This window comes from Dyadobacter sp. SG02 (assembly GCF_900109045.1).
GTDB lineage: Bacteria > Bacteroidota > Bacteroidia > Cytophagales > Spirosomataceae > Dyadobacter.
The window spans coordinates 57,672-114,619 of sequence record NZ_FNYL01000018.1 but is presented as its reverse complement, the minus strand read 5'-3'; the positions used below and the strand labels follow the sequence as shown (position 1 = coordinate 114,619).

Annotated in this window: 63 protein-coding genes (2 of these 63 cut by a window edge); 26 read left to right on the top strand and 37 right to left on the bottom strand. The window is 44.5% G+C overall.

Annotation, left to right across the window (positions count from 1 at the left end; genetic code table 11):
• The 3 genes from BMW93_RS31520 to BMW93_RS31510 all read left to right on the top strand — a co-directional run.
• A protein-coding gene (locus BMW93_RS31520; RefSeq protein ID WP_143061757.1) for a TonB-dependent receptor domain-containing protein crosses the window boundary here: on the top strand, window positions 1-490 show its 3' end. The gene continues 1,877 nt to the left of window position 1, outside the view; the window shows 490 of its 2,367 coding nt (coding positions 1,878-2,367); its start codon lies beyond the left edge, outside the window; the stop codon is at window positions 488-490.
• Window positions 491-539: 49 nt separating this feature from the next.
• The gene (locus tag BMW93_RS31515) at window positions 540-1,025 is read left to right on the top strand and encodes a nucleoside deaminase (protein ID WP_090386134.1); all 486 of its coding nucleotides are present in this window, start codon (window positions 540-542) and stop codon (window positions 1,023-1,025) included.
• Window positions 1,026-1,286: 261 nt separating this feature from the next.
• Window positions 1,287-2,060, top strand: coding sequence for an SDR family NAD(P)-dependent oxidoreductase (locus BMW93_RS31510; RefSeq protein ID WP_090386131.1), 774 nt, complete (start codon window positions 1,287-1,289; stop codon window positions 2,058-2,060).
• Between the two features lie 44 nt (window positions 2,061-2,104).
• On the opposite strand, the gene BMW93_RS31505 is transcribed toward BMW93_RS31510, so the two are convergent.
• The 3 genes from BMW93_RS31505 to BMW93_RS31495 all read right to left on the bottom strand — a co-directional run bounded on the left by BMW93_RS31505 (window position 2,105) and on the right by BMW93_RS31495 (window position 4,658).
• The gene (locus BMW93_RS31505) at window positions 2,105-2,674 is read right to left on the bottom strand and encodes a hypothetical protein (RefSeq protein ID WP_143061756.1); all 570 of its coding nucleotides are present in this window, start codon (window positions 2,672-2,674) and stop codon (window positions 2,105-2,107) included.
• Window positions 2,675-2,902: 228 nt separating this feature from the next.
• Window positions 2,903-3,655 (bottom strand): SDR family NAD(P)-dependent oxidoreductase, encoded by a 753-nt coding sequence (locus tag BMW93_RS31500; RefSeq protein WP_090386125.1) that lies wholly within the window; start codon window positions 3,653-3,655, stop codon window positions 2,903-2,905.
• A gap of 103 nt (window positions 3,656-3,758) precedes the next feature.
• Window positions 3,759-4,658, bottom strand: a complete 900-nt coding sequence (locus BMW93_RS31495) for an AraC family transcriptional regulator (RefSeq protein WP_090386122.1) — start codon at window positions 4,656-4,658, stop codon at window positions 3,759-3,761.
• Between the two features lie 3,780 nt (window positions 4,659-8,438).
• Between BMW93_RS31495 and BMW93_RS31485 the strand changes: the two genes are divergently transcribed.
• Both BMW93_RS31485 and BMW93_RS31480 read left to right on the top strand, forming a co-directional pair.
• Window positions 8,439-9,935, top strand: coding sequence for a sensor histidine kinase (locus tag BMW93_RS31485; protein ID WP_090386116.1), 1,497 nt, complete (start codon window positions 8,439-8,441; stop codon window positions 9,933-9,935).
• 31 nt (window positions 9,936-9,966) lie between these two features.
• The gene (locus BMW93_RS31480) at window positions 9,967-10,608 is read left to right on the top strand and encodes a hypothetical protein (protein WP_143061755.1); all 642 of its coding nucleotides are present in this window, start codon (window positions 9,967-9,969) and stop codon (window positions 10,606-10,608) included.
• A gap of 316 nt (window positions 10,609-10,924) precedes the next feature.
• Here BMW93_RS31480 and BMW93_RS31475 read toward each other — a convergent pair whose 3' ends face one another.
• Window positions 10,925-11,581 (bottom strand): hypothetical protein, encoded by a 657-nt coding sequence (locus BMW93_RS31475; protein ID WP_090386108.1) that lies wholly within the window; start codon window positions 11,579-11,581, stop codon window positions 10,925-10,927.
• Between the two features lie 295 nt (window positions 11,582-11,876).
• On the opposite strand from BMW93_RS31475, the gene BMW93_RS31470 reads away from it, so the two are divergent.
• From BMW93_RS31470 to BMW93_RS31460, 3 genes are all read left to right on the top strand, one after another.
• A complete protein-coding gene (locus BMW93_RS31470; protein WP_218147757.1) occupies window positions 11,877-12,212 on the top strand; it encodes a hypothetical protein in 336 nt (111 codons plus the stop codon).
• Window positions 12,213-12,300: 88 nt separating this feature from the next.
• Complete coding sequence (locus tag BMW93_RS31465) at window positions 12,301-12,741, top strand: hypothetical protein (RefSeq protein WP_090386102.1); 441 nt, start codon at window positions 12,301-12,303, stop codon at window positions 12,739-12,741.
• 1 nt (window position 12,742) lies between these two features.
• Window positions 12,743-13,186 carry a hypothetical protein gene (locus BMW93_RS31460; protein WP_090386100.1) on the top strand — a complete coding sequence of 148 codons (444 nt, stop codon included), beginning with the start codon at window positions 12,743-12,745 and terminating at the stop codon, window positions 13,184-13,186.
• Window positions 13,187-13,197: 11 nt separating this feature from the next.
• On the opposite strand, the gene BMW93_RS31455 is transcribed toward BMW93_RS31460, so the two are convergent.
• Together BMW93_RS31455 and BMW93_RS31450 are read right to left on the bottom strand one after the other, a co-directional pair.
• Window positions 13,198-13,983: a DNA-formamidopyrimidine glycosylase family protein gene (locus tag BMW93_RS31455; RefSeq protein WP_090386098.1), complete on the bottom strand. Its 786-nt coding sequence runs from the start codon at window positions 13,981-13,983 to the stop codon at window positions 13,198-13,200.
• An 8-nt stretch (window positions 13,984-13,991) separates the two neighbouring features.
• Complete coding sequence (locus BMW93_RS31450) at window positions 13,992-14,771, bottom strand: DNA-formamidopyrimidine glycosylase family protein (protein ID WP_090386095.1); 780 nt, start codon at window positions 14,769-14,771, stop codon at window positions 13,992-13,994.
• A gap of 68 nt (window positions 14,772-14,839) precedes the next feature.
• Here BMW93_RS31450 and BMW93_RS31445 point away from each other — a divergent pair, with 68 nt between their 5' ends.
• Complete coding sequence (locus BMW93_RS31445) at window positions 14,840-15,178, top strand: hypothetical protein (protein ID WP_090386092.1); 339 nt, start codon at window positions 14,840-14,842, stop codon at window positions 15,176-15,178.
• Between the two features lie 3 nt (window positions 15,179-15,181).
• Here BMW93_RS31445 and BMW93_RS31440 read toward each other — a convergent pair whose 3' ends face one another.
• Together BMW93_RS31440 and BMW93_RS31435 are read right to left on the bottom strand one after the other, a co-directional pair.
• On the bottom strand, window positions 15,182-15,916 hold the full coding sequence (locus BMW93_RS31440; protein WP_090386241.1) for an SOS response-associated peptidase: 735 nt from the start codon (window positions 15,914-15,916) through the stop codon (window positions 15,182-15,184).
• A 75-nt stretch (window positions 15,917-15,991) separates the two neighbouring features.
• Window positions 15,992-16,456, bottom strand: coding sequence for a hypothetical protein (locus BMW93_RS31435; protein WP_143061754.1), 465 nt, complete (start codon window positions 16,454-16,456; stop codon window positions 15,992-15,994).
• A gap of 107 nt (window positions 16,457-16,563) precedes the next feature.
• On the opposite strand from BMW93_RS31435, the gene BMW93_RS36360 reads away from it, so the two are divergent.
• From BMW93_RS36360 to BMW93_RS31405, 6 genes are all read left to right on the top strand, one after another.
• Complete coding sequence (locus BMW93_RS36360) at window positions 16,564-16,854, top strand: helix-turn-helix transcriptional regulator (RefSeq protein WP_409013126.1); 291 nt, start codon at window positions 16,564-16,566, stop codon at window positions 16,852-16,854.
• Window positions 16,835-17,563 (top strand): hypothetical protein, encoded by a 729-nt coding sequence (locus BMW93_RS31425; protein ID WP_090386082.1) that lies wholly within the window; start codon window positions 16,835-16,837, stop codon window positions 17,561-17,563. Before BMW93_RS36360 ends, BMW93_RS31425 begins: the two co-directional genes overlap by 20 nt.
• 10 nt (window positions 17,564-17,573) lie before the next feature.
• Window positions 17,574-17,810 carry a hypothetical protein gene (locus BMW93_RS31420; RefSeq protein ID WP_090386079.1) on the top strand — a complete coding sequence of 79 codons (237 nt, stop codon included), beginning with the start codon at window positions 17,574-17,576 and terminating at the stop codon, window positions 17,808-17,810.
• A 166-nt stretch (window positions 17,811-17,976) separates the two neighbouring features.
• On the top strand, window positions 17,977-18,390 hold the full coding sequence (locus BMW93_RS31415) for a hypothetical protein (protein ID WP_090386077.1): 414 nt from the start codon (window positions 17,977-17,979) through the stop codon (window positions 18,388-18,390).
• A 52-nt stretch (window positions 18,391-18,442) separates the two neighbouring features.
• Window positions 18,443-20,008, top strand: coding sequence for a Fic family protein (locus BMW93_RS31410; protein ID WP_090386074.1), 1,566 nt, complete (start codon window positions 18,443-18,445; stop codon window positions 20,006-20,008).
• Between the two features lie 64 nt (window positions 20,009-20,072).
• The gene (locus BMW93_RS31405) at window positions 20,073-21,014 is read left to right on the top strand and encodes an Rpn family recombination-promoting nuclease/putative transposase (RefSeq protein ID WP_090386071.1); all 942 of its coding nucleotides are present in this window, start codon (window positions 20,073-20,075) and stop codon (window positions 21,012-21,014) included.
• Window positions 21,015-21,274: 260 nt separating this feature from the next.
• Here BMW93_RS31405 and BMW93_RS31400 read toward each other — a convergent pair whose 3' ends face one another.
• From BMW93_RS31400 to BMW93_RS31370, 7 genes are all read right to left on the bottom strand, one after another.
• Window positions 21,275-21,910, bottom strand: a complete 636-nt coding sequence (locus BMW93_RS31400) for a hypothetical protein (protein WP_090386068.1) — start codon at window positions 21,908-21,910, stop codon at window positions 21,275-21,277.
• A 371-nt stretch (window positions 21,911-22,281) separates the two neighbouring features.
• Entirely contained in the window at window positions 22,282-22,647 is a 366-nt protein-coding gene (locus BMW93_RS31395) for a DUF6876 family protein (protein ID WP_090386065.1), read from the bottom strand.
• Window positions 22,648-23,016: 369 nt separating this feature from the next.
• Window positions 23,017-23,712, bottom strand: coding sequence for a hypothetical protein (locus BMW93_RS31390; RefSeq protein ID WP_090386062.1), 696 nt, complete (start codon window positions 23,710-23,712; stop codon window positions 23,017-23,019).
• Between the two features lie 133 nt (window positions 23,713-23,845).
• Complete coding sequence (locus BMW93_RS31385; protein ID WP_090386060.1) at window positions 23,846-24,505, bottom strand: hypothetical protein; 660 nt, start codon at window positions 24,503-24,505, stop codon at window positions 23,846-23,848.
• A 159-nt stretch (window positions 24,506-24,664) separates the two neighbouring features.
• The gene (locus BMW93_RS31380; protein WP_090386057.1) at window positions 24,665-25,081 is read right to left on the bottom strand and encodes a hypothetical protein; all 417 of its coding nucleotides are present in this window, start codon (window positions 25,079-25,081) and stop codon (window positions 24,665-24,667) included.
• Window positions 25,082-25,093: 12 nt separating this feature from the next.
• Entirely contained in the window at window positions 25,094-26,554 is a 1,461-nt protein-coding gene (locus tag BMW93_RS31375) for a hypothetical protein (protein WP_090386054.1), read from the bottom strand.
• 237 nt (window positions 26,555-26,791) lie between these two features.
• The gene (locus tag BMW93_RS31370) at window positions 26,792-27,631 is read right to left on the bottom strand and encodes a helix-turn-helix domain-containing protein (protein ID WP_090386051.1); all 840 of its coding nucleotides are present in this window, start codon (window positions 27,629-27,631) and stop codon (window positions 26,792-26,794) included.
• A 69-nt stretch (window positions 27,632-27,700) separates the two neighbouring features.
• On the opposite strand from BMW93_RS31370, the gene BMW93_RS31365 reads away from it, so the two are divergent.
• The 5 genes from BMW93_RS31365 to BMW93_RS31345 are packed head-to-tail and all read left to right on the top strand — an operon-like array spanning window position 27,701 to window position 34,528.
• The gene (locus BMW93_RS31365) at window positions 27,701-28,438 is read left to right on the top strand and encodes an ImuA family protein (RefSeq protein WP_090386048.1); all 738 of its coding nucleotides are present in this window, start codon (window positions 27,701-27,703) and stop codon (window positions 28,436-28,438) included.
• Between the two features lie 15 nt (window positions 28,439-28,453).
• Window positions 28,454-29,953, top strand: a complete 1,500-nt coding sequence (locus BMW93_RS31360; protein WP_090386045.1) for a DNA polymerase Y family protein — start codon at window positions 28,454-28,456, stop codon at window positions 29,951-29,953.
• A gap of 15 nt (window positions 29,954-29,968) precedes the next feature.
• The gene (locus tag BMW93_RS31355) at window positions 29,969-33,199 is read left to right on the top strand and encodes an error-prone DNA polymerase (protein ID WP_090386039.1); all 3,231 of its coding nucleotides are present in this window, start codon (window positions 29,969-29,971) and stop codon (window positions 33,197-33,199) included.
• A 14-nt stretch (window positions 33,200-33,213) separates the two neighbouring features.
• The gene (locus tag BMW93_RS31350) at window positions 33,214-33,690 is read left to right on the top strand and encodes a hypothetical protein (RefSeq protein ID WP_090386036.1); all 477 of its coding nucleotides are present in this window, start codon (window positions 33,214-33,216) and stop codon (window positions 33,688-33,690) included.
• Between the two features lie 13 nt (window positions 33,691-33,703).
• Entirely contained in the window at window positions 33,704-34,528 is an 825-nt protein-coding gene (locus BMW93_RS31345; protein WP_090386032.1) for an SOS response-associated peptidase, read from the top strand.
• A 330-nt stretch (window positions 34,529-34,858) separates the two neighbouring features.
• On the opposite strand, the gene BMW93_RS31335 is transcribed toward BMW93_RS31345, so the two are convergent.
• From BMW93_RS31335 to BMW93_RS31315, 3 genes are all read right to left on the bottom strand, one after another.
• Window positions 34,859-35,161, bottom strand: a complete 303-nt coding sequence (locus BMW93_RS31335; RefSeq protein WP_090386027.1) for a hypothetical protein — start codon at window positions 35,159-35,161, stop codon at window positions 34,859-34,861.
• A 14-nt stretch (window positions 35,162-35,175) separates the two neighbouring features.
• Window positions 35,176-35,448: a hypothetical protein gene (locus tag BMW93_RS31330; protein WP_090386024.1), complete on the bottom strand. Its 273-nt coding sequence runs from the start codon at window positions 35,446-35,448 to the stop codon at window positions 35,176-35,178.
• A gap of 803 nt (window positions 35,449-36,251) precedes the next feature.
• On the bottom strand, window positions 36,252-36,641 hold the full coding sequence (locus BMW93_RS31315; RefSeq protein WP_090386016.1) for a hypothetical protein: 390 nt from the start codon (window positions 36,639-36,641) through the stop codon (window positions 36,252-36,254).
• Between the two features lie 190 nt (window positions 36,642-36,831).
• On the opposite strand from BMW93_RS31315, the gene BMW93_RS31310 reads away from it, so the two are divergent.
• From BMW93_RS31310 to BMW93_RS31295, 4 genes are all read left to right on the top strand, one after another.
• Window positions 36,832-37,800 carry a hypothetical protein gene (locus BMW93_RS31310; protein WP_090386013.1) on the top strand — a complete coding sequence of 323 codons (969 nt, stop codon included), beginning with the start codon at window positions 36,832-36,834 and terminating at the stop codon, window positions 37,798-37,800.
• A gap of 387 nt (window positions 37,801-38,187) precedes the next feature.
• Window positions 38,188-39,273, top strand: coding sequence for a DNA cytosine methyltransferase (locus tag BMW93_RS31305; protein WP_218147756.1), 1,086 nt, complete (start codon window positions 38,188-38,190; stop codon window positions 39,271-39,273).
• A complete protein-coding gene (locus BMW93_RS31300) occupies window positions 39,263-40,327 on the top strand; it encodes a DUF262 domain-containing protein (RefSeq protein ID WP_090386007.1) in 1,065 nt (354 codons plus the stop codon). Before BMW93_RS31305 ends, BMW93_RS31300 begins: the two co-directional genes overlap by 11 nt.
• A gap of 33 nt (window positions 40,328-40,360) precedes the next feature.
• Window positions 40,361-41,044, top strand: a complete 684-nt coding sequence (locus BMW93_RS31295; RefSeq protein WP_090386004.1) for an MAE_28990/MAE_18760 family HEPN-like nuclease — start codon at window positions 40,361-40,363, stop codon at window positions 41,042-41,044.
• Window positions 41,045-41,536: 492 nt separating this feature from the next.
• Here the strand turns inward: BMW93_RS31295 and BMW93_RS31285 are convergent, their stop codons facing one another.
• On the bottom strand, window positions 41,537-42,142 hold the full coding sequence (locus BMW93_RS31285; protein WP_090385999.1) for a recombinase family protein: 606 nt from the start codon (window positions 42,140-42,142) through the stop codon (window positions 41,537-41,539).
• 437 nt (window positions 42,143-42,579) lie between these two features.
• On the opposite strand from BMW93_RS31285, the gene BMW93_RS31280 reads away from it, so the two are divergent.
• Entirely contained in the window at window positions 42,580-43,812 is a 1,233-nt protein-coding gene (locus tag BMW93_RS31280) for an amidohydrolase family protein (RefSeq protein WP_090385997.1), read from the top strand.
• Between the two features lie 304 nt (window positions 43,813-44,116).
• On the opposite strand, the gene BMW93_RS31275 is transcribed toward BMW93_RS31280, so the two are convergent.
• The 12 genes from BMW93_RS31275 to BMW93_RS31220 form a co-directional block, all read right to left on the bottom strand.
• Window positions 44,117-44,584 carry a hypothetical protein gene (locus BMW93_RS31275; protein WP_090385993.1) on the bottom strand — a complete coding sequence of 156 codons (468 nt, stop codon included), beginning with the start codon at window positions 44,582-44,584 and terminating at the stop codon, window positions 44,117-44,119.
• Window positions 44,585-44,711: 127 nt separating this feature from the next.
• A complete protein-coding gene (locus BMW93_RS31270; RefSeq protein WP_090385991.1) occupies window positions 44,712-44,912 on the bottom strand; it encodes a hypothetical protein in 201 nt (66 codons plus the stop codon).
• 163 nt (window positions 44,913-45,075) lie between these two features.
• Entirely contained in the window at window positions 45,076-45,492 is a 417-nt protein-coding gene (locus tag BMW93_RS31265) for a hypothetical protein (protein WP_090385988.1), read from the bottom strand.
• 63 nt (window positions 45,493-45,555) lie between these two features.
• Window positions 45,556-46,080 carry a hypothetical protein gene (locus BMW93_RS31260; protein ID WP_090385985.1) on the bottom strand — a complete coding sequence of 175 codons (525 nt, stop codon included), beginning with the start codon at window positions 46,078-46,080 and terminating at the stop codon, window positions 45,556-45,558.
• Between the two features lie 139 nt (window positions 46,081-46,219).
• Window positions 46,220-46,498, bottom strand: a complete 279-nt coding sequence (locus BMW93_RS31255; protein WP_143061753.1) for a hypothetical protein — start codon at window positions 46,496-46,498, stop codon at window positions 46,220-46,222.
• Window positions 46,499-46,590: 92 nt separating this feature from the next.
• On the bottom strand, window positions 46,591-46,956 hold the full coding sequence (locus BMW93_RS35765; protein WP_090385979.1) for a hypothetical protein: 366 nt from the start codon (window positions 46,954-46,956) through the stop codon (window positions 46,591-46,593).
• Window positions 46,957-47,029: 73 nt separating this feature from the next.
• Window positions 47,030-47,338 carry a hypothetical protein gene (locus BMW93_RS31245; RefSeq protein WP_090385976.1) on the bottom strand — a complete coding sequence of 103 codons (309 nt, stop codon included), beginning with the start codon at window positions 47,336-47,338 and terminating at the stop codon, window positions 47,030-47,032.
• Window positions 47,339-47,360: 22 nt separating this feature from the next.
• On the bottom strand, window positions 47,361-47,597 hold the full coding sequence (locus BMW93_RS31240) for a hypothetical protein (RefSeq protein WP_090385973.1): 237 nt from the start codon (window positions 47,595-47,597) through the stop codon (window positions 47,361-47,363).
• Window positions 47,598-47,707: 110 nt separating this feature from the next.
• Window positions 47,708-48,097 carry a hypothetical protein gene (locus BMW93_RS31235; protein ID WP_090385970.1) on the bottom strand — a complete coding sequence of 130 codons (390 nt, stop codon included), beginning with the start codon at window positions 48,095-48,097 and terminating at the stop codon, window positions 47,708-47,710.
• Window positions 48,098-48,104: 7 nt separating this feature from the next.
• The gene (locus BMW93_RS31230; protein WP_090385967.1) at window positions 48,105-48,587 is read right to left on the bottom strand and encodes a hypothetical protein; all 483 of its coding nucleotides are present in this window, start codon (window positions 48,585-48,587) and stop codon (window positions 48,105-48,107) included.
• A gap of 27 nt (window positions 48,588-48,614) precedes the next feature.
• The gene (locus tag BMW93_RS31225) at window positions 48,615-49,331 is read right to left on the bottom strand and encodes a hypothetical protein (protein WP_143061752.1); all 717 of its coding nucleotides are present in this window, start codon (window positions 49,329-49,331) and stop codon (window positions 48,615-48,617) included.
• A gap of 79 nt (window positions 49,332-49,410) precedes the next feature.
• Entirely contained in the window at window positions 49,411-49,932 is a 522-nt protein-coding gene (locus BMW93_RS31220; RefSeq protein ID WP_090385961.1) for a hypothetical protein, read from the bottom strand.
• Between the two features lie 695 nt (window positions 49,933-50,627).
• On the opposite strand from BMW93_RS31220, the gene BMW93_RS36355 reads away from it, so the two are divergent.
• Window positions 50,628-51,056 (top strand): SprT-like domain-containing protein, encoded by a 429-nt coding sequence (locus BMW93_RS36355; protein ID WP_177194252.1) that lies wholly within the window; start codon window positions 50,628-50,630, stop codon window positions 51,054-51,056.
• Between the two features lie 566 nt (window positions 51,057-51,622).
• On the opposite strand, the gene BMW93_RS31205 is transcribed toward BMW93_RS36355, so the two are convergent.
• The 6 genes from BMW93_RS31205 to BMW93_RS31175 all read right to left on the bottom strand — a co-directional run.
• Window positions 51,623-51,871, bottom strand: coding sequence for a hypothetical protein (locus BMW93_RS31205; protein ID WP_090385952.1), 249 nt, complete (start codon window positions 51,869-51,871; stop codon window positions 51,623-51,625).
• A gap of 472 nt (window positions 51,872-52,343) precedes the next feature.
• Entirely contained in the window at window positions 52,344-53,318 is a 975-nt protein-coding gene (locus BMW93_RS31195; protein WP_177194251.1) for a LuxR C-terminal-related transcriptional regulator, read from the bottom strand.
• Between the two features lie 13 nt (window positions 53,319-53,331).
• Window positions 53,332-53,919, bottom strand: coding sequence for a GNAT family N-acetyltransferase (locus BMW93_RS31190; protein WP_090385943.1), 588 nt, complete (start codon window positions 53,917-53,919; stop codon window positions 53,332-53,334).
• A gap of 116 nt (window positions 53,920-54,035) precedes the next feature.
• Entirely contained in the window at window positions 54,036-54,392 is a 357-nt protein-coding gene (locus BMW93_RS31185; RefSeq protein ID WP_143061751.1) for a hypothetical protein, read from the bottom strand.
• Between the two features lie 32 nt (window positions 54,393-54,424).
• Complete coding sequence (locus BMW93_RS31180; protein WP_090385938.1) at window positions 54,425-56,497, bottom strand: type IA DNA topoisomerase; 2,073 nt, start codon at window positions 56,495-56,497, stop codon at window positions 54,425-54,427.
• Window positions 56,494-56,948, bottom strand: partial view of a toprim domain-containing protein gene (locus BMW93_RS31175; RefSeq protein WP_090385936.1) — the 3' portion only. 1,795 nt of this gene lie beyond the right edge of the window; only the last 455 of its 2,250 coding nucleotides appear in the window; its start codon lies off the right edge, out of view; the stop codon is at window positions 56,494-56,496. Before BMW93_RS31175 ends, BMW93_RS31180 begins: the two co-directional genes overlap by 4 nt.

Sequence of the window (56,948 nt, the reverse complement as noted above, 5' to 3'; positions counted from 1 at the left end):
TTCTGTTGGTAAAGCAATCCAGCTGCAAAGCTACATGAAACTGTTCCGGGCATTCACCCAAGTAAACAATTTTGCCATAAGCCAGGGCCTGGGAGACCGGCAAAAAATGGCTTATGAACTGGCAATGTCTGCCAGCGCATCCTTGCCGTATGGTTTGGCAGTCGCTGCCCAATTCACCTACAACAGCCCAACCACGGAAATGCAGAAAATGGCCTTCGCTAATGCTTTGTATTTCATCTCACTTCAAAAGACCTTTTCTAGTGCGGTCAGGACAGGCATTACGTTCGCTTTACCATTTGGAAAGATATTTACCTATCAAGGTGAGAAGATCCGGTCAGAGACTCTCACAAGCGATATAAAGAAAACGATCAACCTGACGATGCTCCCCGTATTCCTTAAAGTGTCCTATACATTTAGCAAAGGGGGAAAGCGCAAGCAGGTCAATGGCAGCAATGAAGAAACAGGTATTAGGCAGAGAAAAGGCTTTTAACCCGTACATAATACCCGAACATAGTTAAATTACCGCCTGAGAAAAAATTATGAAGCACAAGACGTATATGAAAAGGGCCATGAAACTCTCCGTATTGGCCCAAACTTCGGGCAAAGGTTTACCAGTCGGTTGCGTGATCGCCAGAAACGGCCTGATAGTGGCCGAAGGCCATAACGAGGTCTTAACGCAGCAAAACCCGACCGCACATGCAGAAATTGTCGTGATAGGCAGGGCCTGCAAGACATTACAACGGTTGAGTCTTGAGGATTGTGTATTGTACACCACCGTCGAGCCCTGCCCAATGTGCATGAGTGCGATCTACTGGGCCAATGTAAAAGAAGTTTATTATGCAATTCCTGGAATGCAGGCAGCAGCAGTAGGCTTTGATGATTCCTTTATCCTGCAGGAGCTTTTCAAAGAGCGCGACCAACAAGCTATCCCGGTGAAATACCAGCCACTTGATGAAGCATTTGATGTACTGCGTGCATGGCAGGATACAGACAAAGAAATTACCCAGCACTGGTCAGGAAGCTAATGGATATAGCTTAAATAAGGTACAGATATCTGCTGCCGCCTGCTGAAGTAGATCCGGTGGCGGCATGGTGAGTATCCCGGTATGGCCGTAACCAAAAATAGGCCTAACGCCCAGGCAGTTTAGAACCCAGATTGAGCGCGGGGCCCAATTGTCTCAAATTAAATACATGCTTCTTAGATACTTAAACGGTGACCATTTCAAACGGCAGACAGTTCCTAACTTTGCCTGGAAACCAAACAAGTTTAACAAATAGAAAACACCATGGATCTCAAACAAGCTAATGTATTAATCACCGGCGGCAGCGACGGTATCGGATTTGGACTGGCCAGCCGCTTTTTACAAGCTGGAAGTACGGTATTGGTCACCGGGCGCAACGAAGATAAACTGGTCAAGGCCTCACAGGCATTACCAGGTTTGAAGACCCTTATCAATGATATTAGTGACCCCTTACAAAGAGAAGTCTTGGCCAACCATATTCGGCAATCAATGAGCCGTTTGAACATTATTATTAACAATGCCGGAATTCAGCGTCGAATCCCACTCGCCAGGGATAATGCCCAATGGACAGAGCGCCAAAATGAAATTGACATATTGCTTGCTGGTCCAATTCACCTCAATCATTTATTAATCCCGTTACTGTTAAATAATGCCCAGCCGGCCCTGATAGTCAATGTGACTTCCATAGGAGCATACATCCCACAAGCTTTTGCGCCTGTTTATAGCGCGTGTAAGGCTGCACTACATAGCTACACCATTACCTTACGCCATGCACTTGCGGGTACTTCATGCCGTGTAGTAGAGTTAATACCACCAGCTATCCAAACCTCGCTCGCTGGTCCAGATAGCAATCATGGTGCATCGCTTGATAATTTTTGCGACAAAGTCTTTCCCGAACTAATCGGTACAAATAAGTCCGAGATCGGTTTTGAATCTTCCGAAAACCTCATACCACAGCTTTCAGGCCAACCTGTTTCTGAAATATTTGAGGCCCGTGCGGCCCGGGCAGGTGTTGATTCCTATCTAAATTTGTCATAGGCGACACGGACAGAAACACCGGACTGGAAATAATCTCAATTTCCTTATTTTCCGTTATCCATTTTCAACATAGCGTCATAATTTCTGGTCCAAAGGGCTTGGTCACGCATACTGTTCGCCCAGGCGGTTCCCCAAGATGATACAACACCGACACCTATTGATGTCCACATTAGTCCTTTTAGATTATCACGATTCTTCGAGGTCGTTGAGAGAATAGTTCCGAGTGCCCCGGCAATAGAAAGCGTCATCGATATATTACGTATTCGTCGGGACCGCACATACAGCTTCATTCCAGCCGGAGAGATAGAGAACTCTTTTAACAATGCATTTTTGCCCTTGAGAGGCTTGCCATCTTTGACGTACATATTTCCTCCTACCAAATAGATGGTTTCCTTTGCGTACCATTTTGCCGCCGGGTTACTTATTGAATCAGCGCCAACTTGCTGGCGATCCGTTGTATCGCTTGCAACCTGTGCGTGTGCAATTGAGGAGATGATCGCGATCGGTAGTGTGATCAATATCAGCTTGCTGACATTCTTGCAAATCGGATGAAAGTCAATAAAAGAAAGTAGCATAGAATAGAATTTTACATTGGTGAATGTTGTAAAATTCATATACAAGTTTACGGAAGTTAAGCGAAAACTGATGAAAACTCCTTTTGAAGGGATAAACGCTGTTTCTGAATGGATAAATAGTAACCGAATGACACTTTTTGGCTACTATTTCGTAACCCTCTATATAGCTAACAATTACATTAAGAAGGATTAAGAAGGAAGATCCGGTTTTAACAAACCGGACCTTTGTAATCAGTTGATAGAATGACCGACCATCACTGCCTATTTTTAATTTCTGCCTGCCATTACCCCACCGTCTACATCCCAAATTGCCCCTGTCACCCAGCTTGCCTGTTCTGACAAGAGAAAATCTATCGTATTGGCCACATCCTCTGGTTTGCCAATTCTTCCTATCGGATGAAATTCGTTGAATCCTTGTAAGGTTTCCTCAATTTTATTCGGCTCGATAAAGGCACCATAAATTGGCGTTAGAACAACGGCGGGAGCCACGGCGTTAACCCTAATGTTGCTTTCTGCCAGCTCCATTGCCAGGTGTTGCGTCAGGCTATGCAAGCCAGCCTTTGCCATCGAATACGCAGACGAAGGTGTCGCTTTAATGGCCTGATGTCCCCACATGGATCCCACATTCACTATTGAGCCCCCGCCATTGCCTGTCATAATCCTGGCGGCAGTCTGGGTGATGAAGAAAAAAGCTTTGTTAAAATGATGATAGGCATCGTACTCGTCCGTGGTATGGTCCAGGAAGCTTTTGGGGCTGAAATAACCCGCGGCGTTAACCAGGTACCGCAAATTGGGGACAAGTTTGGAAAGGCTTTGCGTAAACACATCCACTTGGCCAAAATCGTGAAGGTCCAGTTCAACTTTCCGGACATTGCCTGTGCCGGTAAGGTCCGAAATATCCGACTGGTTTCGCCCCGCCCTTCCTACGACGATGACTTCAATCCCTCTTTGCGTCAGCAGGGTGGCAGTGGCCTTTCCAATGCCGGTAGTCCCACCGATAATCAATGCTTGTGGTTTCATAATAAGCTATATTGAACTGTTTTAATAATCAAAAATCAACAGTGCAAAGCTCGCATGAACCACCGCCGGAAGAAATGGATGAATTTGAAAAGTGCTGGTACTTTTAGGAAACCGAGCGCCGGAATTCGGAGGGTGACACTCCGGAATGCTTTTTGAAAAATTTAACAAAATACGATGGGTCTTCAAAGCCCAGCCGGTAACCAATCTGACTAATCTGCTGGCTGGAATGAACAAGCAGGCGCTGGGCCTCCAAGGTAACCCGCTCCTGGATCATTTGGGAGGGTGTTTTGTTCAGAGTTTGATTTGTCAGGTCTGATAAGGTCCTGGCCGATATATTCAGCTGTGAGGCATAATCTGACACATTTAGCCCTTTGGTAAAATTTTCATCGATCAGATTTACAAACCGCACCAGCTGCGCCCGCTTACCATTTACAATAAAGGGCGTCTTTCCCTGAGTCTGTTCATAAGCATTTTTTTTACGTTGGACCTGGATCAGGAAAGTTTTCAGGAATGCCTGCAACATATCATCGCGACCAAAAGAATTCACCTCTGATATTTCGGTTCTCATCAAATCAAGGACCAGTTCCAGCCGATCGTTATTTTCTCCGGCCACACAACAGGATGGGAGCTGAAAAGGGTTGTTGAACAAATCGCATTTAAGGAAGAAATTAAGCTCACTATCAGCCTTAGAAACAAAAAGCTCGTTAAAATGGATCAGAACACCATCATAGTCCGTGTTATCATCAAAATAATGCACTTGCCCCTTGCCAATGAAAAACATGGCATCTTCGATAACATCATACTCTTGAAAATCGACGAAATGTTTGCCAAAACCGGATTTGAACCAGATAATCTGGTAATAGCTGTGGATGTGGGGGCGTGATGCAACGGTAATGTATCTTGTCAGGTATGACCGCAAATCATAAATGCCAATCTGCATTGCAGCAGGCTGGTTAATATTCAAATGATACTCACTGATCACCGGGTTGGGATTTTTGCCCATTTAAAATTATTATGACACGCAACTTATATCAACAATGAACGGAATAGGAAACAACAGAAGTTCCCCCAGCTTGTCGGTGCTATTGTTGATTGAAGCGATGCTGCCCAAGATGGTACACGGGGTTATCACACTTGAAGTTGACTTCTGTAATTTGCCTCTTCGGACAATCTTTTCCCCTGGGTTAGTCGGTAATATACTACTTCGTAACTACGGTGACCAGCTTGAACCAATTTGTACCTCGTTGATTAGATACGGTCATTAAAATATTCAGCATGACGCGAAATCTGAATTATGAACCAAACGCCATGGCGTACGACTTTGAAAGCACTCGCGCAGTTTGACGCATCATTTAGCAAGCAGGTTAAGCTTAGCTACTTATTCATCCACGCAAAAATCGCAGAAATATGGGTAAATCTCTATGGAGTAGTGTCACTTTCATATTCTTAATCTATTCCGTAACAAGCTAAATTATACCGCCTTAATATATTTTTAGACTTGTCAAAAAGTAGGAAATGACACATTATGAGTATCCTTGAAATAAAAAGTGTAAAAAATATTCAACTTTTTTGAGGTGCAGGCTTTTAAAAAAAACCTCGAAGGTCAAGAATTTTAGTTATATTAACAAGCATTTCAAGGATTATTCATATATATTCTAATAAAAATATAATATATATCTGAATTTGCACAATTATTAGATAAAAACAAAATTTTTCAACTTATTTTATGGCTTGCTTTATATATTTTCTTTATCTAAGTTTGAATATAGACACAATCCGAACCTCAAATCTTAATGCTCATGGATTTAGTTAGAAGTATAATACACCGACAGTATAGGATATAAAAATATTTTTTTCTACCTTCGTGGCTCGATTGAAAAACACAGATAACGTTGCTAAAATAATACAATTATTTGTAGAAAAAAGGCAATTTGCAATCTCATAATGAACCTAACATTACCCGTAACCTCAGCTGCTTTTAAAGTCTATAACAGACAAGCAGGGTTCATTGTTGCAAGTACATTCCTGACTCAAATAGCTCGGAGACGTGATGCAGCACAGCGTCACCGTAGTTATGATCAACATTATCTCGCATTGAAAACTAATCTACATATATAATTAAGTACAATAAAAAACCCCCAGGGTATCGAGACCCCGGAGGTTAGTGAAAATACCAGCTCAAAAATTTAAATATCTTAATGACACTTAAAAAGAAGGTTGTGGGAACGTCTCGCAACCTTTTATTATTTTTAGATATTTTTGAATTTTCCGCCAGAAATGAAGTCTGGTAACGTACCCAACCGTAAGAGTAGTCAGAGGTTCCCCAGACCCGATTGGCTTATAAGTCAAAACTACAAATATTCCCGTCAGGTTACAACTGAATATTATTGACACAATTGAAATTCTGGGATTATCAAAATTCTTTCTTTGTATAATTACACAAATTACCAATTTTGAAGTTTTCAGATGGAAAATTGAATTTCTGATTGTCCATTGATTTGGCGTGGTTGGGGTCAGATGAGATATCCCAAATGACAAGTTGCATTAAATTCCTACATGGGCTAACGATATATTGTACACGTTATAGAATTTTGTAATAGTAATTAACAATTTACTTCTACAATAAGCTGCTATATAATTCAACTATGTAGAAACTATTGATTAGATAACACTACGTGCAACGGCGGTTGCGCCTGAAATTGCTGGGTTGACGCTGCATCAATCCAATCAAAAGAACCACGAAATTTAACTGGGCTATTCCCGGCCAAGGTTCTTATCCGGAGTAACTCCGGAAAATAGGCGGGGAGCAGTTTTTTTTCATTCGCTGGAACAACTAAAGTATTTCTCATGTTCTTTTGTCAGTGGGCTCGCCCGATGCCCACTGGAAGCTCATTTAGTTTGGAGTTCCACGGGACCAAGCTAGTTTTATGAATACCCTACGTTAGACAAGTACCTTCACTTTCGATGCCCGTGCGTTGGGAATGATGCTTTTACCTGCAAAAGTGCAGCGTAGGTATCGTTCCCATTGAATAGTATCCACCTCATTTTTGTCAGGAGTCTTCTCACCTAAAAAGTAAGACTCGGGCATGCGAGACGATAGTTTAAACTCAACTCAAGTACGACAACGCCAAGGGAGTGATTCTGAGCAAGGACATGTGACCCAGGCGAGTAGCCAAAAATCAAGGACCGCCAGAAAGGTAAGACGCAAGCGAAGCAAATATACCAGCCGTCGACGACCGGAAGCGAATCCCAATCCTCAGGTCGGAAATCAGGACTCCGAATCCCGCTCAACTGCAACTGATCGACCATCCGACATGGGCGGCTTAAAATTCCCTGTGAACTTCTGGACCAGGTTGAAGGATCCTCTTTTCTGGGTACAGTTAGGACGCTTTTTGCAGGAGCTTGGAAAGGAGGTGGATGGTTGGGTGTAATATAACCAAGAATGGAAAGGGTTGGAAGAGATTCCGACTCTCTTCATTTTCATATATCACGGCGCAAACAATATATAACTTGTGGTTATGTTAAAAGAGAGCCATCAGGCCATTGCCGTAAGCAACAAAGCCGACAGCGAAGACCCTTTTAGTAGAGTTAATATTATCATAACGTTTTAGGTAAGATCCGTTAATTGAAAAATAAACTTCCGGAAGCCGACATCAATAGCAATTGCGCCAGGCTCACAGTCGAAGGCTAACCTTATTCCAATCTTTGTTTCGTGGATATCTTTAAGTCTATCGTAAATATAAGGTTCTTGCAGTAACTTTTAAGCAGTCGTGTTTTTAATGATTCCGATCATTAGCTACCCAAAATACTGACCTTCGTAAGATTCGACATCGAATAGCAACTGAATCGAAGATTCATAACTGCATGTCTCATCTACGGCCATGCTCATATCGAGTGGGTCGTTTGCCGTCGCCGGCGGGGAATTCAATCCGAACGGACCTCCAATAAGATCGTCGTAGGCCGGTGGGTAAGGAAATCCTGGAAGTAAGGGGGGGACAGTTGGTAAGGTACGATGTCATATCCGCCCACAGGTTGGAATGAGGCCGGCGCAATTCGCTTTACGTAGACAGCATGCATGGATTCCCATTCAGCGCGAAGCGCAGCATTGATCGGTAATCCGATCGTACTGTCGCCCGGTAAGAAAGTCCTGATTACATTATTAGTTTTGTTACGCAAGAATTCTAATTTTATGATTTCAAATTCGCTGGGCAAAGCGCGGTCGGTCCCATCGACGCGCTGACAGTTGGCAAACGGATCAGGATCCGGAATGTTGTGAAAAAGGCCTTGCGAGGAAAAGTACAGCCAACATTGAAGCAGTTTGAAGCAAACATAATATCCTCATAATCATATCGATAATATTGTTGACTAATCAAAGAAGCCGATGTATCTCTCAGCTTACATATCGATTATCATTATTTTATCGAACGGTCACAATGGATGAGAAATAGGTACCAACCCTTTCCCAGTGCGGTGACAGGATTGTAACATACGAGAGCATTCGTAATCTGTCTAACCTCAATAAGTACAATTCAATTATCCATTTATGATCAAAATTAGATGAATAAGACAAAACTTTACTTGTTGTATAAATTACATTATGTTAAATAGAATATGTAAAGTTAGGAATTGAATCCTAAATTTACTCGTTTTTGACCCATTCCCTACTTGTCTTTAATCTATCCAAGAGTTGCAATTCCCAATCTTAACCTTACCTATATCACCAAAATCGCGACGTTCGTCACTATTTTTTGACGGCAAGCGCGCCGGCTAGTTCCTTTGCAGCATGGCTGTCATAGGGAATTTCATTAAGACGCTGGCCCGACAAAAAGATACCTGGCTTTATGTGGGGTTATTCTGTTGGATTTCAATCGGTTTTACGATTGATCAGCACGATCCGTGGGATGAATATTTTCAGTCACTCGCGGCACTAATAGGGTTCTTCTCACCAGTCCTTGCCATTACCTGGCTGCGGGAGCATAGCGGTCAAGGACGTTTCGAAAAGCGAAACCGGCGGGCATGGCTTGCCTGCTACCTCGGTTACTTGCCCCTACTATTGCTCTTGTCCGGCATTCAGATGAGCCCCCCGCATTTTTTGTGGACTGTGTTATTTATAGGCGGCATTTGCGTATCGATGCTAGAATGCATATTGGTGATTGAAAACCAATATTTCGGAAGATTGCGTCTCAAAAAATGGGTGCGTAAGCTGAGCCTTGAAAAGGCCGTGCTAATCAGCATCACCGGGCTCGCGCTGTTGCTGGGCGCAATGGCCGTTTCCAGCCTGGATAATCCACTATACCATTCCAAGAGTCAGTTGCTTATCGGTTTTGAGATACATCTGCTGAAAATTGCCGCGCGCTTTCCCATATTTATCAGCTATTCCCTCCAACTGCTATTGATGTACCTGGCAGGGTATTTTTTCTTTTATGTCAATAGCCGGTGGTTGGTTGCTCGCATTTTGAAAGACGGGGGCATTCTGCAATATGTGCTTTGCTCAGGCGCGCTAATTGGCATAACCTATCCGGTCCTGGGGCAACTGCTCGTCAGTTTGCCATTTAGCAAAGTGCTGGGCGGCGTGTTCTCGGCCAATCCGTTTGTCGCTGAAAATGCATTCGGTGCGATGCTGATCCTGATGGTGAGCCTTCCGGTGCTTCTGGCCATACAATGGGCACGGCAGAACTCCCTTATCACGGCTTTGCAACACGAGAAATCCGTAGCTGAACTGGATCTGCTAAAACAGCAGCTTAACCCGCATTTTTTCTTTAATACACTCAATAACCTGTACGCATTGAGCCTGACGCGTTCCGAAAAGACGCCAGAAAGCATTTTGCAGCTTTCAGATCTTATGCGGTACGTTATCTATAAAGGCAAAGAAGCATTTGTACCGATCGGTGATGAAGTTTCCTACTTGGAAAATTATCTTCATTTGCAGTCGATACGGCTCAAACCGGGTCATGACATTCGGTTCCAGACCGATATCGAAGACAATAATTTTCTCATTGCTCCCCTTCTTTTAATCGTTTTGATCGAAAACGCATTCAAACATGGGATCGAACCGGCAGATGGGCAGGCGTTCTTGCACATATCACTGACGGTTCAGCTGGAAAAGCTGGTTTTTACATGCTCGAACTCTTTTGATCAGTTATCCGGTAATCAAGCAGGTATTGGACTGACTAATCTTAAAAAACGCATAAATTTGATTTATCCAGGAAGGCATCGCCTATCGGTCCAGACAAACGGGACCGTCTACGAAGCAAGCCTGGAACTCACTAATGGTGTTTGATACTCACCGGCTTTTTCATAAGGATTGTAAAATGGGCAGAAAAATAGAAATGGTAGGGCGCTTGGTCAATATGCATGAGCACGATGATACCGCGGAAGACATTATCTACTGGTTGAAAAAATCGCCCTCTGACCGGCTGCATGCTGTAACTTTCCTTACAGCACAATCCCTGCCTGGCTCCCCAAATGAGATTAAGACAGAAGTGATTGATGCTAAGCAGGTAATCTATCCATTGTTCGAGCGCTTTTACAAATTACTTAACCTGCATGAAGTTCAGTATCTGACGATAGGCGGGTACGCTATGGCCTATTTCGGCATGCCACGTTTCAGTGATGACCTTGACATCTGGGTAAATCCTTCGCAAGAGAATATGTCCTTGCTTTCATCAGCGCTGATTGGCCTCGGTCCAAGTCTTATGATGGACGCGATCCTGCAAGATAATCCAGGCGACGGCAGCGTAAAGTTCGGCACCAAGCCTATGGCAGTGGATATCCATTTAAATTTGCCCGAGCTTGAATTTCAAAGCGCATTTGCAAACCGCGAGCTAGTTCAAGTCTCCGATGTTCAAATTCCCTTCATTTCAAAAAATGATTTCGTTGCCAGCAAACTATCATCGAACCGGATACAAGATATAACTGACGGCAAAATCATTCAGTCATCAAAAGGTCGCTAACCCATTGCTACCCGTCGGTTCGCGAGCATTTTCAAATATAAAAATGTTACTCACCGAAAGCTGAAAGGATGGTGATCTCAGATTCCAGCGCCAAAGACATCACTTCTTATGTGATGGTTATGTGACAGCTTGCTCACATTCGACAATCAAAAACACAACACTCGTACAGAAAATAGGTCAATTCTTATTTGATGGTTATTTGATTGTAGAGCACTTTAGCACAAGCAAAATGCCTAACAGGTGGCGTATGGGCACATTTCTTATTTGATGGTTATTTGATAGACGCAACGATGTTGCAGAAATTACCCTCTGATTCTCACAGGTACCTGCTCCCATCCCAAATTGTTAAGGACACTTGAAATGGATGGGCCTGATCAGGGTTATTTTCAGGATTTGTGACATACAATTTCGAATTGTCCTCAAAAGTCAATTCATGGACAATTACCTCCTTTTCGTTAATCTCGATCCGAAGGGCAATGGGGTTAAGGTCAGGAGCCGTCATCAAACCTTGCGCTGAAAGGATTGAATTAAAAAGTTGCTTTCTCTGCATGCCTACCTGGCTTGAAGTATGGGCATCATCGAATGCAGTTTGAAGAAACTTGTCGATACCAGGCCTGGTAAGATACTGGTTCGCATTGAGCTTAACATTGATTTGATCTGTCGCATCCTTCGAGGGGAAATTGCCATCAACGACGCTCTGATAATCTGCTCCGGAATCTATCTCACTCGCCTGGTGCAGGTAATGCCGGTAAACTCTGCCGGCAAGCGAAGCTTCATTGTCTACATACGCGATCCGGCCACCGTTGGCAATGTATGTTTCTCCGGCTGACGCTATGTGCAGATCCCGATCGTCAGCAGATGTGAATCGGCGATCCACCGCAAACCTTTGAACAGGATTCGCAGCACTGATCACTTCAAATTTATACTCTCGTCGAAAAGCCATAGCGAAAATTTCAGCGGTTAAAGGTGCCATTTTTACGGGCTAGATACAATTTACGCCGGTAAATATTATTTTTGGGCTGGCCCCGTGGGTAGGATATGCTTTGTTCAACCATGGTGGGTTATTCAACTCCCTGCCCCGGCCTTTTCTTAATACTGTTGCTCACTGGTTTCCGGCCATTCAGCTTCTGCCGGGTGCCTTGGCGTAAATTGTATTTCTTCCCATTGGCTACTATATTTTGGGATTATATTCTTGACAAATGGAGCCAAACGTTTACCAAAATCAGCTACCGGAAGGGTTTACTTCCTGGACACACCTTTACCATAGCATGCGACTTTGGACGCCGCTGGCGATGTCAACAGCAAATGGAGAGTCAGGTGAAATGTCATTTATGATTTCTGACCGGTACCCGGCGGCCCAGTGCGATGCCAAAATGCTGTTAGACACTGACTTTTTGAAAGCACGGCTCTTTGAAGAAATAGTGGCCAATTGTGAATTTGACGTCGATTTAGCAAAACGAGTGCGCGCTCTGGCTTTCACCCATCCGGACCGGGGCGCGATGGAAGACGGTAAAGTGGAAAAGGTGATCAACGGCATAATATTCCTGAGTGGGCTTAGGTTTGACCATGATGGGCAAAACATGCCAGAGTTCCTGCCAATATAAGTGCCAAAAAAGAAGATTTATCTTCCCATTGCTTCCCGCCAAATGATTTGTGGCTATCTTACAATCCTGACGATTTGCAGCTGTTAAGATGGAACACATATTCAAGGTTATCGACGCCTCGGTCGGTGATTTTAGCGAGGAATCCAGCATACTGGAACGCCTTAAAAGAAAAGAATTCGGACGCTCGGCTGGCATTAGTGTTCTTTCCAAGATCGAAGCATTTGAGAAAAAGCACCTTTATCTTTCTACCCAAATGAAGTATATCGGGATAGAAAACGGTATCCAGCACGATGGCCTAACCGGGTATTATTTGACTGTTTTCGAATTCGTTGACGGCTCGTTTTTCAAATCAGAACAAGAAGATTTGAAGCTCTCGGTCTTAGAGAAATGCTTTCACCTTTCAGAAGCTCATGCCTACGCTATGATGTCCAATCAGGCCGTTGAACGTGGCCTAAAAACGCCCCTGATGGAGCCCACACCTACGGAAAAACTAAGGAAAGGTGCCATCGAATTCCTAAACAAACAGTGATATGGATTTTGTTATTATAGGCACCGCTGGATCGGAGTTAGCTATCGATCAAGAGGTCTTACAAGGATACCTGTCCCAGAAGCAAGACGTGGTTGCGGCAATGCATTACCGGACTACCTGGGACAAATTTAAGACTGGCTCACTCGCAATTACAACGAACGTTTCTTTGATTATCAGCCAGCTGGATGGCAGTTTGACTGCGGCCACCTCAAAGCAAATTACGATGTTCCATTTTCCGGACGCTTCTATCATGACACGCGGTGCGACCCGGCGAGCTGTGACAAACTTCAAAGACTGCATTGATTTGTCCCAGGCACATGCATACGGCCATTTTATGTATAAAGCTTCCTCGCTGGAAATTGAGTTTTTGCCTTCTGCGGTACTGCCACTGGAACGGTATCAGGATGAAATCAAAGCCTTTCTCAGGAAAATATCGAAGCTATAAGCCTTTTGGGCCTAAGAATACAACGTTTGCCTGTCTGTCCAAAATGTCCTCTTGCGATGAACGACAATTCTTTGAATTCGGTGCCCGTCGGGGTCATATCGCCTTCCAGTGTTGTGGATTTTGAAAAAGTCATAACGGCAGGCGACCAAGTCTTTCGGACCCGTTAAGCCCTCAATTTTGCTCGCTGCAAAAGTCAAAGTTGTCCTGATCGAATCGATCAATTCGACCAACTTCGCATCTGGTATTTTTGTTGTTACCGAATGCGGAGCCACCTTTATATCCCACAATATTTCGTCCACATATGCGCCACCAATCCCTCGCATCTTCCTTTCAGTAAGCATGTACCCTTTGATAGACGATGATTTGAAAGTCCGTATCGATTTTCTCAGATATGCTAGCGTCAATGAGGGGTGCAGGGGATCATCAGTAGTGGCTAAGTCAGGATTTAATATGAGATAACTTTGGCCAGACAAATCGTCAATTGCCAACCCTATCTCATTTTCAAATGCCATTTCCATCACCTTGTATTCGAAACGATCATTTAATGGGGTCCAATACGGGATGGCACCGTCGCCAAAATAAATGCCTAGCACCTCGCCGTTGTCGAGCGCTAGGTGGATTAGTTTACCAACGCGTCGGACTTCCATTACGGTTGCATTTTGAGCCGCTTTGATGATCGAATCCGGAGCCTGTTTGAATTTCTTTTGCCAATGAATGTTGAGCTCAACCAGCTTCTTACCGATCAGAAGCCGGGCCAGCTTGGTTCTGATCACAGTCAGCTCCGGAATTTCTATCATTTCTAACGCTAGTAAAGCTCTTGGCTCGCAGTATAGTATGTTCTGCCAGACCCCAGTTTACCGACAATGATTTCCTCTCCCTCCGGCGAGTGGGTCTTCGCTGAATTGTGCACGTACCTATGGTCTTTGTTTTCCATTTCGAACACATCATCGCTTTTTCTTTTCATCAGATCCTGGGTCGCCTCGACAGTGACGTCACGGATTGCCTGATAAATTGAGCGCACTTTCTCAGCTGGAATATTCTTGGCGATCGAATAGGGCGATACTTTTGCGGCCCACAAGATTTCGTCCGCATAGGCGCTTCCTATCCCACGGATCTTATCCTGTTTTTGCAGAACCTCCTTTATTTTCCCACCGGCTTTCGAAAGTACCTGGGCAAGATAAGCCTCTGTGAAATCATCGCCCATGATATCGGGCACATCTGGAATTTCCGGGTTAAGGATCGGCTTTGCTTGCCCCATACCATCTAATACAGCGATGCCCGCGCCATTTTCGAAGGAAAGCTCGAAAATGGGGTTTTTAAGGTCTTGGTCGGTCGGTAAAAGGATCATCTTCCCTGTCAGCATCATGTGAATGCCAAGGATCTGATGGTTATCAAAATGAAGATGGAGCTCTTTGCCATTGCGGCCGACCGACAAGAGCGTCGCACCTTTTAGAGATGTGTTAAATTCTTCTTCGGTGGCTTTCACGCGCTTTTTCCAAAAAACTTCAATGTTCTTGACTTTCTGTCCATTGAAATGCTTTTGCAGGGTAAGTCCAACAACGTTCAATTCCGGTACCTCGGGCATGGCTAATGTTTGTTTGATAAGTGAACCCAATTTTAGCTAGATTTCGGCAAAAATCAACACCTGGTAAGTTGGCAGATACAATTACTGCGATCGGGGAGATCATCGATTTTGATCTCCATCTGATTGATCGCGTTGCGTTAAGCGCAAGTCTTGAAATTAAAGTTGGTGACCAATATATAGAGTTCGGTGGGCCCAACCTGTTTGCCTCAATTCCCAATGAGGGTAGCGATATTGTCGGCCACTTCATCAAGCGATGTTTTGAAATCTGCGAAGTAGATAAAGGCCGCGATTTAGAAGGGCACCTGATTAAAGTCCAACTGGATGACGAAAGGATTGTCGGGATCAGCTCGCTCAGGTCTGATCGGTTCTTTTATCCAGCTGCTGAATTCGAGGGGCTCGATCCTTGACGCTTATTCCTGTTGGCCGAACAAAGGTAATTCTGAATATGGCGCAGGCTTCGGCTCGTAGGGCAACAAGACTTCCGGCACATTAGTATTTATCCTTGAATTGGTTATTCCGTCGATCGTCCGGTAGGTAATCCAATTATCATCGTGCGGATAGGGCTGCATGAGCGCGGTCATTTCAGCCTGCGAGAGCGTCCCTGGTGCGGATACCCACCGGCGTGCAGCCTCTGCTTCCAGAACAAGTGGCATCCTTTGCCCTTCATTGTGAACCTGGGACAGTAAAGGTGATGTCGGCGTGGTAATAATCGAGAAAGTATTCATGCCATTCCATCGAGCAAAGATCGCCCCAAGCGTGAGAAACTCCCGATGCCTGGGCTTGATGTAATAGCTTTCAGTTGGTAGCTCCTGGGAAACAAAATGGGGTTCAAAAAAGCCAGTGCATATTACCAGGCACCGGTTCTCCCAATACCTGCGGTAAGACTTGATGGTAAAAATGGTCTCCCGCTTCGCGTTCCGTGTGTTCGCGCCAAATGCCTGCTCTGCTATGGTATCGGTAGGCACCAACCGCCACCGGTACATATCGATTTGTCTGGAATTAGCATTGGAGATGACAGGAAGGAACGGGTTATCAAACGCGCTAAGGTGATACGCCTGATGGAAACGCTCGGCACCCACAAACGGGCGTTTGAACCAATGGCTTATTTGCTCGACACTTTTTTCTTCTGATAGGTGGTAGGACATCTCAAATCTTGGCTTAACCCTCAATCTTACAAGCAAGATAACAGATTTCGTCTCCTGCACGTTTACAGAGCACGACTATCCTTGATGTAAAGGATCGATCCTTGAAATCCTAAATTTTGCCGCGCTTGATAGTTTGCAAAGGAAGCGGTAGAGTAACAGGGCTTGTTGATAATTCATTTTGGCAGAGAATTCCCCTTTATAGCTACTGATCAAATCCTTGGTAACCACAGACCAATCATTTCCTGAATCACGCATTTCAACGCAGTAAAACTCATTTTTATGCACAGTCCATTGGGGTCTTAGCCTTGGACTTTCCGTCTCGGCACTCATCAGTAGAAGCTCGGCCGCGTCCAGATAATCTGCCTGCTGGCAATAATAATGGTGATAAATTCTAACTGACTCGGCAGCCTTATTGAAAAGCACCTGGTTGAATAGGACGACTTCTGCCGGCTCCATTCCCGGCTTGGCATGCAAATGTTGCCTGACTAGCTGTAAGCGGCTATGCAGGGCGTGCGCCATTAATGAGTAGTCTTTTTTCATAAGTCAATCTGTCAATCGCCATTCCTAATTATTTGTTTTCTAATAACTTTTGCTAAATTTGGTATTTGGAATACCATTTTTCTGATTTTAAGTGTATCAAAAATATCGTGGATGGACAAGGATGCTTTCGAGAAAATATTCGCTTTCTGCGCCAACGCAGGAAGTTGACGCAGCATGAATTATCTGAGAGCCTGGGAATTAGTAGGGAAAAATTGAAGGCCATTGAGACTGGCCAGACAATCAATGTCAGTCTAAACGATGCGCAGACATTTTCGCGCTACTTCTGTGTACCCATTGATGTTTTGATCTCGATTAAGTTATCGAAGGCTGGTGAAATGAAAGTCCGGGTCATTGAGGCAAACTACAAGTCATTTACAAATGGAAATCATGCAATTTGAGATGGAATTTGAAGATAACAATCCTGGCGGGCAGGATGCCGGAACTGGCAACGCTCAGACAACAGTATGGGTCGTCTACACACCGGCTGCCGAGCCGCTTCCTATCGACGATCTGTCACTGGAAGAAGCAATCCAGGAATTTCAGGCAGAAAACCAGCAGTATCTGCAAGAGATAACCAATTACAACCAGGTCAGGGCGAAGGCAGGCCTTGTTGCCGAAGACCATCAGATAGAGCTTTCTGTTCCTACCGCTGAGTCAATAAAGGCCGGCAGGCTGCGCTACAATAGCAACCTACCCGGCGAGATCGAGCACGGCTGTTTCACAAATCAAATTTCTGCTGAGAAACTTGCTGAATACTTGGAAAACCCAGAGCGCCCGGTGCAGGTAATCCAATTGCCGAGCTCATCTGTCACAACCAAGGTTGATCTGTACGAAAGTTACATTAACCGCGGATACAGGCCGTTTACGGTTCTAATGATGGACGGAGGGCTTTTTGAATACTGGGGTTATGCCAGCCCGTGGGAATGGAGTATCCACACAATCGATCCCATACACCATGCTTATTCGGACCGTGGCGAAGAGCAGATGTCAGGCACGTTTTGGGGTATTCACAGTACGGATGCCGTCGAGAAAGCAGAAGCCGAATGGGAAAAACTTTATAATCAAGGAGTATTTAAGAAGCCTCTGCAAAAAGAGGATGTAGATTAAAAACTTGTATATGAAAGCGCTGACTTCCAATGAATGGTTTGAAAAACTACGAGAATTGACACAGCTTGAACCCGCCGAGCTGATCCAGGCCTTGAAACCATTGCATTGCCGGATGGAGAGCGCTTTCAACTATTACAAAATTTTCAAACAGTTTCCTACTTCCCAGCAGAGCGCCACGCTAGATTATCTACCCTATGAGCAGCTTTCATCCATTTACCGGAAAGGAGCCCGCAGAAAAGAAACATGAAATAGAACATGTACGATGAAGAGTAGTTAGACACCGTGTTAACAATGTTGACACGGTGTATTTGCTTGTTCGTGTTGAAATCATGGGAAACCGACATTGCTGGCCATAGCATACCAGTATTCAAGGTGCTTCCAGTTCTTATATTCGATAATCAGATCATAAAACCATGAGATTCGAAGGCATGCTTGATGTTCAGCCAAAAATCCGTCCACAGGATTACCGCGCGCACATCTTAGACTTATTACCGGCGGAAGTAACATCCGATGGTCGTCTGGTAAAAAAAATGGTAGATTCATTTTTTGAGCGCTACAAGCCATCAGACGATCTGCCGACTCCGTTCCGGAAGGACCTGTTTTTACAAGCGGGGGCAAACCTGACATATTACCGTCCTGAAACTCTCGGCTCCAAACAGATTTTTCATTTCGGTTGCTATGACTTGGACGATCCTATGCGAAGCGTTAGGTTTTCGTTACACGCTGATTTAAATGCAGATGTACTCAGCTCAGTTTCAAAACTCGTTAAATTCATTCAAAATGAAATCAAGCTGGCCCGCCAGGATGCTCATATAAGTAATTGGTAATGCCCTTCAAAAATCGTATTTTGAGGTAAGTGGTAACCACTTTTCACAAAACATGGCCGATCGTAAGTACTTTTCAGATTTAGTAACCATTTTTCAAGGTGTAGCCCTTCCAGAGCCCGGCTTTCTGGCAGGCTATTCCGCTTTAATGAGTGTGTTAAATCTGAAAACGCCACGGCCTTACTGCTTCGCAATGATTAGCACAAAGGCCAAAAACGTCACCAAAGAAGGATGGCGGATTTATAGCCCGAGCTACCGGCCTGCTGACACCCTTATTGACCACCTGATATTTGCGTTCAAATATGAGGGACTCGACTTATACCTGTTAAAGCAAGTGTTCCTGGCAGTCGGGAAACCCGAGATTACATCGGTTGTCGAGCAAATGCCAAACAGTAAGTATGTCAGGCGCATTTGGCTACTGTATGAGTGGCTTTTGGATGACCGGCTGGAAATCCCCGATCTGACCCAAGGCAATTACCAAGAACTGGTAGACCAGACACTGCAATACGGGCGAAGCTCTGCCCCAAAGTCAGCCAGGCACCGGATTATCAATAACCTGCCTGGTGTGCCGGAATTTTGCCCTTTGATCCGCCGGACCGAAAAGCTCGACCAGTACATGAATTTGAGCTTTTCAAACAAGCTAAAAAAGACACTCGCCCAGGTACATCCTTTTATTTCCGGAAAGCTCGAATCTCACTTTCAATTTCAAGAGGCCATTGCTTCATATGCCATCGAAGGGGAGCGGCCGTCAGGTCAGCAAGCAGTGCTTTGGAAACTGGCGATTGGGAAGTCCGGGCAAATACCAATATGTGAGCAGGAATTAGTAAGGCTCGCCCAGATTGTACTTGGAAACCAAAAAGTGTCAACGGGATACCGGCGTCAACAGGGCTTCATCGGCGAACATGAATACATAAGCGGCAGGCCCATACCCGACCACATCTCGGCCAGGTGGGAGGATCTTGAAACTTTGATGGCTGGCCTGATTCAAACTGCTGAAATGCTTGAAAAGGACAATGGTTACGATTCGGTGCTGGCAGCCGCGGTACTTGCCTTTGGGTTTGTATTCATTCACCCATTCGTGGATGGAAATGGGCGGCTTCACCGCTATCTGATTCAGCATATGCTATACAGAAAAGGCTTTGCTCCCAAAGGGCAGATAGTACCCGTTTCAGAAGTGATTTTGTCCCGCATCTTCGGTTACCGCCAGGTGTTGGAATCATTCTCCCTTCCGCGCCTTCCTTTAATTGAATGGGAGCCAGCAGCTGACAACAATGTGCAAATCAATGGAGCGACTGGTGACCTGTACCGGTATTTTGATGCGACCCAGCAAGCCGAATTTCTCTACTCCTGTATTCAGCATGCTATCGATGTGATCATCCCTGAGCAAATTGACTTTTTGCAAAAGTATGATCAAATGAAAAGTTTTCTCGATGCATTTGTCCCAATGCCTGACCGGATGGTATCACTCCTAGTGAGTTTCTTAGAGCAGGGAAATGGCACTTTATCAAAACGCGCAAAAAGCTCTGAATTCAAACACTTTAAGGACTCGGAGATATTTGAGATTGAAACAAGATACCGGGAAATTTTTGGCGTAAGCACACTTTCCGATACAGTTTATTAGGAGACAAAAACATCGGAAATCCAGATACACAGTAGGTAGGGCGCAAAACCTATATCTTTGCCTAATGGGTGAGCATACATCAAAGCACGATACATTCCTTCGGTCCATCATGGGCAACCAGCAAATTGCGCTGGATTACTTCCGCGCTTGTCTGCCGGCATATGTCCTTGAAAAATTAGATTTCTCAACCCTGCGGCAGCTACCTGATACCTATGTTTCAAAGGAGCTACAAAAGTCCATCTCCGACATCGTTTATGCGTGTAAACGAGCCGGTGGAAAAGGGGAAGTCAAGATTTCTCTTCTCATCGAGCACAAAAGCTATATCGACAAGTACACGCCGATTCAAATAGGCAGCTATATATTCTCAGGGCTTTTGAAGCAGCTCGCGGATGGGGAGAAGCCTTCGCTGATCATTCCGATACTGCTTTACCATGGAAAAGCCCGGTGGGAATATAAAACGCTAGCTTCCCTTTTCGACGAGCTCGAACCAGAGCTGTTGCAATTCGTGCCGGATTATCAGTACGTTTTTCACAATTTGGGCAAAATCTCCGATGAGCAGATCCAGGCCCTGAATAACAAATTCCTCGCCGCGGCTCTGCTAGCCATGAAACATAGCGTGCTCAAAGAGCGCCTAAGCGATCTGATCCCCACAATATTGAAGCTGGCCAGCGAGATGGATCAGAACTTGCAAACCAGCCTGATTGTTTATACATTCGTAAACAGTGAGCTAAGCGAGCAGCAAATCATTGAACTGATAACGTCGCTACCCACTCAAATTAAAGAAACCGTTATGAGCACGTTGGACATTTTTGTTGAGAAAGGTCGTAAAGAAGGTTTGAAAGAAGGAGAACTGAAGGGCAAAATCGAAGGTCAACAGGAAAAGACTGAAAACGCCGTTCGAAACCTAGTCAAGCAATCCTTGCTAACCGATGAACAGATAGCTTCCGCCCTGGAAGTAGGTGTTGATTATGTGTCTGACATTCGCCAGCAGCTACAAGTTTCCTAGAACATTGTGGAAACCATACAAGGCCGACAGTCAATATTCACTGCTTTCATAGCTTACACTATCACTGTGCCCGTAAAAATCTTTAATTGACACATACCATCAGTGTCCGATCCTATCTGTCGATTTTGAGCAGGCAATCCCTGTAATAGACAGTCAAGTTGGACGAACTTCATTTATCCGAATGCCTGTTGGGAAAGAAAAATAGCTCCGATAATGGAATCAACGCGCAGAAATATTTTCATTGGAAGAAATTGGCGTTGTCAAGAGTCCGATTGGGCATGGGGGGAGTCAGGATCCAACTTTTGGTCCCTGTGATTAAGTGCTCTCTTAATATCAACCACCATTTCTGTCAATTCCGATTCAATTTTTCTAACCTGTAAAGTCTTTTGAAGCTCGCTCACAAACTCTCTTCTAATGTTTACTAGCTCCTTTTGCAGACCCTTATTTGGAAGCTTTGCATGGTAGTCCAGATCCTCTGCCTTTTTATGAAATTTATAAAGTTCATCTAAAACTTGTTGCCTTAGACCTTGGTAAGCACCAGGCTTGTATACACCAATTTCTTCAGGCTTTACATTTGGTAAGTATAGCTTCCCTCGATCAAGCAAATAAGAAAGCCTTCCGATCAAATTTACTCTACAATCGAAAAAATCAAGCTTTCTAGCCGGATCGAATTCACAAAGGCTTGAAGTCTGTGCCATAGTTTCTATAACCTCAACACCCCATTGATGAATATCTTCATACTGGTTTCTCCTGATTCCGGCTAAAATATTTGCAAGCTCTATTTTTTCCTTTTTTTGAGCTTTCCAAAGAGCAAATCCCGACAAAACAAACGCCGCAAACGCAACCAATGCATTTGCAAAGTCGGCATCAAAGAGATTTTCTGAATTAAGGGGCATATGAATGTCAATTGATACCGAATGTTACAAACAAGCATCTCATTATCAAAATTTTACTTATTTTCTGGTATATAGCACGGCTTCACAAAATTCCGTGTAGCAATCAACCGCTTATCTCGTCTAGACCAACTTTTGATATTACGATGTCTTTCGTCTACTTTCAGCCTTTACTTAGTACTATTATAATGCAAAGAAATGGCATATTTATTAGAAATTTCATATTTTAAATACGTATAAGTTATCTTATGTTAAATAGAAAATGTAGCGTAGGAATCTGATTCTTAGATTTACATTCTGGCCTAGCCCATTCACATGCAAAACGGCTGACGGGAAAGAAGACTGCCACCTTCCGGCAGCAGCCCCTTTCATGCTCAGTACTCACTCGGTAGTAAGATCACATTGTCTGAAACATAGATTTTGATTTCTACCAATGGAAAGTCTGTGAATGGGATTTGTTTTGAACACAGGACCCGGCCGTTGCCGTCTTCGCAATTTAGAACCGCGGTTGACTCTTCAAGGTTGACCGTTAGTAGCCAGACCTGAAATTCTTTCTGTTTGACTCGCGGCTGGAACTGGTGGAATGCAACTTCATCGATGAGCCAGTAAGCGCCAGCGTTGTTCATCATATACCTGATCCCATCTGTGTATAGCATCTTGCGGACGATCGGGTGGCAGTACCACTTTCTAGTGCCGATGAATTGTGCGAGGTCTGTCGATGTCAATTGCTGTGTTTCCATTTTTTCGCTGTTATTAGCCTCCACCGTTGGAGAACAATGCCTCGCAGGACCAGGCAACTGACTGGAAAGACAACACCACCACGGGAGCGAAGTGAATGGAGCGGGCAGCGTGATTGACGTTCAGACTGCCAGGTGCACCTTGCGTTGTTTTCCTCGGTCGTGGGCTATTTGAGCAGAAATAGATACTTAGCAAGTAGACTTCAATTAGCTGTATGTAACAATCCTAACACTACGGTTAATCTACATCATCAGGGATGAAGGTAAGGCCAAAGACGCAGCATAAACTTCCGTATGTCAGTATTCATGATTTTCGTAAACAAGATTAGGAGCCGAGACCACTGCTTATAGCCCGTGGTCTCATTTAATACTCTACTTAGTTGCTGCATTACAGTCATTGTTTATCTTCAACATTCCATGTCCAAACATCTCATCCTCAATCATTGAAAGTCTAAGGTGCCATTCGCTAGCGTAGGGATTATCCAATAATGTTATAACAAACATTGGTTTATCGGATTCGGTATCTTTACCAACATAGGCTTTATCGCCATACTTATCATAACCATTAACCAGCTCAAATTTACCGCTTCTGATCTTACTTAACTTTGATTTCTCAGATTCCCAGTCTTCATGTAGGCTCGCAAGATCATACTTTCCAGATTTTGTGTTTAGATCAAAACATATTCGTAAACAATATGTTGATTCAGCCTTCTTGCTTTCCCAGGCCCAGGTTCCATCCAAATTGCCCAAATTATCCTTCAATTCCTGAGACGGTTCACTACTTGATATTCCTGGGTTATCGTTGTACAACTTTACCAGTATAATGAGAGGAATCAAGGACACGTAGAAATACTTTTCATATTTTCTGAAAAATTGTGTCTCGGGTGGCGTATCATCGGATTTGAACTGTTTACCAACTAACAATCCAATTACACCCGATATTGCTGCTAGACATATTGAAGATATTATTGCATATTTTGTCGTAACGACAGAGCTACAACTTTGAAAGGTCAATACAAAAACTAAAATGAAAGAGATTAGGAAGCCCCGTAGTCCATAATTGCTCATAAGATGTAAGAATTGTATAAAGGAGGTTTATAATTTGGTTAAAACTGGTTAATATGTTGGTTATTTCTAATTGGTTTTCAAAATCCCTAATAAAAGTTGGCTGTCAATCAAATATTTCAGTTACTCCAAGGGTTTACCCAATTTTGAGATTTCCTCCAAAAAGAAATAAAAACTGCTCCAAGCCCTCACAATTTACGTCGAGATCTCTGCTGACTGCTGACATTACTTGGAGATATTGTGTGTAAAGAAGCACTCCCTTACCATATCGGATATGACGCAGTGAATGAAACTCATTAAACTTTGCCTCTTGGAGTACCTTGATAATTCTTGAATCAAGAATCAAACAACGATGCCCGTCGAAAGTAACGTCATTAAAATAAAGCAATTTGGTGAGTGTAGAAATACCTAAGCCCTCGATCGATTCAAACAATTCGAGTAGAGAAGCAAAATTCGAAGAATCTATGGACTGATTCGTTTCTCTAGCCAATGCCAACGTAAATTCTGTTTCAATTTCTTTCATCGCGTTAAAAATGTTGACGACATGGTTTCCTCGCATACCTCGGGGGTAACCCCAATAAATCGTCTTAACAATTAGTTCTCTAACATCATCAGTAGCAAATACATCCTGTCGACTAATAGTTACTGCAATTCGATTCTCAAATATTTTGTTGTTTAGTTCCGCAAGCCAGGGTATCTGACTTTCAGCTTTTCCCCAAGTACTCCGTTTAGTAGTAAAAGACTGTTGCCTTACAGGAAGGTTCCGGATTAAACCTGAGTAATCTTGAATTTTCATATAATCGATACGAGAAGTTAAAAGTCCATATAATACTTTAATGACCTAATTAACAATATGTTTCACGACTACTATTAGTCAGTTAAAAACTTTAAGCTGACTCCATCATGAGGGTCATTTGGAAGATACAAATAATAGTACACCCAAAAACGCCTCCAACTAGCACGCCAGAAAATGCCATTGATCCTTAAAATTTGACAGTTTGCCTTTTAGAAGCCGCTTCTCCGCTTTGTATATCTCTTGAATTTCATCAATTTTAATCGAAGGAATAATATAAAAATCTGGCAGCGATTTGAGGTCAGCGAACCTTCGATTATATACGACAACCACGAGAAAGTGATTTTCCTTTGCCCGCACATTCGTGACAGGTATGGAGCTGTAATCACGAACCGACTTAACGTCAACTGTAAGTGCCATTCCATTTCTTGCCTGTATTATAATATCTATCTGCTTGGTGTTGCCAAAGCTAATAAATGCATTTATACCGAGCCGGTATAGGTTGCTCAGTACCAAAAACTCACTTCCTGTGCCTGACTCCTGAGACGATTTCCTTGCTGCCTTGATGAGAGCATCCATTTTCGTAATGTATTATTTTAGGTATATGACAGCTGGTTGATAAATGCCTTGTCCAGGACGAGAGCTAACAATTCCATAAAATCCCCCCGACTTTGCCTTAGCTAAACCAGCCCAGAAAGAAAAATAAGATCCTGATAAGTCCACTGTACTTGCCACTAGTGCTTCACCGTCGGGAGAGAAGCGCAGTAAGTTGCTATTGCCAAACCTCCCTGCCATAATAAAACCGCCATCATCCAAGGGAAGCAAGTTACCGTAATCGCCCTCTACATTTTTTTGCCAGACCGAATTACCGCGATCATCCAACTTCATTAATCCAAAAGATTTGCTGCCACCCTTTGGCCATATACTCAGGACTACGGAGCCATCTTGCAACGCCACCATATCGAAAGCGGAATTGACAAAGGATCGATCCCACTGTTTAGTCCCTGACTTATTAATTTTGACAACCCAGGTATCAAAATTGCCCTCAACATCAGATGTTTTATCATCAGAAATACTTGATTCTGAATACCCAGATATCATATAGCCACCGTCAACGGTTACAACAATTTTGTTCAATATTTCCTGCCCGTCACCTCCTATCGTTTTATCCCATACTATTTTTCCCTGAGCATCAACTTTAACAATCCAATAATCTGTTAGCGTATAATTTTGACTCGCCTTAGGGTTTTTTGGTGCATCCGTCTTATCGAAACCAGCTAATGAAGACGAATATCCAGCTACGATATATCCACCGTCCGAAGCATTGATTACCTGAGCCAGTCTATCATAGCTTTGGTCGCTGAAAGTGTTGCCGCGCCCCTTGAATATTTTCTGCCATTGCTTTTCGCCTGATTCGGAAATTTTCATCAGCCCATATGTGTATTCGCGACCTACCCTATCACCGCCCAATACATATCCGCCGTCATCAGCTTTAACTATGGATCGAACTTTTTGATATTCAGAATCAACAATTTCCTTTCTCCAGAGAATTTTCCCAGAGGCATCGACGCTTATTACTTTTAATGAATAATCAGTACCTACTGCAATGCACCCGCCTGTTGTAGCTTCGACAAGGGCCGTAAATGTAGTATCAGTATATTCGCCAATCTCACGCAGCCAAATCTTTCTGAATGATGCAGATTGAATGTTTTCGGTTCGCGTTAACGTGATTTTTGTCCTGCATGAGGTCTCAATGTCAACAGAAACTTTTACTTGACCATTCCTCGAAATATTGGGAACCTTCAATATTGTTATTCCAGGTGTTATATAAGCCAGCGTAGTATCATAACTTGTTAGCATCCAAGTGACCTTTTTCAATGACATACTATCAGTACCTACCAAGCTAATAGATAAACTATCGCCCGTCACAAGCTGAACCGCGACTTCCGTAGGCATTTTGCATTGATTATCAGGATTAATCTCGTCCTTTTTTTTCTTACAGGCAAATAATAAGATCAGTATGGCAATATACGCAATAGATATTTTGCTCATTTTTAGGGTCACAATGAATGATTCTAAATTTTTAAGGAATAATTGGTAATGTTATCAGGCCGCTACTAATATTCCAAACTTTTTTATCTTCCTATCTGAAGTAGCGTTCCTTTGGCATAGACTAAACTCCTAGGATAGGTGCTGCATGTAGATCGTGATTTTCACCACAAAATTCTCCCAATGCAATCGATAAGAATAGATTGCACAAAAATATATACTTTTAGCGTTTCCGGCTTTTCAGGCAGCAACATGGCTAGAATTCAGATCCATCTTTTGCTGAATCTCTTTCAGCTGCTTCAAAATCGTGTCCATCGTCTGGGAAATATGCTGAACCTCCGATACCCTTTCCGGCACGTCCTTGGAAAAGTAGCTATGAAACTTCCAGATTTCAAGCACATCGCCGGCACTGATCTCATAGGGCTCATACGCCCGGTTCAGCGATTCCAGTATCATCTTCTTCCCTTCTGGCAGCACCGTCACTTTCTTGAAGACAAAATCATGATCGCCATCCAGGATGACAATGCATAACGTCCCCTGCTTCAATGCGGTCCAGTCCTCGACATACCGGCAGACCACATCCGCGCCTTCGGGCACCGGCAGCATCGAGTCCCCGGTGGTCGGAAACATCCGGAACGTTCCTGTCTGCGGAAGGCCTGGCACTGAATACTTTGGCAGTGAAGCGATAAATTCCGGGTTTGCATACCCGCTCCGGTAGCCAGCTTTTGCTTTCACTGGCACATACTCGACATTCTCCTTATTGGCTTTGTCTGTCGAGATAGCCAGCACCCGAAGGTTGGTGCCTTTCATGTAGAGCTGGTTCCCCGCTTCCAGCTCGCGGAGCGGCAGCTCCCCCACCCCGCGCAGATCCAGTCGAAAAAGATTGTCGATCGAAAGCCCGAAGAAATCCGAGAATTTGATCAAATCCATCGCCGCCGGGTTTTCGGTTCTTCCAGCTTCTATTGCAGCCAATTTCACCCGTGTGAAGCCGAGCTGCTCGGCGAAATCTTCCTGGGTTAGTTTCCTGCGCTCGCGGAGAAACCGAACATTGCTACCAAAAAAAATCTTTGCGCTTGTCATGGCATAGTGTTATTATTGAAATCACATCATTGGTACTAATAATACCAAATATAATAAAACATTTAAACTATGGAAACTGCATTGAAAAAAAGTGAGCTGGTTGCCAGGCTCAGAAGCGATATCCTCGCTTTGCAGGGCTTCCGTGCGCCAGCGTTGGGCGTCAAACACGACGATTTCGGCCTCGGGCCGGTCATGAAAGCATTCCCGGAAGGGGTATTCCCCCGCGTGGGAATGCACGAGTTTGTCAGCCATTCCCCTGAACAGACAGCGGCCACCTCCGGCTTTATGGCGGCATTGGCTGGTAAGATGATGAAAGAAGACGGGCTCTGCGTCTGGGTCGGTCGGCACCGGACGGTTTACCCCTTCGCGCTGAGCCATTTCGGGGTAGCGCCCGACCGGGTGATCTTTGTGGATCTGAAAAAAGACAAAGACCTTTTGTGGGCGATCGAGGAAGCGCTCAAATGCGATGCACTCTCAGCAGTCGTAGGAGAAATCAAGGAGCTGAACCTGACTGAATCCAGAAGGTTGCAGCTCACCGTCGAAGAAAGCAAGGTGACAGGCCTTTTGCATAGGGTATCCCCTCGCCTTTCAAACCCTGTCGCCGCCGTCTGCCGCTGGCGGATCAGCCCGCTTCCGGGCGTGGCCGAGCAGGTGCTTCCCGGCATCGGCTTCCCGCGCTGGCAGGTAACGATTGAAAAAGTCCGGAGCGGCGAGCCAGGTAGCTGGCCGCTGGAATTCCGGGATGGCGGCTTTGAGCTGATCGGAGAATCTGTTTCTTTTCACCAGCACCTTTCAAAGGTCGGATAAAGCTGCCCAGGGAAGATGAAAAGATATGTGGCTATATGGTTCCGTCACCTATTGGTGGACCGGGTGCTGTTCCGACAGCCGGAGCTCGCAGGAAAGCCGTTTGTGCTTTCGGCCAAAGAGCGCGGGCGCATGCTGGTCAAAGCGGCCAGCCGGGATGCGCAGGCGCTCGGCATCGAGGCCGGGATGGTATTGGCCGATGCGCGCGCGGTGCAGCCGGACCTGGAAGTACTCGATTATGATCCCACCTTGGCAGAGAAGCTGCTGGCCGCGCTGGCTGAATGGACGATCCGCTACTCGCCACTGGTAGCTGTTGATTTACCCGACGGGCTGATCCTGGACGCAACCGGCTGCGCGCATTTGTGGGGAAGCGAAACAGCCTACCTGAAAGATATTGCCTCGCGCCTGAAAGCTTCGGGCTATGACGTCCGTACCGCGATGGCAGACACGATCGGTGCCGCCTGGGCGGTATCGCGTTACTCGCGCGCTTTTCCGATCATCGAGCCGGGCGAGCAGTTGACCGCGCTCTTGCAGCTACCGCCGCATGCGCTGCGCCTGGAAGCTGCCGTCGTCGAGAAAATGCAGAAGCTGGGGCTCTACCAGATCACGAGCTTCATCTATATGCCGGCTTCGGTGTTGCGCCGCAGGTTCGGGCAGGCTACACTCGACCAGATCGGAAAAGCCTTGGGCAATACCCACGAGGCCTTCGAGCCTGTCTGCCCCGTCGAACCTTATCAAGAGCGGCTTTCCAGCATCGAGCCCATCCAGACAGCGACCGGCATCGAGATCGCTTTACAAAAGCTACTGGAAATGCTCTGCGAACGCCTGGTCAAAGATGGTAAGGGCGCGCGGCAGGCCGTGCTACGTTGCTACCGGATCGACGGGGAAACGCAGGCTATCCAGATCGGTACCAGCGGGCCATCTTGTAGCACCTCCCATATGTTCAAGCTGTTCGAGCTGAAAATATCCAGCATCGAGCCTGCCCTGGGCATCGAGCTTTTTGTGCTGGAAGCGCCGGTCGTCGAACCGCTGGGCAACGCGCAGGAAGAGCTTTGGAACCTAACTGGGGGAAACAAGATGACGCAGGTCGCGGAGCTGATCGACCGGCTCACCGCGCGCGCCGGCGCGGATGTGATCCACCGATACCTTCCTGCCCAGCACCACTGGCCGGAGCGCGCGATCACCCAGGCAGTGTCTTTGACCGATCAGCCGGAGATTGACTGGCGGACTGACCAGCACCGGCCGGTGCAACTTCTCTCCCAGCCGGAGAAAATCACTGTTTCCGCCCCGGTACCGGATTATCCGCCCATGCTATTCCGCTACAAAGGTGACATCCACCGGATCAAGAAAGCAGACGGTCCCAACCGGATCGAACAGGAATGGTGGATATCAGATGGTATGCACCGCGACTACTACTCAGTAGAAGACGAGCAGGGAGGCCGCTACTGGATCTTCCGGCTTGGGCACTACAATGAAGAATTGAGCGCCGAGTGGTTCATCCACGGCTTTTTTGCATAAAACCTTCCCAGAGCCATGCAGTACACCGAATTACAGGTAACAAGTAATTTCAGCTTCCTTCGCGGGGCTTCACACCCCGAAGAGCTCGTCGACCAAGCGATCCACTATGGCTATAAGAAAATTGCCATCACTGACCGGAACACGCTGGCAGGGATCGTCCGCGCGCATTCGGCTGCACGTGGCAAAGGGTTTGATATTATCCCTGCCGCCCGGCTGGATCTGATCGACGGGCCGAGCCTTCTGGCCTACCCTACTGATCAGCCTGCCTACGCGCGCCTGTCGGCGCTGCTGTCGCTAGGCAACCGAAGGACCGAAAAAGGAAAATGTGATTTGTACCGAAGGGATGTTTATGAATACGCCGAAGGGATGAAGTTTATAGCCGTGCCGCCACTGACGCTGAATACCTCTTTTGAATTTGATCCTGGCTTTGAGCGAGCGCTGCGCGATTACCGCGAGCAGCTGGGCAGCGAGTTCTATATTGCCGCAACGCGCTCCTACGTTGAAAGCGATGTTAAGAAGTTCTTCCGGCTCTCTGAGATTTCCCAGCGGCTAGATATTCCGCTAGTGGCAACGAATGATGTGCATTACCATCACCCTGACAGGCGTCAGCTGCAAGACATTGTCACCTGCGTGCGCGAGAAATGCACGATCTACAATGCCGGCTTCCGGCTGCACCAGAACGCGGAGCGTCATTTGAAAGACCAGGCTGAAATGCTCCGGATTTTCCGCGGGTACCCGGATGCGATCCGCCGCACGCAGGAAATCGCAGAAGCCTGCACCTTTTCGCTGGACACGCTCAAATACGTCTACCCCGAAGAGATCACCAGCGGCGAGCGCTCCCCGCAAGAGGAACTGACTTACCTGGCCTGGAAAGGGGCTAAAGAATTTTACGGGGAGCCCGTGCCTGAAAAGGTAGTGAATGCGATCGAGCACGAGCTCAAATTCATCGACGAAATGGATTTTGCCGCCTACTTTCTGACCGTCTATGACATTGTCCGCTTTGCCCGCGATCGCGGCATCCTGTGCCAGGGGCGCGGCTCGGCCGCCAACTCGACTGTCTGCTTTTGCCTTGGGATTACCAGTGTTGACCCTACTAAATTTGACCTTTTGTTTGAGCGGTTTATCTCATCGGCCCGGAATGAGCCGCCAGATATCGATGTGGACTTTGAGCATGAGCGGCGAGAAGAAGTCATTCAGTACATCTACCAGAAGTATGGCCGTGACCGCTCAGCGATCGTGGCCACAGTCACCCAGCTGCACCAGAAAGGCGCGGTGCGCGATGTGGCCAAAGCGATGGGGATGTCCGTGGACGCCATTAACAAACTTTCCGGCTCGATCTGGGAGTTTACCGACGAGTGGTTTGAAGGAAAGCGGATTTCCGACCAAGGCTTTAATGCGGGTGACCCGCATCTTCTGAAAACGCTGGATCTGACCCGGCAGTTTATGGGATTCCCGCGTCAGCTGGGCCAGCATACCGGCGGCTTTGTGATCACCCAGGGCAAGATCACAGACCTTTGCCCGATCATCAACGCCAGGATGGAAGACCGGACCAATATCGAATGGAACAAAGATGATATCGATACGCTGGGGTTTCTGAAAATTGATGTGCTTGCCCTGGGGATGCTGACTTGTATCCGGAAAGGTTTTGACCTTTTAAAAGAGCATTACGGAAAAACCTACACGCTGGCCACCGTGCCGCAGGATGACCCGAAGGTATATGAGATGATCTCGCATGCCGATACGATCGGGGTATTCCAGATCGAAAGCCGGGCGCAGCAGTCAATGCTTCCCAGGCTCAGACCACAAAACTTTTATGACCTGGTGATCGAGGTGGCTATCGTCCGACCGGGCCCGATCCAGGGGGATATGGTGCATCCCTACCTGAGAAGGCGGAACGGCGAAGAGCCCGTCGAATATCCTTCCAAGGAGCTTGAAGACATTTTGGGCCGCACGCTAGGTGTGCCGCTCTTCCAGGAACAGGCGATGAAAATCGCGATCGTGGCGGCCGGTTTCACCCCTGCCGAAGCCGATAAGCTGCGCCGGAGTATGGCGACCTTTAAGCTCAACGGTCTTGTCTCCCAGTTTGAAAAGAAGCTGATCGACGGGATGACCGGTCGTGGCTATACGGAAGAGTATGCCCGCCGCATCTTCCGGCAGCTGGAAGGATTTGGAAGCTACGGGTTTCCCGAGAGCCACGCGGCCAGCTTCGCGCTTTTGGTCTATGTATCCTGCTGGATGAAGTGCTATTACCCTGATGTATTTGCGACTGCGCTTCTCAACAGCCAACCCATGGGCTTTTATCAGCCGTCGCAAATCGTAATTGACGCGCAGAAACATGGGGTTAAGGTGCGCCCGGTGGATGTGAATATTTCTGTCTGGGACAATACATTAGAAGAGCCAGAAGGGGAATATAGGGCGATTAGGCTTGGTTTCCGGCAGGTGAAAGGGCTTTCCGAGCAGGATGTATTGGCGCTCATTGCTGGCCGCAGCGCGCCATACACGGCCATCCACCTCATGCGCGACGCCGGCGTCGCGCAAGGCGCGCTGGAAAGGCTGGCCGACGCGGACGCTTTCCGGTCAATGGGAATGGACCGCCGCCAAGCCATGTGGGAGGCCTCTGCCCTCTCCGACCGGCCGATGGGCGCTTTCAAAGGGCATAAGTCGGCCAGCGAGTTCGAAGCACCGGTCGAGCTGCCCAAGCTTTCGCTTTCCGAGCATGTCGTCCAGGATTACATGTCCACCTCCCTATCGCTGAAGGCGCACCCAGTTTCATTTGTTCGTGATCAACTTGCGGCAAAGCGCGCCATCAAGACGGCCGATCTTTCCAAGCTGCGCGACAAGCAGTTTGTCCGGGTTGCAGGGCTGGTGCTCGTCCGCCAGCGGCCAGGTACTGCTGGCGGGGTTTGCTTTATCACCATCGAAGATGAGTCAGGCGTAGCTAACCTCGTTGTCTTCCAGAGCCTTTTTGAAAAGTACCGCAAGGAAATCCTGCGCTCGCGGCTTTTAATGGTGGAAGGAAAGCTCCAAATCGAAGGCGAAGTGATCCACGTGGTCGTCCGGCGCTGTTACGATGCCTCGCCCCTGCTTCGCCAGCTCAACCAAAAAGAAGAAGATCCTGATGTGCTTACGCTTTCGCGCGCCGATGAAAAAGATGAATATATCTCCCAGGCTGTTAACCGTAAGACGCAGGTCAGAAAGAAGGCCGTGCAATTGGAAATCTTTCCTTCCGGTCGTAATTTCCGTTAACCAGTACTTCCGCTATGGTAGCCGCTTATAACCCCTTTGAAATCCTTAACCTGCCCATGATCCGGCGGATCACCCAGCACGGCAATCACTTCATTGTGCTGCAACGCTTCAACTGGCCAGGGATCAAGGAAGGCTTTGGCTTTATGGCAACACCTTACAAGGATGAGAAGTCCGGGAAGGCGCATGCGACGCGGCTATCTGGGAACGAAGGAAAACTATTGAACCTCTCGGCTGACATCGAAAAGATCACCGCCCTGATCAACGATCCCAAATACAGTCTGTTCCTTTGCACCTTCCGGGAAGAGTCCTGGAATAAGAAAATGATCAAATTATATCAGCGGAATATGATATCTTACATCAAATCACATATGCCGGTCGCTTCCAATGACGCGATCGTCATTCAGATGGATTTGAAATTCGGCCGGCTCAAAGCGACGGTCACAGCCAACGGGCCAGAGCATGAGTTTGACCTGTATGAGATGATAAAATAAGCACCCCATTTATATGATTTCCTACCTGTTCCGGCGTCAGCTCTGTTACGACATATCCCTTCACAGCGATATTGAGCTGACCAAGGAGGTTTTTCCCAAGATCAAAGACAAACGGATCATTCAGGACTCGCCTGTCTATGATCACATCAGCTCGTTCGCGTTTCCGGAGTATCCAGTGATCACCCGCCAGGGCACCGAGCTCGTTCTTTCGGAAATGGAATGGTCGCTGGATCCCGTTTATGAGAAAAACCCTGACGAGCGCCGGAAGCGCCGGACCAAAATGGCAGATATCCAGTCCGAGCGTGTTCTAGGCGATACACGCTCCTACGCGCATCGAATCCGGCAGAACCGGTGTCTGATACCGGTGACAGGTACTTACGAGCACAGGGCGATCCAGGGATGGCAGAAGAAAGTCCCCTACTACATATGGCCAAAAGACCGTAAGATGCAGTTTCTGCCTGGGCTTTTTCAGATCATCGAATCGATTGGATCAGCTGGTGAAAAAAGACAGAGTGTTAGCTTTGGAATGTTAACTAGAACAGCTAACGAGCTGATGGCGAACATTCACAACGATGGCGAATTTCGTCACCGGATGCCGCTGTTTCTAACGCCTGAGCTGGAAGAATTCTGGCTTTCGGAGCATTTCACGGATGCGGATATGAAGGCCGTGTTTGAATACATGCTACCCTCCGAAGCGCTGGACTACCGGACCGTTTTCAGCATCAGGGGCACAAAACCGCGACCAGATGGAAGGTCGAAATTTGAATTTTGGAAATACGACAATTTGCCCCAATTGGGAAATGATGAGCCAATGAAAAGTCAATTTTCACTATTTTAATCGAGAGCAAACATCTGCAAAATCAGAGAACCTCCACGGAGGCATGATCAACAATGTAAAATGAAAAACACCCGACTTTTACGGCAGTTACTCACAATATTGAACATCTTCCTTTACCTATTGTTAGGCTTTTCTGCCTTCATCATACTTATGATGGGGGCCAGCCACGCAAATCTGCCATTAGAATCATTCTATCCTATGATAGCTTTCACCATTGCTATCATATTGATTTTGGCTTTTTTGTCAGCATATCGAAAAAAATTGAAAGAATAGTTTTCTCTGATTGATGCATATGCCGAAGCCTCTCAGTGGCTAGATCCTCTAAGACAACTATCTGATATTCTTACTTTGGGCTACCAGGTAAGAAACAAGGGCAACCATGTTAACCGGAATAAAACAGGCCACAATTACCATAACTGCCTGATCAGACAAATTATCAACTGCATAACCAAAGGCAATAAAACACAGCCCAATTAGGCACAAATAACTACCTCCGAGCCTGGCCGCCTTTTCTTTATCAATGATCTCTCGGCCTCTAGGAATATTGCTCAGCCAACGAACAAGTCGAAACCGCCAGATCGAAACACCCAGCCCGATTACTAAAAGACCTATTGAAGCTAGTGCCCAATCCATAAAGTTCTGAAATATCAGTTAACAAATAAACAAACCCCTATCCATAAAAATCCGATCACCCATACCACCGCAGTCTTTCTGCGCCCTGGCCAATTTCGGATGGAGAAGTATAGTGCCGCCTCGACGGCAAAAGCCAGCACCCCAGACAGCACAAAATATCGGAATGGCAGCCTCTCTACCGCGACGATTTTCTCGGCTATTGTGTAAAACATCGAATACAGAAAGCTTCCAAGAATCATAAAGCGCCACAAGTCCCGCGACAACTCTTCCTTTTGAACTTGATCCATGCAATACAAGTTGTTAATGCCTGAAATACAGCCAAGTCCAAAGCACGCCACTCAGAAATGCAAGTCCGCCAGTGAGCAGTTTGCTTTTAGCCGGCTTGGGAACCTCCCCGACCGATCTGCCCTGGCTATACGCAATCCATCTCTGGAACAGAAACGGCCATAAGTGTGCAAGTAACAGACCACAGTAGACAAGCACAATCAAGCCGTACATCGTTTTATCGCTTAACATAGGCGGGCATTTAGGCTGTTATTGAATACGTCAAGATAAGCAATTTGCTCCATGTTTGTCACTTAACATAGTATCCGTTATCAGAACAAAAGCGGATTTTCTTGGTTTTATCCTATCAGTTATGAAATGCTTTTTAACTGACCGTTGTCGCCAAACTTCAAGCTCTACCCTATTACCAGTGACGAATCAGCCGCATGCACTTAAAGAGTAAAGGTGATGCGGTTCTGGACAATGATGTTGGTATAGCGTTCTTACCTCAGTTTATTTTTCCATCTGAAGAAAAACTCCTGAGCTAGATGCAGGCCTGCAATTGTGATCAAAAATGTAAAAACATAATCAAGATACCAATTCAGTTTGATAGCGGCATTTAATGCTTCCAGTATTGCTTGCGTGAGTATAACAAGAAACATCATGATCGCCATAATCCCGACCGTATACTTGGGAAATGGCCTGTTAACCAATGCCTTGATCTCACTTATTCCTTCAATCCTGGCAGTTAAGGTGAATTTTCTATCAAGCCCGTCGAATATTGTCTGAATCGTAAAGTATTCCCCCGCGTTTAATAGCAAAGGCGCTATGATAGGCGGCCATTGTTGTGATTTATCAGAGTATTTAAATTTGAAGGATAAGTATCTGAAAATCCATAACTTATTATTGTTTTAGCATTTTCGATTTTCAATTCTATCATATTTTCGAAGTCAGTTTGACGAATTGAAACCCCTCCATTGTTGATTATTTTGATCGTTAAAATATTGAGTTGATCAACCACATGATCCTTGTATGTGATTTTTAAATCATTTTTCACCTGATTGGAGATATCAACCAACGGTTCAGAGTACAGGACCTGATAGGAAAGCCTTTTCTTTTTGTTTTGCCGGATCGCTACGATTAAAGCAGCGACAGCCAATATTGCCCCGATACCCTGCCACCAGTTCTCACCTAGAAAATCAAATAAATAATCCATAAAGGAGGTTTTTTATGTTGAAACACTATACTACGGACCGTTGGTGACTTTTCAAAGTTGGCTGCTTGCAATGATGGGTATGGATACAGGTTTCCCTCGCAAACAAAGAAGTAAGGTGGCTGGCCCATGACCTTTCCTAGTAGCACATTATTGTACTTCGTCTTTAACGTCCATCAAAAGTAATGTTGCAATGAATCCATACGAACAAATGCTCGCTTTACAGGAAAAATTTAGACAGCTAAATTTTAATTCACAGGTAGCGAGAAAACTAAGTTCAAAAGTTGGTCAATACCGGCTTGACGTCGATAGCATTACCGCAGGCCAAAAGGCTATGTATGAGGCGGTTGCGGCATTTAAAATTTCTATGCATGATGCTAATTCGTTTACTAAGCAGGTGGCGGATTCTTATCAACGAGTGCAAGCAGCCATATCGTCAACAATGGGTGACTCAACGCCATTTGGCACTCAGATCAAGGATATACAGCGCAGAATGGAGGAGTCAATTGCTGCTGCTGTCGCACCGTTCAAAAATATTGACTGGGTTGAAGTGGATCGAAGGTACCGAGAGAATTACCATTTTCACTTGTCATTGTTGTGTGAGCTGGAAACAGCCAACATGCAGTTACCAATTGATGGAAATCTGCTTTTTAGCCCCCAGGAAGAATTTTCTGCCAACTACCTTGGAATTGTCTCAAATGCCTTGAGAATACACCTTGATTCCAACCTGTATCCCCTATGGGAAGGGGCAGTCATCTCACTAGCATCCAACAACCCTGATCGTGTAAGGCACTGCTTCATATCGATCCGCACAATCATAGAATATCTAGCAAATAAAGTTATGAACATATCCGCGCTTGACGTTCAGCAACATGCTGATTACAAATTCGATATAAGCAAGGAGCCAGGTATCAAGCTTAAATTGAAGGCATTTTTTACGAAGACTGAATTTGATATCGTGGAAGAAATTGGCGGGCTACATGTAAGTTCCTTCTGCCAGTATTATGCAGTGCTGAGTGGTTTGCATAGCCCCTCAATACGCACAAAGTATAGTGACGATCAAATTCGTGTCATAATGATCAAAAATGGTATCCTGATTTGGGCAATAGTTCAGCGCGAAAAGTTAATTCAGCAAGTCCTCACAGAAAGTGAATCTGATTAACTAATGGGTACATTAACCTAATGTTTACTTATCATACGGCATGATGTCACAAGGATATCGGCGGCTCCTAATTATCGACGACGCCCCCATGTCCTCACTCATATTTTTCGCGTCGTCGAGAAACCACATGACGTCTATTCCTCTTTGTGCCAAATAAGCTAAGTCCATATCACCTTATCGACTAAACTCTTACACTACCAAATACAAATTCGTATAATAGGGACTAGGACACAAAAGTTTCTTATCATACTGCCAACTCTGATGTCTCAGCTGCGTTGTCAACCGAGTGATTAAAGTAAATCTGATCTTCAATCATTCGCTCACCCTATATTGTCGCTTCAAGTTTTACTAAATTTACACATTGTCTAGTAACACGATTACAACTAAGTGGAATATAAAAATTTGAATACGAGCACGATAGACCTATTTTGCGGTGCCGGAGGGCTAACCTTCGGTCTAAGGTCTTCAGGCTTAAAAGTTGTTGCCGGTTTTGACATTGATCCTCATTGCAAATATGTGTATGAGGAAAATAATCCCGGCACCCAGTTTTTCGAACAAGATATCAACGACTTAGCGATCGAAGATATAGAAAAACTATTTGAGCCAAACAGCTACAAAATTCTCGTCGGCTGCGCCCCGTGCCAATACTTTTCGAAGTATGCAAGGTCAGCCCGTGAAAAAAGTGATGAAAAATGGACTCTCGTACGATCATTCGGGAAAATCATTGAGCAAACTTGGCCAGACATCGTAAGTATGGAAAATGTTCCAGAACTTGCATCACATCCCGTATTCCACGAATTTGTCGCGAAGTTGACCGGAGTCGGCTATCATGTTAGTTTCAGAAAAGTCTATTGCCCTGCTTACGGAATCCCCCAGCAAAGAGAAAGACTTGTGTTGCTTGCGTCCCGCTTTGGCGACATTCAGTTCATGCCGCCTCAGTTTAAACCAGAAGAATACCCAACTGTCCGATCTGCGATAGGCTCTCTGTCACCCATTGCAGCTGGTGAAAAATCGAACATTGATCCATTTCATATAAGCTCGAAACTATCAGATATAAATCTTAAACGAATAAGGGCATCAAAAGCGGGAGGGACTTGGCGTGACTGGGATGATGATTTGGTTTCTGATTGCCACCGCCAAAAAAGTGGACAAACATACGTTAGCGTGTATGGGCGTATGGAATGGGACAAACCATCACCAACCATTACAACGCAGTATTTTGGTTTTGGAAATGGCAGGTTCGGTCATCCCGACCAAGATCGAGCAATTTCTCTACGGGAAGGGGCCATTCTCCAATCGTTTCCACCATCATACAAACTTGCTCGTGACGCAGAAAAGGCCAGGTTTTCGACAATTGGCCGAATAATAGGAAACGCTGTCCCGCCAAAGTTAGGTGAAGTAATCGGTCAAAGTATAATAATGCATTTAAAGACACTGAAATCTTCTAGAAAGGTAGAAAACAATGGCAAATGACAAGGATATAGCATTAAAAGAACTCGCCGAACGAGAAATTATTGAGAAAGAGCGAGTAGTCGACTACAATACAAAGGAATATCCAGTTGAGATTGTCGTGCAAAAGTACTTGACAGGGATTGAAACTGACGAAAACGAACTGTATATACCTGACTATCAGCGTGATTTCTCATGGGATTTGAAACGTCAATCCAAATTCATTGAGTCTGTTATGATTGGTCTGCCAGTTCCATACATTTTTGTCGCCGATACCGAAAAAAGTGATGGTCGATTGGAAATAGTTGATGGGTCACAAAGGATTCGAACATTGGCTGCATTTTTACAAGACGAATTAAGACTGGTAGGTTTAGAAAAGCTACAAGCTCTGAACGATTTCACATTTTCCGAATTATTATTATCACGTCAGCGGCGCTTTGGTCGACGGACAATGCGAATGATTGAGCTTACAAACAAGGCCGATGAAGAAGTACGACGAGATATATTTGAAAGAATCAATACAGGAAGCGATATACTTAAAGACATGGAGGTAAGGCGCGGAGTTAATGACGGCCCGTTAATCGACCTCCTTGAAGAATGTGCCTCAATTCCATTATTCAAGAGCCTTGCACCTTTGTCAGAAACATCAGAAAAGAGAAGAGAACGAGAAGAGTTCGTGCTTCGTTTTTTCGCTTATTTAGATGGATATCAGACTTTTGAAAGATCCGTTCGAGACTTTCTTAACGAATGGATCAAAAACACTGAAAAAACATTTGATGACACTCTCAAACAGAATATGTTAGATGAGTTCAATCGAATGCTGACATTTGTCAGCAATTACTTCCCTCATGGATTTGTAAAAAGTTCAAAGCATTCAAGAACTCCTAGAATCCGATTTGAGGCAATAGCAGTGGGAGTAGCTCTTGCACTTCGAGAGAATCCCAATCTTAATCCAGCATCTGTAAATTGGCTTGCAAGTAGAGAATTCAAAGAATTAGTGACATCTGACGCGAGTAACTCACGTCCTAAAGTAATTCGTCGCATTGAGTTTGTAAGAGATAAATTAATTGCCAGTTAGGCAGTAAGACTTAACATAAAAACGATTCCTAGGATGCCAACTGCCGCAATGCTTGATGTCTTGAACGACTTCGACACCCGCATAAGAGAAGTGGAAAATTATTTTGCACATGTCACTCGGTTAGACGATGGAGCGATTGAATTATCTCCAGCGCCAGCGGCGGGGCATCTACCTGCGATCGATAAAGATGTTTGGATTAAAACGTTGAAAGCAAGCTGCTTTCTTTTGATGTACAATGTTGTTGAATCTACTACTAAAAATGCAATTCAGGCAATATTCGACGACCTTGGTTCCAATACAGTTGAATTTGATCTTTGCAGACGCGAAGTCAGGAAAATAGTCTTAACAAACTTGAAGCGAGCAAGCATTGATAAAGCAGTACCAGCTCTTTCTCGCATCTCTGTTGACATTGTAGTCAAAACATTCGACAAAAATGAACTGTTCTCTGGGAATCTCGACGCGAAGAAAATACGCGAAGTAACAAGAGACTACGGTATCAAAAATCCCCGAGGCGATGGTTCTCAACTTCTCCCAATTAAAACCAACCGAAACGATCTCGCCCATGGAAATAAATCGTTTGATGAAGTCGGTCGGGAATACAGCAGTGCGCAATTAAATCTCATGCTGCGAGATCTGAAACGATACATGAGTTCATTCTTAATCAACGTTGACGAGTACATTTCAAATAAAGAGTACTTGGTTCCCGCAGTAGCGTAAGTTGGCTGGATCACCCAGTGAAGCACATGACTAAATATTTGTTGGAACATAGAGCGTGTCGAAACTATCTCGAAAGACTCAAAACTATCGAAACTTTATAAAAAACTGCCAAATATCAATGGCAACTCCCAGGGCAAGGATAATTATTATGCGGTTTGTTTCAGTGCGAGTAATCAAACGTCTTTAATTACCCGCAATATTATCTCGGCCCCAGCGGCCTTAGATAGAACCTCGCCAAATTCCTTTCTTGATTGCTCGTCACTGTAAACCCCGTTAGGATCGTTCCATTGCAGCCAATCAATGATCTCCTCCCTTGATGACCGCGCGAGCACCTGAGATAGGTCAGCTTGTGATAAAGCCATGATTTCATAAAAGTCTAACCCAATAGAAAATCGGGGACATGTGTAATGTGTCATAGTCTTGCCTGAATAAATAATTACACGGTTGATAGATTAATTTACATCAGCATTAGAGAAATATAAGCTTTCAGCTTCAGGAAGATGTCGCACTTCTCCGCCAACCTTCAATTTCAATCCCTTCATGCCGCAAATAATTATAAAGAGTTGCTTTACTGCCGATGCTTAACTGTTCACAAATCTGTTTTGTGGTGTATTTTTTGCTTTGATACAAGGTCGCTGCTAAGCTAGCAAGGTTCTTAGACTTCTTAGTTAGGCCCTTGGGTCTGCCTCCTACCCTACCCCTAGCACGCGCGGCTTCCATTCCTGCTAAAGTTCGCTCCATCAAGATTTCGCGCTCGTTTTCTGCAAATACAGAACTGAGCATGTACCAAAGTCGCCCCATTTTGGTAGAAGTGTCAATGCCCTCTGAAATACTACGGAAGTCAACGCCCATCTCCTTCCACTCGACCATTAGTTTAATCAACTCATAAGTGGCCCGCCCGAGACGATCAATTCTCCAGACGACGATAACATCTCCCTTCCGCAGCTCGGAAACCATCCTCGCATATTCCGGTCTTTCCTTAGAAGCACCCGACACCTTCTCATGAAAAATCTTCTCGCACCCGGCCTTTCGGAGAGCATCGAATTGCAGGTCCTGATTCTGTTCATTCTTCGAAACCCGTACATATCCAAAAATCATCCTAAATTACATTTTAACCCCTATCGTTGCAATATACTGTAATTTGATTTCATGTACCACTAAAATGAACTCCTTTAAGGCGCTTTTAAGTGTCAAAGTGGCCGTATTACATTATGCAAGCAGAGTACATAAAAACGACCGTAAAATCGAACATCTGCAAACGGGATCGGCTCTTATTCAACAACAAGGGAAACGCGAGATTGACTATGTCACCTTATACGAATGTATACCACCGTAGTAAGAATTTGGGTAAGTCATCTCGGCCTGGATTAATGATCTCACGACAAATTAGTTCATGCAGAACTTCAAAAGCGGACACGGCTGTCCGAAACCGTACGACAAAATTTAAAAAAAAGCCTTTATGACCACCCAGAATCGGTTTCTAACCTTGGTATAATAGTTGACTTCCATTCGGAGGATCCTTGCTAACCTTTTCCATGAAAATTTGTATCTGCTCAATTTTGATTTGGCTGACAGTCTTTCTCGATGTCAGCGCCCAAGACAAGCTGACTGTTGTTAAGGCGAAAGCACTTGTTGACGTTCGCAACGGGCAACTAATTACTCCGGCTGTGATCTACTGTCGACAAGGCAAAATAGAAAAGGTTGATAGTGGTCCCAGCATCCCAGCTGATGCAGTCATCATCGACTTGGGAGCGAAATACCTGTTGCCTGGTTTGGTGGACGCACACAGCCACTTGTGCCATGAATACCAGTATGAATTAGAAAAAATACCCGGGGCGAATATTGTAACAGAAACGGCCATCACCGATAATGCCACGCGGGCTTTGATCGGCGCCCGCAATGCTCGGGATATGCTATTGGCGGGCTACACGACTGTAAGGGACCTGGGGAATTCAGGTGAAAATACCGACGTCGCCCTGCGTGATGCCATCAGCAAGAATTGGCTTCCAGGCCCGCGTATCTACGCCGCAACCCGCGCATTGTCGCCGATTGGGGGACAGTTCAGCAAGATGACAGCGAACGCCCGAAAGACTCTTGTCGCGAAAGAATATATCGAAATCTCAGGTGTGGACGAAGCCCGTAAAGCGGTAAGAGAAGCGATCTTCAACGGGGCCGATTGCATCAAAGTCATCGTTAATAACAATCAATTGTCTCTAAATCAAGAGGAATTGACCGCAATAGTTCAAGAGGCCAGGGCAGCCAACCTAAAAGTTGCCGCACATGCAACCAACGGAGACCAACCAGCTTTGAATGCTATTAATGCCGGAGTAAATTCGATTGAGCATGGTTACACCCTGTCTGCGCCCGTATTGAAATTAATGGCTGAAAAAGGAATTTATCTGGTACCAACTGACCGGACCGGTGTACCAAGATACCAACAACGCATCAAACGTGCACAGGAGGCAGGCGTCAAGATTGCGTTTGGGTCAGATATGTACTACTACGATGCACAGCGTAACCGGGGTGAAGTGACGGTCAGTACCTATCACGCCTATACTCAATCAGGAATGAGTAATGTGCAGGTTCTCCGTTCAGCGACGATGAATTCTGGGGAGTTAGTGGCCGGACCAGGAAAGATCGGACTTCTGGAACCTGGATATTTGGCCGACATTATTGCGGTCGACGAAGATCCACTGACGAAGATCGAGACGGTTGAACATGTCGTTTTTGTCATGAAGGAAGGAAATGTTATTAGCCGACGTGATTAGCCTTAGGGCAATGAGAAAAAAACTTTAACAAATCATTCTTTTAACAACTAATTAGTTCGCACTGCCCTCACTCACCAACAACAATTTTGATAAAACAGTGACTATTCGTAATTCCGGAAGATATAATCACTTTCAAATTTTAATCTAAATCTCCCGTGACGCCCTATATGGAAATGCACAGCAATGTATAAATGTGAGCAAGAACCAGCAGTTCCCGGCGCTCCGGAATGACAAAAACACTTTTACATGACAACAGGCAGGCACAGAGTTGTGCCTGCCTGTTGAAAATACCTTCTAAAATTTATTATAAGGCCGTCTCTTCCTTCCGTTTTCTACCTCTGGGCTTGCCTGTGTAGGGCTCTTTGGGCGTTTCGGGCTGGATCGCCAATTCATACCCAATTACCCCCTCGGAGTAGTTGAAAATAGTAACGGTAAAAACATGCTTCACGGCTTCGTAGTCTATACCTCCACGTTTCAAAATAACCGGCAGTGCTATGCCTGATCCCCTCCCTACCCTACTAAATGCAAAAGCGCCCTCTTGCTCATCAGTGGGGACCAAATACAATGATTTGATTTTACGCTTCCCTTCCGCGGTTCCGATTTTAAAAAATGCCGACTCCCGCTCCACGCCAATTTCTTCCAATGTAGCCTTAGGGAAAATAAGCGTTCCCGCCTCCGAGATATGGCCAGACGGCTTCGACTTCTCAACGGCCTTCGGTGCCTTCGGCGCGTTCTCTTCCAGTGTAAAAAATTTGATTTGAGGTGTTTTCATCAAATATAGGTTATGTGAAAATTAAAGTTGTCTACGGAAATTAACCCAGTCATTGTCCACTTCAAAGATTCAGAACACTGGCAATGTCTATGGTTTCGTGCTCACAGTCCGGCACCGGTTCTAAACCTCAATGCCCCTGTGTGCTTTGAAGATAACCTGCCATCACCAAAAACAATGCCGTAAACCCGAAAAGTATGGTAAACAGGGTAGTCCTTGTCTTGGTGAACGGCTTTCTGCTGGACCAGGCCCGAAAAAAACTCATCAGCAGCACCAAACCGGTTACTGCGCCGGCCACAAAAAACAACTCGGGTAATTTGGATAGCTCCATTCTTGTATTATGTAAAGTTTACACGTTTTTTCCAATGAACTCTTGCGTCTAATTTTGGTCTTTATCATAAAATCTATTATGCGACAGATTTTTTAGGCTCCCCGAAAAATCCATTTTAAGTATTCTGGTTTTGGCAGGCCGCTCGTTGGATATTTCCCAGAACCTAGCATCGTTTCAAGACAATCGAAATCAACCGCTCGGAAAAATTAATTACGATTTCCCGGACATGCACAAAATCGGCTTCTTCTCCCACGAAGAACACCCAATCACCAGAAATTTCCCCATGTACCGGTAAGATCGCATCCTTGGCCGCGATAAGCGCCGCCAGTCCGAAATCTTGAATAAAGTCTGCGAAATGCTGGTTCCATTCCTGCTTGTCGACAAGAAACGAGCTGATCAGCTCGTCGATGTTATTCTCCCCCTCCGGCAAGGTCTTCAAATCGCTCAGGTTAACCTGCCATTCCTCGTTCCATTCGAATTGGGTGCGAAGGTTCCAGCCATTGGGCAAAGCGAGGCTTTTCTGATTTGCCGCTATCATCCGCCTCATTTCCTCCTGCGTAAATTCTGTTGCTGTATGCATAGTAAGTATTTGTAATTTGATTTATGATATTGCCTTGGTCAAAAATTCACATCCCTTCGCCACTCACGTCCAAGGATTGTCCATAATGATGTATATCAATGAGAAAATGGTCAGGAATACCCAAAATGATCCAGCAGCTAATGCATCAAGGATGTACCGGCGTGGCATTTGCTCCTCACTCCATTTTATCAAAACCCTGACCAGGTTGACGCAATAGTACAACCCAAAAAGAAAACAAAGGCAGCAAACTGTAAAATGTATAAGGGGCGAGGGGTTGACCACCTGGTAGACAGAGTCTGCCACAGTAGCAAGTAAGGCCACCCCCGCGCTGGCTACATATGATTTAGAAAATTTCCAGGACTGTCGGAAAGTATGCTCATACCATTCATGAAAAAGCCCACCAAAATTATCTTCCGAAGCCCAAAAACGCTTATCATCCTCGGTGACAGCACCATTTTGCTTTGCTATGGCAATCAACTTTCTGTCGAAGGCAACTTGATAGAAGCTTCGAGGGCTCTTCGTCGGGCTATCTGCCCATTTTGACAATTTTTCAATGAGCCTTGCGAGCCCTGTAAAATTTATTTTCATAAATATGCTATTTTCGATTAATGCTGACAGGACAGCAAGACGATTAAAGCCGACCCAATCAAGAAGACTAGCGCAAAGAACAGTCTTACTAAGCTCACCTTTTCCATGCGAGACAGTTTTGATTTATTAAATAAGGAATTCAGTGCAAATAATACGGGCCGTGCGGTTCAGAACTAATCATGCCACCACCTAAGTAAAAAGCAAGTCCTAGCACTATGATTAACACACCTACAAGAATTGCTGTTGATTTATCAAAGGTTCGCCCGTTCACCTTATTTTCCTCCTTCGCGGACGAATAAGACAACCGCAACGCTGCATAAACCAAAGCTGTTAGAAAAGTAGAGCCAATAAATGCCTTAATCGGCGTATTTGACTGTAAAAGAATCGTAAAAATCACACATAGGGCTATCAATGCCACTAATATCAAATTGGATCTACTATGAAATATTCTCATCTCGTATTCTTCTACTAGTTAAAATTTGTGGTTTGTTGATTTAAAGTGATTTACTTCTACTTGCGCTCGCCGATATCAGCCCCGCGGTAGGTAGTCTTAAACTTGCCACCGCGATACTTGTTATAAAACCCTCCGTTGCGTTCATAGCGAACCTTTACCATCATACGTCGGAAGCTGCTAACTCCCAAGAGCAGATTAACCAAAAGGCCAACCAGGTTGACGGCCAACCAAAAAAATCTAGCCTGGTGATAGTAAAAGGTCGCTGACAATGCACAAAAGCTAACAGCCCCCAGGAAATAAAGAAGCCGCACGGTATACTTTAGGTAGGAGGTTTGAACCGCGTCGAAGTCCCATGTGAGGATTTGAGTATTTCGTCTGGAGATCAGGCCGGACAACCGACTAATAAGGTAATTTGTGTTCATGTGTGTAAATTTTGTTGGAATTACGTGACCTAATATTGCACACTCTCGCCGGCGCTTTCCATGTTTCAGAATTCTACCACTTCGCCATTTCCAAGTTGCCCCAATAGAGCAGTCCGATGATTGCTAAACCACCCACAATCATTGTTGCGCCCCGAATGATTGCTCTTCTGCGGATTATCCTCATGTGCTTCTGCATATGGGATAAAATACGGTCTTGAAGGCTACTGTCAATCTTCATCTGGCCGTCCAATGCGCGATCTCCAAAATGCTCGCCAACTATGCCCCATAGATTCTCAAACGTTATTGTTCGATTCTTCCTTTTCGGTTCTAGTTTATCGACTATAAACTCCTGTATTTCGACGTCAGTGATAGTACTTTCCATATCTAAGGCTACAGAGTTAGGCTCATTTGTGCAAATACTCCCGGATCAGCAGTTTGACCACCGGCGCACTCGCTTCGTGAATCCGACAATACTTCCAATCTCGGCCTATTACAATCATCGGCTTTACCGTGTCCAAAATTTCTTTGAGTCTTGGGATATTTCCCTCGATACCCGCAGTGTGTACGGTCGTGACTACCAATTGCTCCGATTCGGTCAAATCTTCCCACCGGCGGGTTTCTTCCAGTCCTTGTACATCCATTTTAAGTCCTTGTTGTCTTGATAAATATTACACTGAATGTATTCCATTTTTGAAAGTAGTGTTATCCAGGCAGAAATAGATCCTGGCTGAAGCGCAATGCTGCTTTTCCTTTAAGTCTTCACAGTGACCGAGATTAGTCGATTCGTTGAGTCCACATATAACTCATGTACTGTCACTACGTCTGCATCCCTGCCTTCAAAAAATACCTGGGGAATGTTATTAGGAATATTGATCGCTGCAACTAGCGCTGCCAAACCAAAATCACGGATGTAATTGACGAAAACCTGGTTCCATTCATCCTTGGTTTCTAAAAACTGTGTAATAAGCTCGTCGATGTTCATATATTCCGGAGGCAAAGCACCTAGATCGCTCAGATTATCTTGGCCTTGTCGTCCCCATTGCAGTTTTGTTCTTAGGCTCCAACCCTCCCCGAATGGTAGGCTTGTCAAATCAGCAGCTATTAACTGTTGAATTTCCTGTTGATTAAAATTCCGTTTCATGCGCGATCTAGTGATAATTGAGTTTTAGAAGCATTTGGGGATTATAAATAAAAGCGACCACGCCTAACGCTATCGCCCATATAAGGTATACCGCAATAGCCTTGCTTCCAGTCCCTTTTATAGTATGCCAGGTACCACGTATCAATAGGCCTACGGCCTCAGCAGCGATAAGATAAAAAGCTATGTCTCGAACAAATAGAGACATATTTATCCAACCTAGCCAGGTTAATACAATTGGGAGAATCAATACACATATAACTAGTCGGTTGATTCGGTTAAGGTCACCAATCAATTTTGTGTCGCGTAGCTTGTTACTTCTGTCAACAAGATTAAACCAGAATTCAGGAACTATCTCGCCCTTCTGATCCACGGCCGCATCTCCAAACCTTCTGAGCAATCTATCCACTAACATTTCATGGTCATCGACTTCATCATTCTCTGATAAAAACGAGTCGATTTCCCGTTCCAAACTTGTCACTTTAACTTTCATGCCCGATCTATTTGTTAGCTTTTCGACTTATTGCTGATCCTGCACTTTTGCCTTGGATGTATAACCAGCTTTCATAAAGTCTTCTATCCAGATTATTCGTTTAACCCACTCACCCTCAATCTTTCTTGGTTGAAGTCGGAAATGGCCCCTAACACGGAATCCCTCGGAACGAACTATTGTTGTAAACCATTTGGAATCAAGGTAAGTAACTGGGACAGCGGACTCGTTTTTCAGATAACCCTCTTCAATTCTCTTTAAGGTCTCCTTAGGCTTAACAATCTTAATATCAGACTTAGCATATAGCTGAAACATCTTGATATAAAGCAGAATGTTGATCAATCCAAGCATATAATCGAATGACCCCTGAATATCGGAAGCAGCTATATCCGCGTTATGGCTTATCCAAATGTTTGTTATTGGACGGATCATATAGGCGTAAGGAACGCCGTTGGGTAAAAAAATGTAAATGGCCCCAGAGAATTCACTGGAAGAAACAAATTGCAAATCACAAGCATACAGGATGCCCTTAACGATGTAACAGCCTTGTAAGTCAATCTTAAAACTTTCACCTTGCATGTCGGTCGATATCAGATCGTGGATCTTATCCTCGGCTAAATACATGGCCTCCAAGTAAGATTTACTTACTACAAAAAGCTCCTTAGAGAAATTCTTGGAGTATCTTGAAAACACCTCATCAAAAACGATCCTGTTCAAGCTCCCGGAAAAATCATCGTCGATGCTCATAAACCGCACGGACTTCAATCGTCCATTAACGATGTCATCAACAATGGGATAGGATTTACGATTAATTACCATCGGTCACTTATAATGGACTGTCTACATCAATATTGAAAGTCTTCAACAAACCAATGTATTTGTTTAATGAAAACTTTAGCTGATCCGTGATTTCCTCTCGACCGAATTGTTTCTCCTTATATGTTTCCTGGTCGTCCTCCATTAGCAGGAAAATCTCAACATCGGCGCAAAAGCTCGAAAGCAACCATTTCAGAGATGCAAGCTGCTCGTCTGCCACATAGCTAGTTGCCCATCCCGTTTTGCGGTCTATTTTAAAAGATTGAAAGTTGTTCTCATTATCAAATGTCTTTTCAACCTCAACAAAAATGCCAAACCCAGACAATAGGTTAATACTGCCGTTCAGCTTATTCTCGAAAAACTTAATTTCTTGAGGGCCGAAAATATTCTCCAAGTCCTGCCTTGTAACATGTACATCACCAAAATAGCTTTTGTACTCATCACCCACTTTGCTTCTGACCCTCTCCTTAATCAAGTCAAATAGTCGGTCATTACTTTCTCGTAGTATTTTGAGCACACTGTTAGTTCCCATCCTCACTGAAATTTTAGATCAATCATGTGGTCCATATTAATTCTACTCTATCGCCGAATTCTAACACCAAGTCTCGCTCACCCTCCAGTGCTGGAGACAGCTCTTCCAACAGTGCCAGATAACCCTTAAACAACTACCTCTTTTTCAAGTATTTATGATGTTGCATAAAAATTTTCTTAAGTTAAATACGGCATCTTTGCACTTTATGCTCCTCCAACCCCAATATCTAATTCAGAAAACTCAATCTGTTTTGAACGCTTTGCGTTTGGCACTACATTCCGATTGTAGCGGAATTCCCCGGAATACGATTTAATGATCATAACGACGGCAATTATAAATTATAAATATAATGAGTAATTAATACACAATTATAAAATTTATAATTTATAAAATCTATAATTTATTCAATTTTTCATCATGATTGTAGTCTACACTACAATTAAAGTCACATGGTACAAAATATGCAAAAGGTCGAGTTTCAGATCGTACAAATTCTTGATTCCAGAAAAAGCGGTTCGATAATAGAGGTCGGCGCCATTTATACCGGTGATTTAGACCCTACTGGACGTTGCCTATGGTTTTCAGAGCCAAATGGCCAAGAATGGGTTTTCTATATTGGCGAATCGTGCACCATTGTTAACCCTTCCACGAACACTGAACGTGCAAATGATAACTAGGGATCAATTCTCTCCGTCTTGGAGGCTCTGTTTTACTATTATAACAACGAACTATTCGACGGGCAATTAGGAGACTGTCTGCTAAATCTTTCTCGGAAAAACGGGGCGTCTGGCTATTTATCTCCAAACCGCTGGACAGATGCAGGCAATACCCGTCGTATTCACGAGATAAGCATAAATCCCGACACCTGGGATATAGAAGATGAAGAGGTTCACAGAACAATTGTACATGAAATGTGTCACATGTGTCAGCAAGATCACGGAGAACCTTCGCGTAGATTCTACCACAACCAGGAATGGGGGGAAAGGATGATCTCTGTTGGCCTATTGCCATCGTCGACGGGAAAACCCGGTGGAAAGACAACTGGACAGCATATGAGCGACTACACTATTGAACCTGGTGCCTTTAAAACTGCCTTTGATAAAATCTCACTGAACGGGAACTAACTCTACCCTTTCAACCAGTTAAGCCCAATGGCTACGGAACAATAGACAACGAGAACCACGAACACGACACGGAAGCTGTCGAACCTACTACCGATAACAAACAAGATGCGGAAGCTACAGAGGTGATTCGCACTGCTAAAAAGTACAAAAATTCATGCCCAACCTGTGAATTAAATGTATGGAGTAAACACGGCCTAGAACTGACCTGTAAACCCTGTGGACAGGAACTTCAAATTATCGAATCAAAAACACTACTACTATGAAAAATAGTATGATTCGCGATTTGGAGTGCGCGGAGAAATTGAGATAGAAGCCTCAATTGAATAATTTTTGAAATCAGACAAGTGTAATACAACCTCCGTGTCGAAAGCAATTGAATGCCTAATCATCGATTACAGAAGCCTCATAACGGATTCAGAAAAATGAGCAAAATCATCGGCTGAAAGAATCCAAGAGATCGAATACGCGCCCTTCCAAAAAACAACGAATTGGAAATATTGAAACAAGAAAGGAAAACTTTAAATCGATCCATTCGTGAATTTAAAAATGCCCCAGAGAGTATTTCCTCAGAAGGGAATCTCTCTAAGTGAACTACTCGTATCCGATTGTAGATTACCTACAAATTTGAGAATAAGATCCACTTGGGTTGGGATATCTATATTACTCCACTCAAGTTCACCTATAAGATATTGAAAACGGGGAGCCACACGACCATCTTCATCAACAATCTCCGGATCAAACGCTCCATCACCAAAACGCATTACAATACTCTTGGAGTCCAGAAAAATGTGTGGAGTAACGATAATAGCTTCCATTTCGAATCAGTGTGAAGTTTGTTGATTAATAATTGAAAAAAATAAAAGTCCCAAAAGACTAGCAATCCACGTTTATCTCGTCAATCACAATTGCTAGCCTAAGCCACGGTGGAAATCTCCGTTCCCCCCCTTTTGTTTCACTAGCAAGTCTTATGACAGACGACCGGATGGTTGATTCAGAAAGCCCAGTTATACGTGCAATATCCCTATTCGTCCAGCCGTGGCGTTCCCTCATCTTATTGTATCGCTCGAGCCAGGTGGCCGAGCTATCTTCTAAATTGTTCTTCATTACGTTCACCAAACTTTTACAAATGAAGCCAAATGAATCTTATTCTGTCAATACGTAATTGCAAAAAATTTTCAAAAATTTATACGGATTTGGCATAAAATCGGCATACGTAATTACGTAGGACATGCATACGTACTATACGTAATTATACAAAATTTTATAACAAATCTTTAAATATTTACATCAAGCCTGCTTCGAGTCAAACACTCTCCCAAGGTCAGTCCGGTTCTTTACATCTGCTTTTTGATAGACATTTTGGACGTGGGTCCTTACCGTCCCGAACTCAATTCCGAGCGCCTCAGCTATTTCCCGGTATTTCAAACCATCGATTAGAAGTGTTGCTACTTCCCTTTCGCGTGGAGAAAGCTTTAATGAATCCATTGTCATCTCGCGAGGGGCTTGGATAGAGCGAAAATCGTCACCAGTTGACTCAGGAATTTCATCCGGAATTAAAAATGAGGGGTCAAGATTGATATCAGTTCCGGCAAAGGACATTTCCTGAAGGGTCCGATATTCCTCACGAGATTGGCGAATAGAGTTTCGAATAAATAAAATCGAAATAAATATAAATCCCCCATTTGTCAGCAATACCTCCTTGACCTGGGAAATCCGGAAATAGGCGCAAAAAGCTAATGAAGCATATGGAATGACTGCGAGGAAAACAGCAATCAACTCAAAATATTCTCGACGTTCTATTTGGCCCCTAAGCCTTTTCTTAATACCGGCTAAAATAACATAACCTAATATCAAGCCATACATTGATGGAATAGCTAATCCAACATTGATGGATGTATCAATATTCCGAGTCGCAAAAAAAGTAACTGCAAATAAAAAAAAGAACGGAATATGTAGAAATAAAAAGATTCCCTTGGTAGCATGCCATCTCAAATTAACGATACCATATGCTTTATAAAAATAGAACGGGAAGTATGAAGCCATCATAAATCCCGCTCCGTATGTTAAAATATACTGATCAATTAGCGGTATGAAATCAATTCTTGGATCAGGAAAAAGACCAGAAGCGGTGTTTTTCGTTATTAACAGAACCAAAAGAATCAAATAATAAACTCGTTGCTTCTCCTGCGGACGAGACAAATACAAAAGAAATTGATAGCCAAACATTACTGTTTCAAAAACTATAAACAGCAACGTCAGCACGTGCATGTCTGTATTACCAATCAACATCAGCCTTATTCTTGATCAAATACAATTTATATCCAAAATCCATAACTTTATATGTTTCAAACCCCACTCTTTCGTAAAATGGCAGGTTCTGCTCAGTGGAAGTTTCCAAATATATTGGTCGCCCAAGTTGCTTGGCATCTTGTTTAATTTGATCCATGAACTGGCTTCCAATTCCTTGTCCTTGAAGCTTCTTCGTTACGGCCAAAAACCATAAGTAGTAAATATCCACTCCCGTCGGATAATTTTCCGAGATAGCCTTTTCCCGATTCATAGCTTTGGAAATATTCCCTACACCAATACCATTTAGAACAAGAGCAGCTTCCCAAAGAATGCCCCGCAACGTGGTTTTCTTTCGTTCCGGAAAACTAACTAACGCCACCGCCGAATTGCTATCATCTATCAGGATCTTCCCAGACGAAGAGCAGACGTTGAAGGAATACTCCATAAGCGCTCGTATTCTATCGATGCGATTTTTGTCGTTTGGTATTAAATAGTTTACGCTTTTGTTTTCCAAAAAGGAGCCAAGTAAAATATTGACTACCAACTCCTTATCATTAATACCAGCAATTCTCATAAGTTTGAGTTAAATTTATTTCTAAAAACAGCTTGAAAGTTAATCATCTAAACAGATTAATCAACAAAACTATAAAGGCCAGTTTTGGCATTCTACAACCAACCACTAGAAATGTTTTAATTTCGTAGAAAATATTCTAAAACACCTCTAACCTTCGATTTAACATCGCTGGCTTCGATAAGTTGCTGTTGTAAAACACCATTCGTTGTGGCAAGATTATCTCTCTCCTGTTTAATTCTATAAAATTGTTCGACAGCAAATCGTACTGCACTAGCTGTTGTTCTAAATCCATATTCCACAATTATTTTATTAAGCGATTCTTCAAATTCAGGGTAGTCCCTTGTCTTTTTCAGCGAAATACTTTTTCGATCAGCCATTAGAAATGATGTTGAGATTGAATAATCCGGTCTGTCACCCGGGCCAAGCGCCATTGGCGCTTTAAAAATAATGAAGATGTTGTCATATGACAACATCTTCATTATTTTAGTCCGATAAATTTTAAAATTTAGCTCTTTTCGAATATGAATTCCAGCTTTTCCGTTTCAAGGTTGAATCTAATGGGAGCCTCGAATTCCTTTCCTGTTTTAGAGGACGTAAATTTTAACGGAGAAGTTCTCCCCTTCTTAATCATTGCCGTTATCTGGCTGAAGGAAAGCTTTCTCCCAGCAAACTCATTCCAAATTTTAAAGCTGCAACCAGACTTCCAATCGCTACATCCAAAGAACTTATCCTTCTCCAAAATAGTACCCTTTTTACATTTAGGACATGTAATAGCGTTACTTTCCCTCACCACAGACATGGTATGCTCCCTTTCATCAATTGTATGCAATACTATCGCAGATTGAGCAGTCAACGTCGTTATTTCATTAAGAAAATTCCTTTGACTGTATTGACCAGTGGAAATTGCCTGAAGCTTTTCTTCAAAAATTGCGGTCAATTCGATACTTCCGATTTTTGTATCCTTAGTTAGCAAGTATAAAGTCTGGCCGGCGCGTGTTGGCACTAGCTTCTTTCCCTGGCGTTCAATATAGCTTCGATGTATCAAAACCTCTATTATTCCTGCACGGGTGGCTGGGGTGCCGATACCAAACCTTCTGTCAGTATCTGGAAGATCCATTTGATCGCTTGCATGCTCCATCGCCTTCAAAAGAGTAGCCTCAGTGAAAATTGCTGGTGGGGCAGTTAAGCCCTTATGACATTCCTTACTTACTACGGAGCAGTCCGAGTGATGCGGAACATTAGGGAGTCGTATGAATTCGTCTTCAACCTGATCGTCATCATCAGGCGACTTTCCATCACTCAAAACCAAAGAAATTTTTTTCCAACCAAGGTCAATTGGAACTTTACCAATAGCTTTGAATGGTCCAAAAATTAAGGTTGTCTTTTCGTCATAGCAAGGCTTTGCAAATGCCTGCAGGAAGCGCTCAACGACAGACTTAAAAATTCTGCCCTCATCCCCTTCCAAATTAGCAACAATGCCGGTGGGGATGATTGCATGGTGGTCAGTCACTTTTTCATCATCAAACGGAGCCGGGTTAATTGCGGATATATCAATTGCGCCAGGCTCAACCATGGCCATAAATTTCTGGATTGATCTTTCTACATCACCGCGCATATCAACCGACAGGTAATTGGAATCAGTTCGCGGGTATGTCACCAATTTTGCCTCATAAAGCTTTTGTAAGAGATCCAAAGTCTTTTGCGCCGAAAAACCGAAGCATTTATTCAGATGTTGCTGTAAGTGCGTCAGATTAAACAGCTTGGGGGGATTTGTCGTAACTCTCTCTATGCGCTTATCAGTACAGCGAAGTGTGGCCCCGACCTTTGAGAGAACTTCATTAGCAGCTTGGGGCGCTGGAAATTGAGATTCATATTTTACAATGAAATCCTTGCTATCGTAATTCAAAGTCACTAACGGAACAAAGAACGGGGATTTTTGAAAGTTCTTATTTTCAGTGAAGCGTTTACAGATCAGGTTAAGGGTTGGCGTCTGAACTCTACCGATCGAAACGATTCGTATGCTTTCATTGGCGAATTTTACCGTGTAAAGCCGTGTAAGGTTTATACCCAGTATCCAGTCCGCCTCTGAGCGAGCTTTGGCCGCGAAATATAGATCGTCATAGTCAGAGCCGCTTTTCAAGTTTAGGAATCCCTTTTCAAGTGCTTCACTTGTCAGAGAAGAAACCCACAGCCTTCTAAATGGTTTCTTCGATCCAGATAGAGAATATATATAACGAAAAATTAGCTCGCCCTCCTGCCCGGCATCCGTAGCAACAATAATTTCAGTAGCATTGTCAAAAAGTCGCTTAACCGTAAAGTATTGCTTCTTTACATCATCTCTCGCTATAACAAGCCGAAAAGGTTCCGGTATATAAGGAAGCGAGGACTGTGTATCTTTCCAATCTTTGCTCTCAAAGCCAGGATAGCTATTGAGATCCTCTAATCTCACAAGGTGACCAATTGCCCAGGTTACTTGAAATCCGTTTCCTTCTAGGTAACCATCTTGTTTTGATGTTGCACCTAAGAAATTCGCAAGCTCCCTGGCAACAGATGGCTTTTCTGCTATTACAACTTTCATGATAGTTTTTGTTTGTTTGAAGGTTTAGTTTGCTCGCTTTTTGTCTGCTCATGTTTCGAGATAGTCTGCTCGCTATTAAAGCGAAGCGGACTTGTTGAATCGAAAGCTTTGCCGACGCGCTCTTTCAACTCGTTGTTGAAATCCTTTTGGGCAATGGTCGGACGAGCCACAATAAAACGGTCGCTTTTGTTAAGATCATTGGCTAGCGCGACAACACCTTCGAGCACGTTTGCTAGTTGCTTCGTTTCATTACTAAGTTTGATCTTGAATGAATTTGAAACAATGCTCTCGCTCGGCTGTTTCGGATTAACCGAAACCACTTGCTCGGGAGTTGCCTCGACTTTTAAAGCCTGGGCACCAATCTGGTTGCTATTTTGATCAGCCAGAAAACCTGATACTCGATTAGAAAAGGCACTATTTGTCGCTTCCAACAGCTTCTCAGACAACTTTT

Bases quoted from the DNA above. Each gene is read 5' to 3' on its own strand.
- BMW93_RS31450 (WP_090386095.1), bottom strand. From the start codon at position 14,771: ATGCCCGAGGTACCGGAATTGAACGTTGTTGGACTTACCCTGCAAAAG.
- BMW93_RS31300 (WP_090386007.1), top strand. From the start codon at position 39,263: ATGGCAAATGACAAGGATATAGCATTAAAAGAACTCGCCGAACGAGAA.
- BMW93_RS31285 (WP_090385999.1), bottom strand. From the start codon at position 42,142: ATGATTTTTGGATATGTACGGGTTTCGAAGAATGAACAGAATCAGGAC.
- BMW93_RS31400 (WP_090386068.1), bottom strand. From the start codon at position 21,910: ATGCCCCTTAATTCAGAAAATCTCTTTGATGCCGACTTTGCAAATGCA.
- BMW93_RS31390 (WP_090386062.1), bottom strand. From the start codon at position 23,712: ATGAGCAATTATGGACTACGGGGCTTCCTAATCTCTTTCATTTTAGTT.
- BMW93_RS31330 (WP_090386024.1), bottom strand. From the start codon at position 35,448: ATGGATCAAGTTCAAAAGGAAGAGTTGTCGCGGGACTTGTGGCGCTTT.
- BMW93_RS31310 (WP_090386013.1), top strand. From the start codon at position 36,832: ATGAATCCATACGAACAAATGCTCGCTTTACAGGAAAAATTTAGACAG.
- BMW93_RS31225 (WP_143061752.1), bottom strand. From the start codon at position 49,331: ATGAGCATCGACGATGATTTTTCCGGGAGCTTGAACAGGATCGTTTTT.
- BMW93_RS31420 (WP_090386079.1), top strand. From the start codon at position 17,574: ATGAAAGCGCTGACTTCCAATGAATGGTTTGAAAAACTACGAGAATTG.
- BMW93_RS31240 (WP_090385973.1), bottom strand. From the start codon at position 47,597: ATGGATGTACAAGGACTGGAAGAAACCCGCCGGTGGGAAGATTTGACC.
- BMW93_RS31460 (WP_090386100.1), top strand. From the start codon at position 12,743: ATGGATTTTGTTATTATAGGCACCGCTGGATCGGAGTTAGCTATCGAT.
- BMW93_RS31375 (WP_090386054.1), bottom strand. From the start codon at position 26,554: ATGAGCAAAATATCTATTGCGTATATTGCCATACTGATCTTATTATTT.
- BMW93_RS31380 (WP_090386057.1), bottom strand. From the start codon at position 25,081: ATGGATGCTCTCATCAAGGCAGCAAGGAAATCGTCTCAGGAGTCAGGC.
- BMW93_RS31335 (WP_090386027.1), bottom strand. From the start codon at position 35,161: ATGGATTGGGCACTAGCTTCAATAGGTCTTTTAGTAATCGGGCTGGGT.
- BMW93_RS31440 (WP_090386241.1), bottom strand. From the start codon at position 15,916: ATGTCCTACCACCTATCAGAAGAAAAAAGTGTCGAGCAAATAAGCCAT.
- BMW93_RS31505 (WP_143061756.1), bottom strand. From the start codon at position 2,674: ATGAATTTTACAACATTCACCAATGTAAAATTCTATTCTATGCTACTT.
- BMW93_RS31295 (WP_090386004.1), top strand. From the start codon at position 40,361: ATGCCAACTGCCGCAATGCTTGATGTCTTGAACGACTTCGACACCCGC.
- BMW93_RS31370 (WP_090386051.1), bottom strand. From the start codon at position 27,631: ATGACAAGCGCAAAGATTTTTTTTGGTAGCAATGTTCGGTTTCTCCGC.
- BMW93_RS31260 (WP_090385985.1), bottom strand. From the start codon at position 46,080: ATGAAAATAAATTTTACAGGGCTCGCAAGGCTCATTGAAAAATTGTCA.
- BMW93_RS31355 (WP_090386039.1), top strand. From the start codon at position 29,969: ATGCAGTACACCGAATTACAGGTAACAAGTAATTTCAGCTTCCTTCGC.
- BMW93_RS31405 (WP_090386071.1), top strand. From the start codon at position 20,073: ATGGGTGAGCATACATCAAAGCACGATACATTCCTTCGGTCCATCATG.
- BMW93_RS31245 (WP_090385976.1), bottom strand. From the start codon at position 47,338: ATGGAAAGTACTATCACTGACGTCGAAATACAGGAGTTTATAGTCGAT.
- BMW93_RS31280 (WP_090385997.1), top strand. From the start codon at position 42,580: ATGAAAATTTGTATCTGCTCAATTTTGATTTGGCTGACAGTCTTTCTC.
- BMW93_RS31360 (WP_090386045.1), top strand. From the start codon at position 28,454: ATGAAAAGATATGTGGCTATATGGTTCCGTCACCTATTGGTGGACCGG.
- BMW93_RS31395 (WP_090386065.1), bottom strand. From the start codon at position 22,647: ATGGAAACACAGCAATTGACATCGACAGACCTCGCACAATTCATCGGC.
- BMW93_RS31495 (WP_090386122.1), bottom strand. From the start codon at position 4,658: ATGGGCAAAAATCCCAACCCGGTGATCAGTGAGTATCATTTGAATATT.
- BMW93_RS31455 (WP_090386098.1), bottom strand. From the start codon at position 13,983: ATGATAGAAATTCCGGAGCTGACTGTGATCAGAACCAAGCTGGCCCGG.
- BMW93_RS35765 (WP_090385979.1), bottom strand. From the start codon at position 46,956: ATGAACACAAATTACCTTATTAGTCGGTTGTCCGGCCTGATCTCCAGA.
- BMW93_RS31365 (WP_090386048.1), top strand. From the start codon at position 27,701: ATGGAAACTGCATTGAAAAAAAGTGAGCTGGTTGCCAGGCTCAGAAGC.
- BMW93_RS31220 (WP_090385961.1), bottom strand. From the start codon at position 49,932: ATGGGAACTAACAGTGTGCTCAAAATACTACGAGAAAGTAATGACCGA.
- BMW93_RS31465 (WP_090386102.1), top strand. From the start codon at position 12,301: ATGGAACACATATTCAAGGTTATCGACGCCTCGGTCGGTGATTTTAGC.
- BMW93_RS31470 (WP_218147757.1), top strand. From the start codon at position 11,877: ATGCGACTTTGGACGCCGCTGGCGATGTCAACAGCAAATGGAGAGTCA.
- BMW93_RS31265 (WP_090385988.1), bottom strand. From the start codon at position 45,492: ATGCATACAGCAACAGAATTTACGCAGGAGGAAATGAGGCGGATGATA.
- BMW93_RS31315 (WP_090386016.1), bottom strand. From the start codon at position 36,641: ATGGATTATTTATTTGATTTTCTAGGTGAGAACTGGTGGCAGGGTATC.
- BMW93_RS31500 (WP_090386125.1), bottom strand. From the start codon at position 3,655: ATGAAACCACAAGCATTGATTATCGGTGGGACTACCGGCATTGGAAAG.
- BMW93_RS31415 (WP_090386077.1), top strand. From the start codon at position 17,977: ATGAGATTCGAAGGCATGCTTGATGTTCAGCCAAAAATCCGTCCACAG.
- BMW93_RS31435 (WP_143061754.1), bottom strand. From the start codon at position 16,456: ATGAAAAAAGACTACTCATTAATGGCGCACGCCCTGCATAGCCGCTTA.
- BMW93_RS31510 (WP_090386131.1), top strand. From the start codon at position 1,287: ATGGATCTCAAACAAGCTAATGTATTAATCACCGGCGGCAGCGACGGT.
- BMW93_RS31205 (WP_090385952.1), bottom strand. From the start codon at position 51,871: ATGGAAGCTATTATCGTTACTCCACACATTTTTCTGGACTCCAAGAGT.
- BMW93_RS31350 (WP_090386036.1), top strand. From the start codon at position 33,214: ATGGTAGCCGCTTATAACCCCTTTGAAATCCTTAACCTGCCCATGATC.
- BMW93_RS31185 (WP_143061751.1), bottom strand. From the start codon at position 54,392: ATGTTGTCATATGACAACATCTTCATTATTTTTAAAGCGCCAATGGCG.
- BMW93_RS31385 (WP_090386060.1), bottom strand. From the start codon at position 24,505: ATGAAAATTCAAGATTACTCAGGTTTAATCCGGAACCTTCCTGTAAGG.
- BMW93_RS31425 (WP_090386082.1), top strand. From the start codon at position 16,835: ATGGAAATCATGCAATTTGAGATGGAATTTGAAGATAACAATCCTGGC.
- BMW93_RS31275 (WP_090385993.1), bottom strand. From the start codon at position 44,584: ATGAAAACACCTCAAATCAAATTTTTTACACTGGAAGAGAACGCGCCG.
- BMW93_RS31410 (WP_090386074.1), top strand. From the start codon at position 18,443: ATGGCCGATCGTAAGTACTTTTCAGATTTAGTAACCATTTTTCAAGGT.
- BMW93_RS31480 (WP_143061755.1), top strand. From the start codon at position 9,967: ATGGGCAGAAAAATAGAAATGGTAGGGCGCTTGGTCAATATGCATGAG.
- BMW93_RS31180 (WP_090385938.1), bottom strand. From the start codon at position 56,497: ATGAAAGTTGTAATAGCAGAAAAGCCATCTGTTGCCAGGGAGCTTGCG.
- BMW93_RS31230 (WP_090385967.1), bottom strand. From the start codon at position 48,587: ATGAAAGTTAAAGTGACAAGTTTGGAACGGGAAATCGACTCGTTTTTA.
- BMW93_RS31475 (WP_090386108.1), bottom strand. From the start codon at position 11,581: ATGGCACCTTTAACCGCTGAAATTTTCGCTATGGCTTTTCGACGAGAG.
- BMW93_RS31485 (WP_090386116.1), top strand. From the start codon at position 8,439: ATGGCTGTCATAGGGAATTTCATTAAGACGCTGGCCCGACAAAAAGAT.
- BMW93_RS31345 (WP_090386032.1), top strand. From the start codon at position 33,704: ATGATTTCCTACCTGTTCCGGCGTCAGCTCTGTTACGACATATCCCTT.
- BMW93_RS31515 (WP_090386134.1), top strand. From the start codon at position 540: ATGAAGCACAAGACGTATATGAAAAGGGCCATGAAACTCTCCGTATTG.
- BMW93_RS31235 (WP_090385970.1), bottom strand. From the start codon at position 48,097: ATGAAACGGAATTTTAATCAACAGGAAATTCAACAGTTAATAGCTGCT.
- BMW93_RS31270 (WP_090385991.1), bottom strand. From the start codon at position 44,912: ATGGAGCTATCCAAATTACCCGAGTTGTTTTTTGTGGCCGGCGCAGTA.
- BMW93_RS31190 (WP_090385943.1), bottom strand. From the start codon at position 53,919: ATGAGAATTGCTGGTATTAATGATAAGGAGTTGGTAGTCAATATTTTA.